Source organism: Bradyrhizobium roseum (genome assembly GCF_030413175.1).
GTDB classification, from domain to species: domain Bacteria; phylum Pseudomonadota; class Alphaproteobacteria; order Rhizobiales; family Xanthobacteraceae; genus Bradyrhizobium; species Bradyrhizobium roseum.
The window spans coordinates 3,901,058-3,956,373 of the sequence record NZ_CP129212.1; the positions used below are offsets into that span (position 1 = coordinate 3,901,058).

The window sequence follows — 55,316 nt, forward strand, 5'->3', positions numbered from 1 at the left end:
ACGGTGCCGTTCCACGGCGCGCTCGGCATCATTGCGGGCGCCTATATCGTGATCGCGCGCGCCGGAACCGCGCTCGGCGCCAACCGCCACAACCGCGACTGGGCGAAGATCTCCAGTTGGTGCCTGGCGCTGTTCGCGCCGATCGCGCTGCACGCGGCCTTCGATTTCCCGCTGCTGACCTTGCAGAAACATCCCGATCTCGGCCCGAACACACGCATGCTGCTCGCGGCGGCGAGCCTGCTGATCGGGTTCAGCTCGATCGGATTTGCCATCCGCCTGGTGCGGCGCGTCGGCCGTCACCACGCGCCGCGCACCGAACTGGCGCGCGAGCGGCTGAGCCTGCTGCGGGGAATGTGGGCCCTGCTGCTGGTCGGCAGCGGCGCCGGCTTCGCCGGAGCCGCCTTCGTGCTGACGTCGCTGCACCACTGGTTCGTCAATCCCGAGCGCAACGCGTCGCTGCTGCTGATTCCCCTTGGCCTGACCTCGATCCTGATCGGCCTCGGCCTGCTGCTGGCGACCTCGGCGGTCTACGTGTTCGGCCGCAACCGTATCAGGACGTCCTCGGACGGATTTTCGTCGGCGTCCGGGGCGGGGTGAGCGCCGACGTGTCGTCGTTGGTGTCGCTCAACTTCGCCAGCGAACAAATCCTGCATGCCGGTGGCGCAGCCGAATATGCGCGGCGCGTCGGGAGGCGATCAGACTTGGCTTCTTCGCGTTCCGATCCTAGGCAATTCTAAGCGGAAACCGGACGTTGGCGGAATGCTTGCTTAGGGGCGTCCAAGTGCCAACACTCGACTCCCGATTATGAGACGTCAATCCGCGATAGGTGCGTAGACAGTGTAGGCGAGCTCTAGCCCGCTCCCAACCATCAGTCCGAGTACTTTCAAGGAAATTGCGCCAGTTAATTGCCGAGCGTCACGCCGGCTGCCGATTTGAAGCCCAATATCCGCTCTTCGGTATTCCAGACGATCCCAAGCACTCCGTGCATCGCAAGGCAGTGCTTGGATAAGTTCGGCAATTGCTTGCAGCGTCGATTCAGCAGATGAGAACTGCTCAGCCAATTCTAGCGACGCATCTCCGCCCTCGTGCCGCATAACGACAACGGACGGTGTTACAGCGCTGATAACCTGTTCGATGTCGGCGGCACTTCCGTGCAAATCCAGGTCAACATTGAGGAAAGTCGATTCGATTTGGCTCATCTTGGATTTGTTCTCTCCAGGCACGCAACAACGACCGCAGTTAAACAAAGCCTTGAGCTTTCGAGTTGCCGGTTCAGCGCCGTTTTTAGGACTTCACGTTTTCACACAGCAAAGGTCAAAGCCGACGTCCCGAATGACATCAACTGAGGTCTGCCATTGGTCCACCGGCAGCCATACGCGGGCTGGACGACGGCGCCGCCGTTCGTCGGTCAGCCCCCGGGGCCGTCCCTCATGATGAAGCCCATCAGGTCGCCCACGTTGAGTTCCAATTCACGGATGATGTCCTTGACGACGTCGCCGATCGAGATCACGCCCACGACCTTGCCCGCGTCCAGCACCGGCAGATGGCGAAAACCACGTGCAGACATCATGGCCATGCAGCCGTCCAACCGATCGTCCGGCTTAACCGTCACCGGGTTGCCCGTCATCACCTGGCTCACCGGCGTCTGCTTCGCATCGAGCCCGGGCAGCAGCACTTTGATGGCGCAGTCGCCTTGGGTCACGATACCGACCAGCACGTCGTCATCGATGACCAGCACCGACCGGACGCGGTTGTCACGCATCTGGCGCAAGGCTTCGATGACCATGTCGCCGGAACGAACATGGACCAGGGCGCCACCCTTCTGGGCCAGAGCGCTTTTTACTGTGCTCATCGATTTCCTCTCCTCGCCCTGTCCAAGCCCCGCCTTGATGGTCCGCCTTGAAAGGATAGTCGAAAGATCTTGCCTCGTCAGCACCGTTCCGCCGGCGTGCCGCGCTTGAATCACGCGATTTAGACGCCGGAGATGCGTACCGTGGGGTGCGAGGGTGTCGGCGATAGGCGGGAAGCCGGCCTCCATGCCGCAAGGCTACGCCGGAGCGATCGCTGGCGTCTCCGCCGTGGAAAGCCACCAGCCGTCACCCGCAAACCAACAGCTTTCATCGGGCGATCGGTCGAGGCGAAGCGAACGCACCCTGTTCCAATTCTTCGAAAACGCCTCCTTCAAACGACGGCCTGCTTCCTCGTCCTGGAGACCCACACAGCCGATGAAGGCGGCGCGACTGACAAACTTCGCTGGCCAGGAGGAGCCTTGGTCGGGCCGTGTGATCAGCAACATGCCGCCGAAGACATCCTGGGGAGCGAGCGGAAACAACAGGCGCCCTCCCGGACGCAATGCGTCGAGCCACGCGCGGCTCGGCTGCGCGGCGCCAGCACAAACGTAGATCACGTCCGCTTGCGGCAGGTTCGACGCGACGCCCGATTGCGTTCGCACCTCCGCCTGATGCACGTCTCTGAGATTCTCGCGAGCGCGTGCCGCCAATCCTTCGTCGATTTCATAGCCGTAGACCCGGCCGTCCGCGCCGACGAGATGCGCGAGGATCGCGGTATAGTAGCCGCTGCCCACTCCAACCTGCACCACGGTCTCGGCCGGCTTGATGTTGCAGGCTCCGAGCCAAAGGGCATGCACGCCGGGCATCCCGATATTGATTCCGCGCTCGCGATCCAGCGCGAGCAAGAGGTCTTGGTAGAGAAATGCGGGGTCGTCGTCAGGCGTCTGCACATAGGGGTGGCCGCCCACACCCACCGACCACGGCCCCGGTCCCGCGAAAGGCTCGCGTTTCACCGTGCGAAACGCCTCCTCGATACGTGGATCTTCGAGCCCGGCTGCGGTGCAAATGAGCTTGGCAAAGAATGAGCGATATTTTTCCGAGTCATCCACCGTGTGACCTCTTCGATCTGCGCTAAAAAACGCGGACTGGCTTTTATACGACGACAGGGCTTGCCACCGAGAACGTCTTGTAAACCCGGCGACCGTGTCCGCTGAGGCCCGTCAAGAACGGACATTTGCACTGGGGTCCGGAGCACTTCTCACCGGCGGATACTACGTGGCCGGTGATCGGTTCGCTTGATCCCAGACGGCATCAAACTCGGCCTTCGAGATTTCTTTCACAGAGACATTTTCCTGCGCGTTGATGTCCGCGAGCAGCGGGATCGAAGCTTCGGGCATCACGTCCCGCCAATTTTCGCTGGCGTAGCTGTATGCTTCGTATCGTCCGTCACGATATTTTCTGACGCATCGAATCGACCACCGGGATGCGTCCAACTCATCATAATATTCGCGCGGTTCATCCTCCGTCGCGTCGATCCAGACGCCATAAAAATAGCTTGCGGGCGGACCAAGCTGTGGTGGTCCAGGCAGCTCAGATTTAGCGGGGCTACGGGTCACGTCCGATATCCTGCGATCAACGTGTCCACCTACTAAGTGCCTTTGATGGTACCGGTTCCTCCAATAGACGATGCAGCGGGAACCCCTGTGGCGGGCCCTCCAACCGGGGCACCATCTTGAGCTGCACCGGATTCTCGTTGTGCGGAGTGGCGTCCGAGAATGTAGCCCGAAAGGCCACCCAAGAGTGCAGCCAGCTCTTTGCCTTCAAGGATCTTCAGTACCCCGAAGAGGATGATGGCAATTACTAGCGAGAATAGCGTAATAAACTGAATACCAGATTCTCCGGTAAAGATTGCCTCCTGTACCTTTGGCGACCTGAACGCGACTCCAAAGAAACCAATGATCACCGCACCTACCAATATCGCGAAGATGTAGGTTGACCTATCCGTATAACCGATGCTCAGAATTTCCGTTTGCAGCAAAGAGTTCGACTGCTCGTCCATCTCAACTAACGATTGGTCCAGATTTCGCAATGTGGTCTGCGCGAGAGCAATAACCGCATCGACTTTCCGAAGAGTGCCGTTTAGGTCATCCATTTCCTTCTGAGTTGTGGTGCCGGCGCTCAATAATTCCGCCTTCTTTTGCTCAAAGAGAGGAAGTTGCGCCTGTCTCTGTTTCAAATCCAATTCTGTCTCGGCGATTTCGGTACTGAGTGCTCGCTTCTCGGACTCGGAAATGCTCTCCGATCGTTTCTTTAATGCTTCAAGATCGGTCCTCTTAATTTCGATTTGTTGCTTCAATCGTTCTTGTTCAACGCCGAGTAGCTCGGCCTGCAATTTGTTTGAGGAGCCCGACTGAATCGAGTTCTGCATTTGTTGGAGTTGAGAAGCTAAAGAGAGCTTGTATTGCCGAAAACTTTCAAGGAGAGCTCTTAACTCCAATGATCTTTTGTTGAGCCGAAGACGCAACAATCGGATGTTTTTGAACTCGCGCGCTCTCTGCTTCTCATCGACGTCCTTGGACATCTCTTGCTGTGCCTGGGCAACCAGTTTAGCTGTGTCAGCTATAATCGTAACGTCCCCGATCTGACTCAATTTTGCGTCGACGGCTGGGCCTTCCGCTTCCTGCGCGTGACTATCAACGCTAGTAAGGACGGTCAGCACGACCAGCATAGCTGTTGCTTTCAACATGGACTGTCTCTCCCCGAGATAAAGTCACAACCAAAAGTATATATTTCAACAGATAATCGCGTCAATCGAGAACGGGGCACGCACTTTAGCCAAGAACCGTCAACGCGAGAGCAGCGCCGGCCGCGATATCATACCGGCTAAGCGAAGCGCTCCGGTTGGGGTAGCGGATGCACATCAGGCCGAAGCTGTCCGCGCCGGGCGAAATCCAATCGTGGTTCGGCCCGGGTGAACGTCCGCGCATTCCGTCGTTGATCTCGCTCAACATGGCCCGCAAACAAAATTTCGCAAGCTGGTGGTACACGCGCTATATTGGTTTAATCAGCACGGCCCTGCATCGGGAGTTCCCAGTGACCCTTCCTCAAGACACCCCTCCGGACATCGCCAAACTGCAATCGCAGATGAACGCCGCCGTGAAAGAGCACTGGAAGGCATTCCTGTTCGAGGGCATCGTGCTCGCGCTGCTCGGGCTGGCTGCGATGATCGTGCCGCCGCTGGCGAGTCTGGCCACTGCCATCTTCCTCGGCTGGATGTTCTTGATCAGCGGCGTCGTCGGGCTGTTCGCCACGTACTGGGCGCGGCAGATGCCGGGCTTCTGGTGGTCGCTGTTTTCGGCCGCGCTGGCCGTGCTGGCCGGCGGCATGCTGCTCGCCAACCCCGTTCAGGGCATCGTCACGCTCACCATCGTGGTCGGCGCCTATTTCCTGGCCGAGGGCGTCGTCACCATCATGTATGCGCTGGAGCACCGCCGCGAATTGTCGGAGCGCTGGGGCTGGCTCGTGATGTCGGGCATCATGGACCTCGTGATCGCCTTCATCATCGTCGCAGGGCTCCCGGAGACGTCGCAATGGGCGATCGGCCTCCTGGTCGGGATCAATCTCGTGCTCGGCGGCGCGTCGCTGGTCGGCATGGCGCTGGCGGCCCGCAAGGCGTCCTGAGCCCGGCGGATTAGAGAGCGCTTTCAAGCGAAAGCCTGCCCCGGACTTGATCCGGGGGTGGGGACCGGCTCGCGTCTAGAAAACGCGTCAAACCAAAACCTGGAGCCCGTTCCGATGCAATCGGAGCGGAAAAGGCTCCAGGGGGTGACAAGCCCCGGCCGCTGCGCTATAGAGCCCGCCATGATCATGATCGCCGCCAACAGCTATTGGTATTTTAGCTACGACAGCTCGCTGGCGGTGGGAGGATCGCGCTCAATCTGACGAATTGAAGCCAAAACATCCGAACAGCCGCCAGATCCTGGCGGCTTTTTTATTGGCCGGCAGGTTCTTACACAAACAGGAGCCATAGCCGTGCTGAGCACCACCGACGACCTTCGAATTAGCGAACTGAAAGAACTGAGCACCCCGCAGGAGGTGATGGGCGAGATCCCGCGCACGCTCACCGCGACGCGGGTGGCGATGGCGGCGCGCAACGCCATCCATGCCATCCTGCACGGGACGGACGACCGGCTGCTGGTCGTGGTCGGTCCCTGCTCGGTCCACGATCCCGTGGCCGCCGTCGAATACGCTGAGCGCCTCGCCGCCTTGCGCGAACAGCTCGCCGACCGCCTCGAGATCGTGATGCGGGTCTATTTCGAGAAGCCGCGCACCACGGTGGGATGGAAGGGGCTGATCAACGATCCCAACCTCGATGGCTCTTTCGACATCAACAAGGGATTGCGGCTGGCGCGCAACGTGCTTTCGGCGGTGAACAATCTCGGCCTGCCGGCCGGCACCGAATTCCTCGACATGACGACGCCGCAGTACATCGCCGACCTGATGGCATGGGCCGCGATCGGCGCGCGCACCACCGAGAGCCAGATCCATCGCGAGCTGGCGTCCGGCCTGTCCTGCCCGGTCGGCTTCAAGAACGGCACCGACGGCAATATCCGCATCGCGGCCGATGCCGTGAAGTCCGCCTCGCATCCGCACCATTTCATGGCGGTGACCAAGGGCGGACGCTCGGCGATCGCGGCGACCACCGGGAACGAGGACTGCCACATCATCCTGCGCGGCGGCAACCAGCCGAACTACGACCGCGACAGCGTCGAGGCCGCGTGCCGCGAACTGATCCGCGCCGGCGTCGCGCCGCGGCTGATGATCGACACCAGCCACGCCAACAGCTCCAAGAAGCCGGAGAACCAGCCGCTGGTGGTGGCCGACATCGCGCGGCAAATTGCGAACGGCGAGCAGCGCATCACCGGCGTCATGATCGAGAGCAACCTGGTCGCCGGCCGCCAGGACGTCATCCCGGGCAAGCCGCTGGTCTACGGCCAGAGCATCACCGACGGCTGCATCGACTGGGACACGACGGTGTCCGCGCTGAACGTGCTGGCCGATGCGGTGGCGGCGCGGCGCAAGGCGAAGTCAAGCAAGGTGCCGGAGGAGCGTTCGGCGTAGTCGACCGGAGATAATGAAGCAGGGACGCGCGACCGGCGCGCCCTGCTCACGTCAGAGCCGCCGCGTGCCAGGACAAAATCGTGCCGGCTGTGGCTTACGTCACACGAAGACGTGTCGCATCGCAATATACGTTCCTGCCAACGGTGAGGCCCGCTCGACCGCAGCGGACACACCCAGAAAGGTTTGCGATGACGCCAAAGATATCGAACAGAAATGCCCCGACCGCTCTACTGCTTTTGATCGCAGCGCTGCTGGTCCCGAATGTTGCCTTTAGCGCCGCGCAGGATCGCGTCCAGTTTTGCTGGGCGATGGGAAAATTCGATCATACGATCTACTTCGCCGAGGTCGAGAACCGCGAGGATCGTCAGGCCAGCTTCGATACACTGCTGGAGATTTCCGGGATCGATCATCATGCCGTGGCATGCAGGACATCAGACGCGGCAACGCACCGTCGGACGCGCGCGGCCTTGTTCAAGGAGTGGCGCGAGTCCGAGTTCGAAATCGTCAACACGACGTTTATGTCGGACCTTGACTATTAGAACCGGAAAGCCACACAAGCCATTGAATCAAAGTATCTTTCTTCACAGCATGCACCCCCCCGTTTCTACTTTGCATGGGGTTGTTTTCGATATTTTGATCCCAGCCGCATGCGCGGCTGCTTGCCGACTGTCATCATGCCCGCGGTCGAGCGCAAGGCGTGGCGGACGCTCGTGGCCTTCATGTCGGCAAGAGCTCGGCTAGCAGCCGCGGCAGATGCTCTTGATCTTGCGGTCGAGCGCCAGGTCTTCCTTGGTCGGCGTGCTTGGGTCGCTCAGGTTCTTCTGGTTCGGCAGGTCGCTCGGACGCGGCTGCCGGTTACCGACCGGCGTCCGGACCGCCGCGCCGCTACCGCCGGAATTCTTCTGAACCGACGAGGAGCCCTGCGCCAACGCATCCGCCCCGCCGATCAGGACGACCAGTGCCATCGAGAGGATCGTCGTTCGCATGTTTGTTCTCCCGTTCTCTTTCTCTGTCATCGCGCCGGCACGTCGATCGTCGCGCAGTTGCGACGTCCCTGGCCGGCGCAGTCCTGCGCCTTTCGTACATCGGCCATCGTGCCAAGCAACCAGATTCCGGCCGCCACCAGCACCACGAAGAAGCCGAGCAATACGGCATTCTCAACGCCGCGATGGCTCTCGTCTTCCGGCGGCTCCCGCTTGCCCTCATCGTTCTCCGCCATCGCAGCTCACGGCTTTGGCGGATAGAGGTGAACGTCGCCGCAATAGTCCGTGACACGATATCCCGTTTCGCCCTGGCCCGGTTCACATCCCTGCGAACCGTCCTGCGACAAATAATGCGGGCCGATCGGCGCCTTTCCATGGCCGCCGGGAATATCCAGCACATATTCCGGCTGGCACAGGCCGGAGACGCGACCGCGCAGGCGGCGCATCAACGCCTGACCTTCCGCGATGCTGGTGCGCAGATGCGCCGTCCCCGGCGCGAGGTCGCCATGGTGCAGGTAATACGGCTTGATCCGGTTCTCGACGAAGGCCCGCATCAAGGCTTCCAGCACGGCCGCATCGTCATTGACGCCGCGCAGCAGCACGGTCTGGCTGACCAGCGGAATGCCGGCATCCGCAAGCTGCGCGCAGGCCGTGCGCGCGGTATCGGACAATTCGCGCGGATGGTTGGCATGAACCGCGATCCAGGTGGTCGCGCCCGCGACGCGCAATGCCGCGACCATCTCCGCATCGATGCGCGCCGGCGCCGCCACCGGCACGCGGGTGTGGATGCGGACGATCTTGACGTGATCGATGGCCGCAAGGTCGGCCATGATCTCGGCCAGCCGCCGCGGCGACAGCATCAGCGGATCGCCGCCGGTCAGGATCACTTCCCAGATTTCGCGATGCCCGCTTATATAGTCCAGCGCGTCGCGATAGGCCGCCTCCGAAAGCGCGCTCTCCTTGCCGGGACCGACCATTTCGCGGCGGAAGCAGAACCGGCAATACACCGCGCAGACATGCACCAGCTTGAACAGCACGCGGTCGGGATAGCGATGCACGATGCCGGGAACGGGCGAATGCGCGTCATCACCGATCGGATCGGCATTTTCGCCCGGCGCGCCCACCAGTTCCAGCGCGCTTGGAATGAATTGCCGCGCGATCGGATCGTCAGGATTTTCGGTGTCGATCAACCCGGCGATCTCGGGCGTCACGGCAACCGCATAGCGCGCCGCGACCCGTTCGAGATCGGCCAGATCGGCTGTTTTCGCCAGGCCGCGCGCGACGAGGTCGGCAGGTTGCCGCAGCGTGGCTGCCAGTTTTGGATCGATCCTGTTCATCGCTCTGTCTAAGTCTCTCCCGCCGGCGGCGTCCATACCACCTGATCGACCCGCAGCGCACCTGCCGCCAGCATCACCAGCCTGTCGAAGCCGAGCGCCACGCCGCTCGACGGCGGCATCGCGGCGACGGCGGCGAGGAACTCCTCGTCGAGAGGATAGCGCTCGCCGTAGCGGCGCTCCTTCTCGTCCATGTCGGCGGTGAAACGGCGGCGCTGCTCGGCCGCGTCCGTCAGTTCGCCGAACCCGTTGGCGAGCTCGACGCCGCAGGCATAGACCTCAAACCGTTCGGCCACCCGTGGATCGGCCGCCTTGGTGCGCGCCAGCGCCGCCTCCGGCGCCGGATATTCGAATAGCACGGTCAAACGCCCCTGCCCCAGGTTCGGTTCGACATGCTCGACCAGCACCTTGCTGAAAATATCCGACCAAGTGTCGTCATCGCTGATCCGTACCCGCTCACGCGCCGCCGCCGCAAGCGCCGCGCGGTCACCCGCGCCGCGGACGATGGTGGCCAGCAGATCGATCCCGGCAAAGCGTTCGAATGCCTGGGCCACCGTCAGCATATGCGGCTCCGCAAACGGATCGGCCAGCTTGCCGCGGAACGAGAACAGGCCGATCCCGGTCGCCTGCGCGGCGTATGCGATCACCGCAAAGGTGTCGGCCATCACCGCATCATAACTCGCTTCCGCGCGGTACCATTCGAGCATCGTGAATTCCGGCAGATGCAGGTCGCCGCGCTCGCGGTCGCGGAACACGCGTGCGAGCTCGAAAATCCTGGCCTCACCGGCGGCGAGCAGTTTTTTGGCGGCAAACTCCGGTGACGTTCGCAAGTACCGCGTCGCGCGCGCGCCGTCGCCGCCGGTCAGTTCCGTGCGCGGCGCATGGAGATGCGTCTCATTGCCCGGTGATACCTGCAAGATGGCCGTCTCGACCTCGGTAAATCCCTGCGCATCGAACCAGGCCCGCACCGCGCGCGTAATCGCACCTCGCGCCAGCAGAAATGGTCTCCGGTCGGCATGCCGCGCGGGCGACCACCAGGGCGACGGCTGGTCCATCCCGGCCATCAGCCCCGATCCTCGCGCAGCCGCGCCGGACGTTTCGCCGAGCCCAACAGAGCGTTCCAGGAACCGGAAAACAGCATTGAAATCGTTCGACTTTGTTTGGGGTATGAAAGCGACATGGCTTAGAACCCGCGTGGGCTCCGTCCTGTCATGGCGAAACCGGCTCCGCTTGTCCATTGCGCAATAGCGGTCCATTTCGACGGCGGATCGGGCAATACCCGAGCAAAACAGGGCCATTGCGGCCCTTAGCCATGCCGCCCGATATGGCGGCAAAACGCTGGCATCGACGGGCAAAATCAGTATGTTGCAGCCCGAAACCGCCCCTTTGGCCGCACGGACGCCGATGTCCGGATTGCCGGGGCCAGAAATTCAGGAAAACCGCTTTGAAAGTCATCGCCAGTTCAATCCGCAAGGGCAACGTCATCGAGCAGGACGGCAAGCTCTACGTCGTCCTCACCGCCGAAAACATCCATCCCGGCAAGGGAACGCCGGTCAGCCAGATCGAAATGCGACGGATCGGCGATGGCGTGAAGATTTCGGAACGCTACAAGACCACCGACCAGGTCGAGAAGGCCACCGTCGAGGATCACAATTTCAATTACCTGTACGAAGATGCCGACGGCTTTCATTTCATGAACAACGAGACCTATGACCAGGTCCAGGTCTCCAAGGAAATCGTCGGTTCGTCCGCGCCCTATCTGCAGGAGAACATGACCGTCAAACTGTCGCTGCACGACATGAATCCGGTCGCGATCCAGCTGCCGCAGCGTACGACGCTGGAAGTTGTGGAGACCGAGCCGGTCACCAAGGGTCAGACCGCGTCTTCCTCCTATAAACCTGCTATTCTGTCGAACGGCGTGCGCACCGCTGTGCCGCCGCATATCGGTACCGGAACGCGGATCGTGGTCATGACCGAGGACGGCTCCTACGTCGAACGCGCCAAGGATTGAGCCGAGGACGAACGGCGCGCCCGACGGTATTTGAAGCAAAGTGCGTAATGGTGCGCGTGAAGAGCGCGCACCATAATCAAGCGATTTTAAGCAGCGGTTCTGTTGGATCAAGACCGGTCTTTTTTGAAATCCGGGTACGCCTGGGGGCAATTGCATTGAACAGGGTGGCTGTCCGCTTGCTCACGCGTTGGCTGGCGGTCGTTTGTTTGCTCTCCGCCGGCCTCGCCGGCGCCGCCGCCGAACCGTTCAGGACACCGTCGATCTCATCCGTCCGCGTCGAATGGCGGGCGGCGCTCGATCAACTCCGCAACGAGATCGCACCCCGTCCGGCGATCGCCTCCCGGTTCAGCTTCGCGACCCAGCGACGCGGGCCGGCGTCCGATCCGCGCGCGATGCCCGCGCTGGTGCAGCTGAACGCGATCAACGCGAAAATCTTTACCGGGATCGGACGCAGCCCGGTGCCGGTGCTGTTGCCGTTCGATACCGCGGGCTATCTCGAAGATGAGGCCGAGGGCGCGCCATTGCCGCTGTCGCGCTATCAGGCCGACTTCCGTCCCGCAGACATGTTGCATGCCGGTCCCGCCGGCTACGATGCGGTGTTCTCGCTGCCGGCGGGCGCGGGTCCGTCACGAATTTTCGACAGGCCGGTCGAGGTGCAGATCACCGGCTCGATCCTCGTCTACGATCTCGCCGATCCGCTCGGCGGCAAGGGCGAGCCGGTAAAGGCGCTGGCGGCGCAGTTTCCCGACATCCGCCGCTTCATTCGCGAAGGCTATGTGCGCTACGCCTTCACGCGCTTCGGCGTGCCCTATGTGGTGTCGATCCAGTGCCTCGACTCCGCGCCACGCCCGCGGCGGCTGGCCTGCCGCGAGGCCTACCCCGTTGCCGAGCGTTTCCTGAAAGCCTTGCGCATCACGGGCGGGCAACCCTCCGCGCCGCGCCGTGACATTCCGTCCGAGATCGCCGAACGCCCGGCGGCGGCTTCGCCCGACTTCAGCTATTACCCCGTTGGCGACATCATCGCGCGCAGCAGCGTGCGCCGACGCGGCGGACGCGCCGATTCCGTCGCCTATTCGCAAATCCGTTTTCCGCTGGAAAAATTCCCCGCCGCCATCCGCTCGCAATCCTTTGGCGGGAAGAATTCGGCGGCAGGCCGCGGCGTCTATCCCTGGCGCGACAGTTTTTGCGAGGCCCGCAGTTTTCAGGTCGGCCAATGCGCCGCCGGTTTTGGGCATCAGGGCCAGGACATCCGCCCCGCGCCCTGCGCGCCGAACAGCGGCAACGACAGCGCCTGTCATCCGCGGAAGCAGGTCGTCGTGGCCGTCCGCGACGGCGTCCTGATCCGCTCGCCCAAACAGCAGGCGGCGACGCTGCAGATCAACACAGGCAAAGAGCACATCCGCTTTCGCTACATGCACATGCACCCGTCGGCCATGGATGCGGACGGCGTTCTCAACGGCCGTCGCGTCGCCGAGGGCGAAAAGATCGGCGTGGTCTCCAACTATCTCGATTTTCCGAACGGCACTTCGTACCACCTGCACTTCGACATTCAGGTGTTCACGCGCGACGGCTGGATCTGGGTCAATCCCTACACGACGCTGATCGCATCCTATGAACGCCTGATCCGCGGCCGCGGCCGCGAGATCGGCACCGACCCGCCGGCCACCGCCGCCGTGGCGCATACTATGCCGCACAATGTGCTGCGCCATAGCGCACGGCAAGGCGAAGGCCGGGAGAACTAGTCGAGGCGCCTGTTGCGCTGTCGCGCGCGTAGTTCGCGGGGGGAATGACCCGTGGCCCTGCGCATCGCCCTGGCCAGTGCAGATCCGGACTCGAAGCCGACACGCCAGGCGATCTCGCCGACCTGCAACGTCGTCTCGATCAGCATCTCTTCGGCCAGGCGGATTCTCTGCCGCTCCTGATACCCTGCGATCGAGACGCCGGACCACTGCCGAAAGCGTCGCGTCAGGTGTCTTCTAGAGAGGCCAAATCTCTGCGCAATCGCATCCAGCGACACATCTTCAGCGATGCGTTCGTCGATGAAGGAACGGACATCGGACATCAGCATTTCGCCGTAATCGCGCGTGCTGGCGTCCGGGAGCGGCTCGGTTCGCTCGATATGAGCGAGAAGGCGGAAAAGCAATGCAGCGGCCAGATGAGGAGCCGTCAGCCCGGCGTTCGAGACTTCGCCGCCCGCCGCCGAGCAAAGGCGTTGCAAGGCGCGAATGTCGGCCGTGACCGGGAAGACAACAGCGCCGCCCGCAGGTTGGTCCAGCCGCGTCAGCGTGCCAAGGGACGCCTGTGCTCCCGCAATCAGGGCATCCGAAACATAGACCGCGAGGTGCCGATGTCCCGTCCCGGCCGTCGTTTCGTGCATCCGGGTCTTGGGCACGACGACGAAGCGGTCCTGGGCGAGCCATGTTCCGGCATGCCGGGATTCGTCTCTGAACTCCACCGAGCCGCTGACCGGCAGCAGGATCATCGCGCAATCGTGCCAGTGCCATTGCGTTCGGTAACGCTGGCCGCCGCCGTCGACCATGAAGCATCGCTCGCCCGCGGCCAACAGGCGCGACGCCGGCACATCCAGGCGGATCTGGTCATACGATCGAAGCACGGTTCGATTTTTATCACGGCTGACCTTGTCCAGCTACGGGCACCGCGGCCTGTGAGCGCCCCACGCGCATGGCCCGATGGGTCGCACTGGAAGGCCCGGCAGGACGCGCCGGCGCTGGGCGCCTCTGTCAATGTCGGGCCATGATACGCGCCGGCCAAAATCCAGATGTCTTCATCGTCAACGTGTTCCGCAACGGTCCGGGCGGAGGCAATCCCGCGCCGGTCGTGCTCGATGCATCCTTAATGACGGCGGCGGCCATGCGCGAACTGGCGGCACATTACGGGCACGAGAGCGCCTTCGTCCTGCCCGGCCGCGACGGCTGCGATCTTTCCCTCCGATTTTTCGTGCCCAACCATGAGATGGAGATGTGCGGTCACGCAACGCTGGGCACGGTCTGGCTTCTAAAACACCTTGGACTTCACCCTGGGCCGGAACTGACGATTGCGACCCTTTCGGGGATCGTTACCGCGCGGATGACCGAAGAGGGACCTGCCATCAGTCAGCCGGCCGGACGCTGCGAACCCGTCGACGAGCCGACCGCCATTCTCGATGTGCTCGGGTTACGCACATCCGACCTCGAGGACTTTCCGGTTATGAATGCGATGACGAGCCGGACCAAGACGCTCGTGCCTGTACGCTCCCGCGCGATCCTGGATTCGATCACGCCTGATTTTTCAGGGATATCCGAGGTCTGCGGCGCGATCGGCTCAACCGGGCTCTATCCTTTTGCGATTGTCGATCGAGCAACGGCTACGCTTGCCGCCAGACAATTTCCAAAATCGTCCGGATATCCGGAAGACGCGGCCACAGGCATTGCGGCGACAGCGCTTGCATCCGGACTGCGCCAGTTAGGCGTGACATCCAGCACAAGGGTGACCGTACATCAAGGCGACACGATGGGCCGGCCTTCGAAGATTTTCGTCACCTTTCGAAACAATCAGTGCTGGCTCTCCGGCCATGTCGAACTGATGGAAGGATAAGGCCTATGGACCGCCGCTCTTTTCTGATGACTGCCCTGTTCATGCCGGCCGGGCTCTCGCCTGCCTTCGCGCAAATCACGTCATGGCCCGCAACCGCGCTGCACCTCGTCGTTCCCTACGCCGCCGGGGGACCCACGGATGTCGCAGTCAGACTGCTGGCGGATGCACTCTCCAGCAAGTTTCCACAACGCGTGATCGTCGAAAACGTCACCGGCGCCGGCACCGTGGTCGGCACGACCAGAGTAGCGACGGCGAAGGACGGTCACACGTTCCTTGTTGCCACCGTTGCTCATGCCGTTAACCCGGTTCTGTTTGCCAACCTTGCGTTCGACCCGTTGAAGGACTTGCGCGGGGTGGCTCTGCTCGGCATCGTTCCGCAGGTCGTTCTCGTCAATAAAGACGTTCAGGCCTCGACATTGCCCGAGCTGCTGGAGCTGGCGCGGAAGCGGCCCGGCGGCCTCACCTATGGATCAGCGGGCATTGGCTCGGCGCAGCACCTGGCCGCCGAGCTGTTGAAGAGCGTCGCCAAGATTGATCTTCAGCATGTCCCTTACCGGGGAAGCGGACCTGCGGTGACCGATTTGATCGGCGGCACGCTCGATATCGTCATCGACAGTGCAGCCACGGCCATACAGCAGGTAAAAAGCGGATCGGTACGCGCCCTTGCCGTGACGACCTTGCAACGCCTCGCTGCGCTTCCGGACGTGCCGACGGTCGCCGAAACCCTGCCAGGCTACGAAGCCTACACATGGAACGCCGTTCTGGCCCCCGCAGGCGCGCCATCGACAAGTATTGCCATCCTGAATTCGGCGATCAATGCCACGCTTGCGGAGCCGGGTTTGGCCACGCGGCTCTCAGAGCTTGGCATGACCGTCTCGCGAAATTCGACACCGGAATCAACGGACAAGTTTGTCGGCGAGGAAATCACCAAATGGCAGACCTTGCTGCGTGCAACGGGGGCAAAGCCGAACTAACGGAACATCCGATACCGCCCTTCGGTCTTTGCGCATCCGCCGCCTGAACCGCGACTTCGGCCTGCTGTCTCACGACGCCGCCGCGCCCACGGCCGGCTTCCGCGCCGGCGGCGTCCAGCGGAACGCCGCGCCGAACCGGTTCCAGGTATTGATCGAGGCGACTGCCGACGTCAGATAGGCAAGTTCCTTGTCCGAAAACTCCGCGCTCGCCTGCGCATAGACCTCGTCGCTGACGCCTTCGCTGATCAGGGTCAGCGCTTCGGTCCAGGCTAGTGCGGCGCGCTCGCGCGGCGAGAACTGCGGCGCCTCGCGCCAGACCACCACCAGGTTGAGCTTGTCGGTGGGCACGCCGAGCTTCTCGCCCTCCAGGATGTGAAACTGCACGCAGAAGGCGCAGCCGTTGATTTGCGAGGCACGCAGCTTGATCAGTTCGAGCAGTTGCTTGTCCATGCCGGCCTTGGCCGCGACCTGCCCGAGCGCCAGCACGGCGGCGTAGGCGTCCGGCGCCAGCGACATGAAGTCTTTGTACTCCTTGCGAGCATGCGTCATTTCTTGAGGCCTTTCGTTGTCGGCATTTTTGTCATTATAGGAAGCCCGCGCACCCCGTCCATGGCCGGGCTGTCCAGCAAAATCGACCCTGATCGGCGGCAAAATTGCGGTTCCCGCGGCGTCTTGGCTTTTGGCGCAGGCCCGTCGCCCCGCTACAATGGCCGGCATGAAACAGCTTGATTCCCTTGACGCTCCGACCCGCCGCGGCCTGCTGCAGGCCGGCCTCGGCGCAGGCGCCCTCCTCGCCACGCCGCTTTCCGCGCTGGCCGCGGCCCCGCCCGGCTTCGACGCGTGGCGCGCCAATTTTCGTGCGCGCGCGCTGGCAAAGGGCATTTCGGATGCGACCTGGACGCGGGTGATGGGCCGCATCGAGCCCGACATGAGCGTGTTCCGGCAGATGCAGAAGCAGCCGGAATTCAACGAACAGATCTGGCAATACGTCAACCGCCGAGCTTCGGACTGGCGCATCATCAACGGCCGCGAGGCGCTGAAGAAGCACGACGCGCTGTTCACGCGCATCGAGCAGGATTTCGGCGTCGAGCGCGGCACGCTGCTGGCGCTGTGGGGCGTTGAATCCGCCTATGGCGATCCGCTGGTGCAGCAGAACCATATGCGGCCGATTTTTCCATCGCTGGCGGCGCTGGCCTGGAACGAGCCGCGCCGCCGCGCCTATTGGGAAACCGAACTGATCAATGCGCTGAAAATCGTCGACCGCGGCTGGGGCACGCCGGAGGAAATGCGGGGATCCTGGGCCGGCGCCATGGGGCATACGCAATGGATGCCGGAAGTCTGGCTCAATGTCGGCATGGATTACGACAGGGACGGTCGCGTCTCGCCGTTCGGCAAGCCGGACGATGCGCTCGGCTCCAGCGCGCGCTACCTGCTCAACCGCGGCAAATATCATCGCGGCGAACATTGGGGCTATGAGGTCCGCGCCTCCGCGGGCGCTTCAGGCGGCAGCCGGACCTACGCGGCGTGGGCCAGCGCCGGCGTCACGCGCGCCGACGGAAAACCGTTCCCGCAGCCGAACGCTTTCGCGCAGATGTGGGTGCCGGTCGCCGGCGGTCCGTCATTCCTGCTGGGCCCGAATTTCTATTCGGTGAAAAGCTACAACCCGTCGATGAACTACGCGCTGGCGATCTGCCATCTCGGCGACCGCATCCTGGGCGCGCCGCCCTTCATCCAGCCCTTCCCCGGCTCCGAACGCGCGCTGACGCTTGCGGAAGTGCAGGAGGTGCAGACGCGATTGACAAAAGCCGGCTTCGACACCGGCGGCACCGACGGCCGCGTTGGCAACGACACCATGAAGGCGGTGAAGGATTATCAGACCAAGATGGGGCTGTTGCCGGCCGACGGTTACGGCGGGCTCAAGGTGCTCGCGCGGTTGAGGCAGGGCGGGTAGCTGCCACACTCGGTCATGGTGCAGGATGGGTTGAGCTCTTTGCGAAACCCATCAAATCTTGCGCGGAGCGATGATGGGTTTCGCGAAGAGCTCAACCCATCATCCGAACTGCGCTCGCAATGACGGATCGCTACCTCCGCGCTATTCCACCCGCATTCATCCCGCCGTCGATGACGAGTTCCGTCCCCGTCACGTAGCGCGAAGCATCGGACGCCAGATACAGCACGCCCTGCGCGATCTCTTCCGCATGCCCGGCCCGCCCCAGCGGCGTCGCCATCTTCGCGCGCTCTTCCGGATCGATCGGCGCGTTCTGTCCGGCGCCCGCCGCCTCGGTCGGGATCTTGCCCCAGATCGGCGTGTCGATGATCCCGGGATGCACCGAGTTGACGCGGATGCCGTCGCCGAACGTGGCGCATTCCATCGCGATCGCCTTGGCGAACAGCCGCACGCCGCCTTTGGTGGCGCAATAGCCGGACAGGCCGGCCGCGCCGCGAAGGCCCGCCAGCGAGGACATCATGATGACCGAGCCGCCACCGGTCTTGCGCATTGGCGGCAGGCAGTGCTTCACCGACAAAAAAACGCCGTCGAGATTGATCGCGGTCTGCCGCCGCCAGTCGGCTAGCGACATCTCGGTGATCGTCGGCACGGCAATGCCGATGCCGGCATTCGAGACCAGCACGTCGAGCCGGCCGTAGCGCTTCATGACGTCGGCGACGACCTCGATCCAGCGTTCCTCGCTGGTGACATCGTGATGCCAGAAGGTCGCTTCGCCGCCGGCCTTCTTGATCCGCGCCGTGACTTCGGGCCCCTTCAAATCGTCGACATCGGTGACCGCCACCGAGGCGCCCTCCCGCGCCAGCAATTCGCAAACCGCTTCGCCAATCCCCGACGCGCCACCCGTCACCAGCGCGACCTTGCCCTCAACCTGCCCTGCCATTTCCACTCCCTTTGTTGTTCTTGGTTGTCGAATTATCTTATCACGGCCGGTCCCGGATCCGGCACCGCGACGTCAGTCACACGCAACTGTACGCGTTCCGAACCCTGAAAGCGATCGACCGCGAGCGAGCCCGCCACGTGCAGCGGCTGGCCACGATTCTGCGTCAGCGCGTCGCCGAGCTTTTGCCCGAGCGCGCGAAACGCGATGCCGTTGACGATGGCGCCGTCGCCGGACTTGAAGCGCAGGCGCAGATGCGCTTGTCCCACTTCGTCGGCATAGACGAGTTGGTGCGCCGGCAACGCGATCACGGGCTCCGGATTGCCGGCGCCGAACGGCCCGGCGCGGTTCAGCATCGTCGCGAACGCCACGGTCACGCTGCGCGCGCTCACCGCGCCGTCGATGAACAGCTCGTGCTCGTGACGGGAATTGGCGACATCAGCGGCCAGCGCGCTTTCCATGAAGGCGCGAAACTCCGCAAGCTTCTCCTTGCGCAGCGTGACGCCCGCGGCCATGGCGTGGCCGCCGCCCTTCATCAGCAGTTTTTCCTTCACCGCCTGCCGCACCGCCTTGCCGAGATCGACGCCCGAGATCGAGCGGCCCGAGCCGGTGCCGATGCCGCCCGGCTCCAGCGCGATCGCAAAGGCCGGCCGCGAAAACTTCTCCTTCAGCCGCGAGGCGACGAGGCCGACGATGCCGGGATGCCAGCCCTCGGCGGCGGTGACGATGACCGCACCCTTGTCCTCGAGCCCGAGCGACGCCAGCGCTTCGGCCTCGGCCTGCGCTTCCGCCGCCTGCTCGATGAGGCGGCGCTCGCTGTTGAGGCGATCGAGTTCGGCGGCGATCCGCGCGGCTTCCGAGACGTCGCCTTCCAGCAGCAGCCGCACGCCCAGATCGGCGCGCCCGATCCGGCCGCCCGCATTGATGCGCGGCCCCAGCATGAAGCCGAGGTGCCAGGCTTCGGGCGGGCCGTTGAGCCGCGCCACGTCCATCAGCGCGGTATGGCCGACATGGTCGCGGCGGCGCATCGCGATCAGCCCCTTGGCGACGAAGGCGCGATTGAGCCCCGTCAGCGGCGCGACGTCGGCGACGGTGCCGAGCGCCACATGGTGCAGCATGCCCAAAAGATCCGGCTCCGGCCGCTCCGGATTCCAGAAGCCGCGGCCGCGCAATTCGCGGTTCACCGCCACCAGCGTGATCAGCACCAGGCCGACGGCAGCGAGATGGCCGAGGCCGGAAAGATCATCCGGCCGGTTCGGGTTCACCAGCGCATCGACCTCGGGCAATTCGTCGCCGGTCTGATGATGGTCGATGACGACGACCGACATGCCGAGCTTGCGCGCTTCCGCCAGCGGCTCGAGGCTGGTGGTGCCGCAATCGACGGTGACGAGCAGCGTCGCACCTTTGGCCGCGAGGCCGCGCACCGCGTCGACATTGGGGCCATAGCCCTCAAAGATGCGGTCGGGAATGTGGATCAGCGGATCGAGCCCGCAATGGCGCAGGTGCCACGCCAGCAGCGCAGCCGATGTGGCGCCATCGACGTCGTAATCGCCGAAGATCGCGACCTTCTCGCCGCGCACGGCCGCTTCGGCCATGCGCTTGGCCGCCGTCTCCATCGCCGTCACGGTGTAGGGGTCGGGCATCAGCTTGCGGATGGTCGGGTCGAGGAAGTCCTCGACTTCGTCAATCCCGACATCGCGGCCCGCCAGCACGCGCGCCAGCATCTCCGGCAACTGGTAGCGCTGCGTGATCGCCAGCGCCCGCGCCGCGCCCCGCGCGTCGAGCCGGTCGCGCCACAATTTGCCGGTCGCCGAACGCGACACGCCAAGAAATGCCGGCGGCTGTTCAACGGGAATTGCGGATGCGGGAAGCGTCATGGTGCCTTCGAGACATAGGGAAAATGCGGCTCCTCGGCAACGCAAAGACGGGCAGTCGCGCAGTGCGGCGGCATACGAATCGCAGCAAGCCTGCCCGACGCCGCTGCCGCCACGCCGAGTCTATGCCGAGAAAAGCGACTTGCACAAAGAAGATGCAGCTTGTCCCCGGAATACTACCTATCGGCTCGGGGAATTAAACCAATCGTTAGCCATGATCCCCGACAAAGGAGTCAGACAGCGTCACTTTGAGTCCCGCCGATCAGAAGAAGATCAGCAACCGCACAAAGACTGAGGAACTTCCGCCAAATGTCCGTCGCGCTTCGCTCTCAAACCGCAATGATCGCAAAACAGTCCGCCAACGCGGCGGGCACCGAGGACGAGGCCGACGTTTCCACGCTGATCGCCCGCTTGACCGCCGAGGTCAACCAGGTCGCCTGCGAGAAGACCAAGTCGATCCAGAAGATCACCAACCAGATGAAGATGCTGGCGCTGAACGCGCTGATCGAAAGCTCGCGCGCCGGCGCGCAGGGCGCCGGTTTCGCCGTGGTGGCGCAGGAAGTCCGCAATGTCGGCCAGCAGGTCGAGACCATCGCCCGCGAACTCGAAAGCCAGCTCACCAACCGCACCGGCAATCTGATGACCTCGATCGCGCAGATGGCCGACCGCTCGCGCGGCGAGCGCATGGTGGATCTGTCACTGAACGCCATCGAGCTGATGGACCGCAACCTCTATGAGCGCACCTGCGACGTGCGCTGGTGGGCGACCGACTCCGCCGTCGTCGATTGCGCGGCCGTACCGGGCGCTGCCGCCGTCGCCCATGCCTCGGAGCGGATGTCCGTAATCCTCGGCGCCTACACCGTCTATCTCGATCTATGGCTGTGCGATCTCGAAGGCAAAGTGATTGCCAATGGCCGCGCCGACCGCTTTGGCGTCGTCGGCCAGAACGTGGCGCACACCAAATGGTTTCGTGCCGCGCGGGTCCTGCGCTCCGGCGACGATTATGCCGTCGGCGACGTCGAATGCCAGCCCCTGCTCGGTAACGCCCAGGTTGTGACGTACTGCGCCAGCGTCCGCGAGGGCGGCAAGGCCAACGGCAAGCCGACCGGCGTGCTGGCGGTGCATTTCGACTGGGAACCGCAGGCCCGCGCCATCGTCCAGGGCGTGCGCGTCGGCGCCGCCGACAAGGCGCGCGTGCTGCTGGTCGACTCGAATTTCCGGGTGATCGCGGCCTCCGACGGTCAGGGCCTGCTCACCGAACGCGTCTCGCTTCCGCTGGAAGGACGTCGCTCCGGCTTCTCGCAGGACCGCTCCGGCGCATTGGTCGCCTTCCATGCGACACCGGGCTACGAGACGTACAAGGGCCTCGGCTGGTACGGCGTGATCCAGGGCGGCGCGGGGTAGGCAAATTCCCTTCCGCCGGGGAATTGCCTATCTTCTTGCAATGACCAAACTGCTGGAACACGCGATCGACAGTGTACGCGGCTTGCCTGCCGACGAGCAGGACGAACTCGCGCGTCTGCTTTTGCAGGTGGCCGGCGAAGAGCAACCCATGCTTCGGTTGACGCCGGAGGAACGCGCCGACCTTGCCGAAGCAGATGCCGAGATTTCGCGAAGCGAGTTTGCCACAGACGAGCAGATGCGCTTGATCCTGATGTGCGCGAGAGAATTCAAACCCTTGTCCGTTTGCTGAAGCAGCACCCCTGCGCAGGGCAAGCGACCGATCTCCCAGGTGTACGGCGGCTCACCCTCAGCCCTTGCCCTTATCTACCGTGTGACCGATTACGAGGTCATCGTTCAGCGGATGCGTTACACGTCGCGGCGACCGAGTTCGACATCAGGCACGCGCTCACGGCCCCGCGTTCGGCGTTTTGGTCCGGTCGATCGGGAGCCACTGCCGGAGAGCGGCGGCAGCGCCATTTCCTTGCCCGTCATTCGCTCTGCGGGCGCTTTACAAGGCTCAGCGCGACGAACTGGTCACGGCGCCGGACCAGGGCATGCACCTCGTTGCCATCACGCGGCGCGGCCTTTCCGACACCGCAATCGAGCGCGCCGGACGCCAGCACGGTGTCGTCGTCCGGCCGATGAGCCGGCTCTATCTCGCGGCGCCGCCGCGCTCGGCGTTGGTGCTCGGCTTCAGCGGTCACGCCCGTCAGACGATCGCTCCCGCGGTCGAACGGCTGGCGCGAACCGTCGAGACACTGTCGATGCCGTCTCTGGTTGAAGGCAAACGAAGGGCGATGCCGAAGCGCCAGACTGGCTCGAGCCGACCCAGATGACGCTGTGGGTCGCCGTATGAAGAGCGCCCGTGTTCTTACCGGAACCGAAATCCGTAAACTATAAATATTCCTATGCAATTTTTACCCGGTCGAATGGCGGACGGAGCGGTTCGACGCCCACGCCGCAATCGAGCTGCCGTCATCGATGCCAGGCATCATCTTCAGCTTCATTGGAGCGACCATGAGATTTTCGCTGCTGACGAAAGTCATTCTGTTCGGCTGCCTGACCGTGCTCTCGCTTCTGTCGATCCTTGGCATCTGCAGCTATTCCAACAGCCAGGTACGGGTCGGCGGGCCCATCTATTCGGACATCAAGCTCAGCGCGGATCTCCTTGCCGATATCCTGCCGCCGCCGATGTATGTCATCGAGGCCTATCTCGAATCGTCGATGGCCATGCGGGATCCGACGACGCTGGCCGCTCACAAGAAGCGGCTCGGCGAGCTTCGGAAGGAATTCGAGGATCGCCAAGGCTTCTGGTCAAAGTCCGAGTTGCGCAATGACATGAAGAATCGGCTCACGGTCGATTCGCAGGCGGAGGTTCAGAAGTTCTGGACCATCCTCGATCGCGACCTGATGCCGGCCCTGGAAAAATCGGACACCACCAGGGCGAACGAAGCCTTTGCCCGTCTCGGATCGGCCTACGCGGCTCACCGGGCGATCATCGACGACCTCGTGATGAAGGCGCAGGCATCCAACAAGGAACTCGAAGACGCGGCTGCGCAGCGAATTTCGATGTTTGCGATTCTGACGTGGGCTATCTGCGGCATCGGCGCGGCGGTGATCGGGCTGAGCATCGTTTCGAACATCTTCGGAACCGTTCGCCCGGTCGTCCGCCTGACCGACGCCGTCACGGCCATCGCGGCCGGAGATCTCGGCACCGCCATCCCCGGTCGCGACCGCGTCGACGAAATCGGAAAGCTCGCCGGCGCCGTCGGACTGGTCCAGCGCAACGCCGAGAAGAAAGCACGCGACGAACTGGAACGGACCTTACAGCACGAGGCGGCGGCGGCGGAGCAACGCAGGGCCGAGATGCATCGGCTGGCCAGCATCTTCGAAACCAGCGTGGGTAACATCGTTCAAGCGGTCTCGTCTGCCTCGACGGAGCTGGAATTCTCGGCCAATACGCTCGCCTCGACCGCGTCTCAATCGGAAAAGCTCGCGACGATGGTTGCGTCCGGGTCCGAAGAGGCGTCCGTGAACGTCCAGGCCGTCGCCTCGGCCACAGAGGAACTCTCGACCTCGGTCAATGAAATCAGCCGGCAGGTGCAGGAATCCGCGCGGATCGCCAGCAACGCGGTCGATCAGGCTCACTCGACGACACAGCGTGTCGGCGAGCTTTCCGTCGCGGCGACGCGGATCGGCGATGTCGTCGAACTGATCAACACGATCGCCAGCCAGACCAACCTGCTGGCGCTGAACGCGACGATCGAGGCGGCGCGCGCGGGCGACGCGGGCCGCGGCTTCGCCGTCGTCGCCTCCGAAGTCAAGGCGCTGGCCGAGCAGACGGCCAAGGCGACCGAGGAAATCAGCCAGCAGATATCAAGCGTGCAGGCGGCGACCCAGGAATCCGTCACCGCCATCAAGGATATCTCAGCGACGATCGCAAAGCTCTCGGACGTATCGTCGGCCATCGCTTCGGCCGTGGAAGAACAAGGTACCGCGACGCTCGAGATCTCGCGCAATATTCAGCAGGCCTCCTATGGCACCCAACAAGTCTCGTCCAACATCCTCGATGTCCAGCGCGGCGCGCAGGCGACGGGATCGGCCTCCTCTGATCTGCTGTCGACAGCCAAGACGCTGGCGGGAGACGGCAGCCGGCTGAAGTCGGAAGTCTCCCGGTTTCTCGACAACGTCCGGTCCGCGTGATCGCGGAGCTTCCCCAACGATCCCCTCGCCGGACGACGCTCTAGCAGCCCAGCCTGTCGGCAATGCCGCCAAAATCCTTGGCGACGATGTCCCAGTCGCCTTTTGCCTCTAAGTCGTATTTCTGGTGCGGGCCGTATTCGGTCGGCCGCGGAACGAAGGCGGTCTTCAGGCCATTTTGCTGCGCGGCCTTGAGATCGTTGTTGTGGGCGGCGACCATCATCACCTGCTCCGGCGGCAGGCAAAGCAGGTTTGCCGCGCCAAGATAGGTTTCCGGATCGGGCTTGTAGTGCTCGAACAGCTCGGCCGACATGATGAGGTCCCACGGCAGGCCGGCGAACTTCGCCATGTTGGTCAGCAGCGCGACGTTGCCGTTGGAGAGCGGCGAGATGATGTACTTCGTTTTAAGCCGCGTCAGGCCAGGCACGCTGTCGGGCCAGGGATAGAGGCGGTGCCAGCCCATCGTCAGGTAATGCAGGTCGGCCTCGCTCAGGCCCTTGATCTCGAACTGCGCGACCAGCTTTTCCAGCGATTGCAGGTGCAGCGTATCGAGGATCTGGTAGCCGCGCTCGGGATGCTTGCGCACTTCGTCCATCGAGGCGGCGTAGACCGCGCGCCAGCCGTCGACCAGCGCGGTCCAGTCGGCCTTGATGCCCGAGGTTTTCGACCATTTGGTGAAATCATTGATCAGGCTGGTGCGCCAGTCGACGACGGTGCCGAAGACGTCGAACACCAGGGCTTTCACTGCGGATATGTCGGACATGCGCGCCTCCATTTTTTCTTGTTGTCATTCCGGGGCGATGCGCAGCATCGAACCCGGAATCCAATTTTCTTCTTGCTCGGCGGATAGTTGGATTCTCTGATGTGCAATTGCACATCAAAGTTCGCACTGCGTGCGCCCCGGAATGACGGAGCATCAATCCAGGTGAAATTTATCGAGCTGCCTATGCTCGGCCTTGATGTAGCGCACCGTGCCGGTGACCGAGCGCATCACCACCGTCTCGGTCTCGATTACGCCGTCCTTGCGGAACTTGACACCCGACAGCAGCGAGCCCGTGGTGACGCCGGTGGCCGCGAACAGGCAGTCGCCCTTCGCCATGTCCTCGATGCCATAGATCATCTTCGGGTCCATCACGCCCATCTTGTGCGCGCGCTCGCGCTTCTCCTCGTTGTCGAGGATCAGCCGGCACTGCATCTGGCCGCCGATGCAACGCAGCGCCGCCGCCGCCAGCACGCCCTCGGGCGCGCCGCCGGTGCCGATATACATGTCGACGCCGGTGTTGTCAGGGTCGGCGCAATGGATCACGCCGGCGACGTCGCCGTCGGTGATCAGCCGCACCGCAGCACCCGTCGAGCGGATGTTGGCGATGATGTCGGCATGGCGCGGGCGGTCGAGCACCAAGACCGTGATCGCCGCGGGCTCGACGCCCTTGGCCTTGGCGAGCCGCTTCACATTGTCGGCCGGCGTCGCGTCGAGTTCGACCACACCCTTCTTGTAGCCCGGGCCGACCGCGAGTTTCTGCATGTAGACGTCGGGCGCGTGCAGCAGCGTGCCGCCATCGGCCATCGCCATGGTCGCAATCGCGCCCGGCATGTTCTTGGCGCACAGCGTGGTGCCTTCCAGCGGGTCGACCGCGATATCGACCTGCGGGCCGGCGTTGAGCCCGACCTTCTCGCCGATGAACAGCATCGGCGCCTCGTCGCGCTCGCCCTCGCCGATCACGATGGTGCCTTCGATCGGCAGCTTGTTGAGTTCGCGGCGCATCGCGTCGACCGCGGCCTGGTCGGCCGGCTTCTCCTGGCCGTGGCCGCGCAGTCGCGCCGCTGAAACCGCGGCGCGCTCCGTCACGCGCACGATTTCGAGCGTCAAGATGCGCTCGAGCAACAATTGCGGCGGAACGGAAATATGGGTCGACATCGGCTTACTCCCTTAACCCTGCATGGCGGCCCCACGGCCGCAATCAATCCTGTGGCGCGATCCGAACGGAACGCGCGCTAGTTCTTTTCGATCCGTATCACCTGCGGCCGGCCGCTGATCACCTTATCGCGCTGCACCGCCTCCAGCGCACGATAGACCGCGTCCTCGGACGTTGCGTAGGTAATCAGAATGACCGGAACAGGTGCGGCCTTTCTCGCGGAGCCGTTCGCATCGACGCCCTCGGGGTGCCGTTGCACGATCGATTCCAGCGAAATCTTCTGCTTGGCGAGATGGGTGGCGATGGTGGCGGCGGTGCCGGCCAGGTCACGCGCCATCAGGCGGATGTAGTAACCGCCCTCGTGGCGCTCCATCGGCGCTTTTGTGGTGTCGCGCAGCCGCTCCACCGGACGTCCGAACGGCTTGGCGCGAATGCCGCGCGCCACGTCGGCGATGTCGGCGACCACGGCGGACGCCGTCGCTGCCCCGCCGGCGCCCGGTCCCACCAGCGTGATCGGGGGAATGCCCTCGCCGTCGATGGTGACGGCGTTGGTGACCCCCATCACCTGCGCGATCGAGGACGTTTTCGGCACCATGGTCGGATGCACGCGCTGCTCGATGCCCTTGGCGGTCCGCACGGCGACCCCCAGCAGTTTGACGCGGTAGCCGAGTTCTTCGGCGGCGCGCAGATCTTCCGGCGCGATCGAGGAGATGCCTTCGACATAAACCGCGCTCTGCGCCACCTTGGTGCCGAAGGCGAGACTGGCAAGAATCGCCAACTTCTGCGCGGTATCGTGGCCGTCGACGTCGAACGACGGATTGGCTTCGGCATAGCCGAGCCGCTGCGCGTCCTTCAGGCATTCGGCGAACGACAGGCCTTCCTGCTCCATCCGGGTCAGGATGTAGTTGCAGGTGCCGTTTAGGATACCGTAGACGCGGTTGATGCCGGTCCCGGCGAGTCCCTCGCGCAGGGTCTTGATGATGGGAATGGCGGCGCCGACCGCCGCCTCGTAATTCAGTGCGCCGCCGTGCTTCTCGGCCGCCTTCGCCAGCCGCACGCCGTGCTTGGCGATCAGCGCCTTGTTGGCGGTCACCACCGACTTGCCGGCCTTCAGCGCGGCCTCGATCGCCGACAGGGCCGGCTCGCCGGATCCGCCCATCAGCTCGACGAAGCAGTCGACATTAGGATCGGTCGCCAGCGCCAGCGGGCTCTTGGCCCAGTCGACGCCGCGCAGGTCCAGCGAACGCTTCTTGGCTTTCGAACGCGCGGTCACGGCCACGACCTTCACGCCGCGTCCTGAGCGTTCGGACAGCGTCCGCGACTGCGCTTCGATAAGGCGTACGACCTCGGCGCCAACGGTGCCGAGCCCCGCGATACCCACTTTCAGGGGTGCGACCATGAATAAGAGAACCTGTCTAAGGAATTAGCGCCGGTTGGCGAGAGGAACCACGTTGTGCAACGTTTCAATGCCGCTTTCAAGGAAACGCCGCACCCCGCGCGCCGCCTGCCGGATCCGCTGCTCGTTTTCCACCATCGCGATGCGGACATAGCCCTCGCCGTGCTCGCCGAAGGCGACGCCGGGCGAAACCACCACGCCTGACTTCTCCACCATCAGGGTCGCGAACTGCATGCTGCCAACGCCCTGGAAAGCCTTCGGCAGCGGCGCCCAGGCGAACATCGAGGCCTGCGGCGGCGGAATTTCCCAACCCGCCCGGCCGAACGATTCGACCAGCGCGTCGCGGCGTTTGCGGTAGGTATCGCGCATTTCCCTGATGCAGTCGTCCGGCCCGTTCAGCGCGGCGGTGGCGGCGACTTGAATGGGCGTGAACGCGCCGTAGTCGAGGTAGGATTTCACCCGCGCCAGCGCTGCGATGATCCGCTCATTGCCGACGGCAAAGCCCATGCGCCAGCCCGCCATCGAAAACGTCTTCGACATCGAGGTGAACTCGACGGTGACATCCATCGCGCCCGGAACCTGCAGCACCGAGGGCGGCGGATTGTTGTCGTCGAAATAGACCTCGGCATAGGCCAGATCCGACAGGATGAAGATCTCGTGCTTCTTCGCAAACGCCACCAGATCCTTATAAAAATCGAGCTCGGCGACATAGGCGGTCGGATTCGAGGGATAGCAGACCACGAGCGCCAGCGGCTTCGGGATCGAATGGATGATCGCGCGCTCCACCGCCTCGAAAAACTGCGGCGTCGGTTCCGAGGGTACCGAGCGGATCACGCCGCCTGCCATCAGGAAGCCGAAAGCGTGAATCGGATAGCTGGGGTTGGGGCACAGCACGACGTCGCCCGGCGCGGTGATCGCCTGCGCCACATTGGCAAAGCCTTCCTTCGAGCCCAGCGTGGCCACGATCTGGGTGTCCGGATTGAGTTTGACGCCGAACCGCCGCCCGTAATAGGCGGCTTGCGCCTTGCGCAGGCCATTGATGCCGCGCGAGGCCGAGTAGCGGTCGGTCCGCGGCTTGCCGAGGGTCTCCTTAAGCTTTTCCAGCACATGGGGCGGCGTCGGCAGGTCCGGATTGCCCATGCCCATGTCGATGATGTCGGCCCCGGCATTGCGCGCGGCCGCCTTGGCTTGGTTGACCTTCTCGAACACGTAAGGCGGCAGACGGCGGATGCGATAAAAATCTTCCATGGACCCTTGCTCCGACAACCCTGCGGGACAGAATCGAAAGGAACCTTCGCGTGAACCGAAACCGGATCGGGCTTCGGTCAGAAATCGCTCTCAATCAATGATTTAGAGCAATTTCAGGCGCGAGATCCCTCGGGCTCTGGACCCGCAATGCGGTTGAATTGGGTTCTTTTACCACGGGAGCCGGGCCACGCCAGTTTTTATGGCGTTTTCAGGCGGCTAGCCTACTTTTTTGCCGGCTTTGCCGGAGAAGAAGCCGCCGCCTGTCGGTCGCGGGCGGCCGTCAGGTCCGACTGGATCTTGGCCAGTTCGGCCGGCTTGATCGCCTCCTCATGGCGTTCCGGCGGCAGGTCATGCACCGGTAGATAGCCTCCGGCCTCCTTGGGACGCTCGGGCGCGTCCGCCGGCAGGCCAATGGCCGGCATATCCGCGATCTGCGACGAGCAGCCGCCAAGCGCCAATGCCGGCGCCATCAGCGCCGCCATCGCCCATAGCCTTATCGTTCGATCTGCCGGCATCCGTCCGGAAATCCCCAAACTACCCTGGTGCCCGTTTCGCCATCGCACCGTGCGCTGGCACGAGCCTTGATGGTACGAGCCTTGCAACGCCAAATCGTCCCACGGCGTCGATTTCGCTAGAACCGTTCAAACCATTGTCGCTCGAAACGATTAAAGCCCGAAGAGCAAATGTGACCGGTGCGGCTGCAATATGTGCATCGTGTGTGCACACGCAAACTTTATCGCAGTGCAACAGGGTTAACGCCAGTTCGCTTGCGGTCAATCCGCGCGGTGACGAACGGGAAATGAAGCTGTAGTGTCGCTGACATGAGTGACGTCAACTCCGAAACCCAGGGTTCGAAGGCGTTCAACGCCGAAGCCTTCGCCATGAACATTGCGAAGGCGATGGAGACGAGTGGCCAGGCGCTCGCGGCCTATCTCAAGCCGCGCGAGGGCGGCGAACCCAAGGACAAGCCGCCCAGCGAAATCGGCGAGGTCATCAAGACTTTCACCAAGGTTGCCGAATACTGGATGACGGACAAGGGGCGCGCCGAAGACATCCAGACCCGGATGGGCAAGGCCTATCTCGATCTCTGGGGCCAGGCCGCACGCCGCATGGCCGGCGAAGCCGACGCCAAGCCTGCGATCGAGCCGTCGCCGCGCGACAAGCGCTTCAAGGATCCGGAGTGGAAATCGAACCAGTTCTTCGATTTCGTGCTGCAGCTCTATCTGCTCACCACGCAATGGGCGCAGGAACTGGTGAAGAACGCCGAAGGCGTCGATCCGCACACCCGCAAGAAGGCCGAGTTCTACGTCCAGCAGATCACCAACGCGATCGCGCCCTCGAATTTCGTGCTGACCAATCCGGAAGTGCTGCGCGAGACGCTGGCCTCGAACGGCGACAATCTGGTGCGCGGCATGAAGATGCTCAGCGAGGACATCGAAGCCGGTCGCGGCACGCTGCGCATCCGCCAGTCCGATCCGGCCAACCTCGTCGTCGGCGTCAACATGGCGACGACGCCGGGCAAGGTGATCTACCAGAACGAATTGATGCAGCTGATCCAGTACACGCCGACCACGGAGACCGTGCTGCGCACGCCGCTCCTGATCGTGCCGCCCTGGATCAACAAGTTCTACATTCTCGATCTCAAGCCGGAAAAATCCTACATCAAATGGTGCGTCGACCAGGGCATCACCGTGTTCGTGATCTCCTGGGTCAATCCGGACAAGGAGCTCGGCAAGAAGACTTTCGACGACTACATGAAGGAAGGCCCGCTTGCCGCGATGGATATCATCGAGAAGGTGACGGGCGAGATGAAGGTGCACACCGCCGGCTACTGCGTCGGCGGCACCCTGCTCGCCTCGACGCTGGCCTGGCTCGCCGAAAAGCGGCGCCAGCGCGTGACCTCGGCGACGTTCTTTGCGGCGCAGGTCGACTTCACCCATGCCGGCGATCTTCTCGTGTTCGTCGATGAAGACCAGATCTCGACGCTGGAAAAGGAGATGGAAACCACCGGCGTTCTGGAAGGCAGCAAGATGGCGATGGCCTTCAACATGCTGCGCTCCAACGATCTGATCTGGTCCTACGTCGTCAACAATTACCTGAAGGGACAGCCGCCGCCTCCCTTCGATCTCCTGCATTGGAACTCCGACGCCACGCGGATGCCGGCTGCCAACCATTCTTTCTATCTGCGCAACTGCTATCTGGAGAACCGGCTCACCTCCGGCAGCATGGTGCTCGACAACACGCTGCTCGATCTGTCGAAGGTCAAGGTGCCCGTCTACAATCTGGCGACCAAGGAAGACCACATCGCGCCCGCGGAATCGGTGCTCTACGGCTCGCAGTTCTTCGGCGGGCCGGTGAAATTCGTGTTGTCGGGCTCCGGCCACATCGCCGGCGTGGTCAACCCCCCGGCCGGCGGCAAATACCAGTACTGGACCAACGACAAGATCAGAGACGTCACCCTCGCCGACTGGATGAAGAACGCGACCGAGCACAAGGGCTCATGGTGGCCCGACTGGCGGCAATGGCTGGAAAGCCTCAACGCCGAGCGCGTGCCGGCGCGCGCCGTCGGCTCCGAGGAACTGCCGCCGCTCGAAGATGCGCCCGGCAGCTACGTCAGGGTCCGCGCGTAGCGCCATCAGACGCGGTTCGCTATAAACAATCATCCCGTGCCGGGAATCGAAGTCCTTTGAGGGGGAACCAATGACGCGTGAATTGTTCTGGCTGACGCTGACCGTGATTTTGACCGGGCTGCTATGGATTCCCTACATCGTCAATCGCTGCCAGGTGCGCGGCCTTTCCGGCGCCATGGCCAACCCCTCGCGCGCCGACAAGCCGCAGGCCGACTGGGCCAACCGGCTGATGTTCGCGCATGACAACGCGGTCGAGAACCTGGTCATCTTTGCGCCGCTGGTGCTGATCCTCAACGCCATCGACTATTCCGACAAATGGACCGTGATGGCGTGCGCCGTCTACTTCTGGTCCCGCGTCGCGCATCTGATCGTCTACACGCTCGGCCTGCCGGTATTCCGCACGCTGGCGTTCACGGTCGGCTTCCTGGCACAGGCCGTGCTCGCGCTGGCGATCTTCAAGCTGGTGTGAGGTTTCAATACCCACGAATGAAAACCCCGGGCCTCGGCCCGGGGTTTTTCGTCGATCCGTCTCGGGAATGACAATCAGTACTTCGCAGCGACCGGCGAATTGAAGTGGTAGTTGATGCCGGTGCGGAAGACGTGTTCGGTCACGGACCGGGTTGCCGTGGCCGGAACACCGCCGAAGTTGAAACTGTCCGAGGTCGAACCGAGATCGACGTAGAGATATTCGGCCTTGGTGGTCCAGTTCGGACCCAGCAATCCCATGAACTTGAACGGCGTTTCGATGCCGGCACCCGCGGTCCAGCCGGCATTGGTGTGCGAGAACGATTGCGTCACTTGGCCGGCAACGGAGGTCGTGGCGATCTTCGTCTTGATGCTGCCGTAAGCCAGACCGCCGGTCGCGTAGAACAGGGTGGAGCCAACCGAATAGCCGAGCCGCCCGCGCACGGTTGCAAGCCAGGGCAACGTGGCATCGTAGGCCGCCGTCGGCGCGCCGGGCGTGCAGGAAAGCACGCAGGTCTTGTTGTCCTTCTGGGTGCTGCCCTGAATATCGGCCTCCAGACCGTATACCCAGTTGGCCGCCTGCCAGTTGTAGCCCGCCTGAACGCCGCCAAGCTTGCCCTCCGGCGCCAGGTTGAAGGTCTGGAAAGACCCGATCGCCGGCTGGTTCAGCGTACTGCGGTCCCGTCCGATGCCGGAGCCGAAATTGCCGCCGAGATAGAACCCGGCCCAATTCGCGGCCGCGACCGGCGCATAGGCGGTGCCGCCGATCCGGTAGTTCAGGCCGACACGGAAAATATGCTCGCGCAGTTCGGTGTTGATCGGGGTCGCGGCGGCCAGGGCTGCGATGTCGCTGCGGTTGCCGAGATCAAGACGGAGATACTCGATTTTGCCGGTCCAGTTGCCGCCCAACGCGGCTTCGACGCCGCTGCCGATGACCAATCCGCCCGCCATGCGCTCGTTCGCGAACGCGTTGGTCACGCCGCCGAACGACGCGCTCGCCCCGGTCTTGACGTTTGCGAAAGCGTAGCCGGCGGTGAAATAGCCCAGCACAGGTCCCTTGGCGATGCCGATGCGACCGCGGGCGGTCCCGAACCAGTCGAGCTTATGGCTATAGCTTCTTAAGACACCGGCCTCGTTGAAGGTGGAGCGATCATCGCTCAGGCCGGCGCCCTGAATGTCCGCCTCAAGACCGAAAACGATCGGGCCGAGCACCGAACCCATCTGCCAATTATAGCCGGCCTGGCCGCCGCCGAAGCCGCCCTGCGGCGAGGCGTAAAACGAATGACCGGATCCCGCGCCGAGGAAGTCGTGCTGGAAGCGGTCGCGGCCGATGCCGACGCCGGCGTTGACGCCGATGTAGAAGCCGGTCCAGTCGTAGACGGCGGCGAGTGCGGGGGCTTTGGTGTAGGGTCGGGCGGCGATATCAGCGGCGAGTGTCGGAGCGGAGCCCAGGCCAACGAGAGCGGTGGCCAACAGGTACTTCTTCATTTACGGCATTCTCCGTCCGGCATTCCCAAGTTTCCAACAAACATGGTGTTGGTTAAAGGTACCCTTACTGGATTCTTATCCCAATTCTATGGCCCAACAGCCACATCTTCAGGCAATCGCCACGCGGATTGCGCCGGGCGGCTCACAATGGCTTGAAGCTGGCCGTCAGCCGCCGTTTTCGCAGCATCGAAGCCGGTTTGCGCCATCAACCTCGCCGGTTTTCACGACAGCCGACCCCTCGGCTCAGTTCGCGACAACCGACCGAATGGTCGGACGGTGACGGCTGAGCCAGTACAGCATCAGCAGCGCCGCGCTCGCGCACAGCGCGCCGAAGCCAAGCAGGGCGTTGCTGCCGAAATTCGACAGCAGGCCGACGAGGATGGGCGGCGACGCCGCGGCGATGAGGTTGAGCGGCATGGCGATTCGCGACGTCATTTTGGCGAATTCGACGTTGTCGTAGAACACCAGCGGGATGGTTGCGCGCGCCACCGCAAGCGCGCCGCTGCCGAGCCCATACAGCAGGATGAAGGCCGCGATCATCCAGTGCGAGCCGTCGCCGATCATCAGAAGAAGGATCGCCACGACCAGCGTTGCGGTGGCGATCAGGGCGGTCGTTATTCCGTCCCATCGGCCGCCGCCGAGGAAATCGAGACCCCGGGCGCTGACCTGAATCACGCCCAACATCGAGCCGAAGGTGACGGCCTGCGCCGGCGTGAGACCCTCGGCTCTCAGCAGTTCGATCATGGTGGCGCCGAATCCGAAGGTGACGAAAGCGCACAACACGGTCGCCGAGGCGATCAGATAGAACGTGCTTTTCCGGACGATTTTGGGTTCGCCGGGCAGTTGCGGCGAACCGGTTTCTTCCTTGCGTTGTACGTAACGCGGCAGTCCGAACACGTAGAGCGGCAGGCAGACCAGCACCATCAGCCCGGCATAGACCAGACAGGTGTTGCGCCAGCCCATCACGCCGGAGAGAAACGAGGTGGTCGGCCAGAACACGCTGCTGGCCAGCCCCGTCACCAGCATCAGCGCGCCGATCGCACGCCTGGCGGCACGTCCCACGATCTCATTGAGCAGGATGTAGGTGGCGGTGGCCAATTTCGCGCTGCCGGCGATCCCGAGGATGATCCATGCCGCGAAGAACGTCGCGGGACCGGTCGAATTTGACAGCAGGACGAAGCCCGGCGCGGCAATGATGCTGCCTGATATCATCACTCGCCTCGCCCCGAAGCGGATGAATGCCCGGGCGAGAACCGGCGCCGACAAGCCTGTCGCCACATAGAAGATCGAATTGCCGGCGAACACGGCCGTGATGTCCATGTCGAGGTCGGCGGCGACTTCCCGGCCGACGACGGCCAGAAGGCCGACGGTACCCCATCCGATCACCTGCCCGATCGCAACGACAACAAGGATGCCGATGATCTTCCTGCCGGACTCCAACGCCCTCATTGCTCTCCGCCAGCCGCCCTCCCCGGCCGGGCGTCGCCGGTCTTGATTCCCGGCGAACTCCCGTTTCCCAGAATTTGTATAATGGGTTCGCAGCCGGTCCGGCGGCGGATAATTGTCATACCTGACAAGCGTGTCGCGCCGCCCGGCGGCGCCCGCAGTTTGAACGCCAAAGCATGGCGTTGAACGCCGGGCTTCAGATCGGTTTGCGCGCGACGACGAACAGCATCGCCGCTATCTGGTCGTCAAAACCCTTGACCTCGCCGCGCTCCATCGACAGCGAATCCCAGTGGCCGGCCTCTGCGTAGGTCCCGCGCAGCCAATCCGGCGAAGGATAATTGTAGTAGCGATCGAGCGCGTCGCGCCCGTCCGCCTCGCCTTCCTTGTAACTGGCGAAGAAGGCGCCGCCCGGCTTCAGCGCACGCCAGATCAGCGATAGGACATGCGGAAGCTGATCGCGCGGCACGTGCAGCAGGCAGGCGTTGGCCCAGACGCCGTCGTAGGCCTCGACCTCGGCGAGTTCGTGAAACAGCAGCGTCTCGACATGACGGCCAAGCCGCTTCGACGCAACCGCGGCCATTTCCGGCGATCCGTCGGTGGCGCGCACATCAAACCCCTGCGCCAGGATCTCCGCCGTGTCGCCGCCGGCGCCGCATCCCAGTTCGAGGATATGTCCGCCCGGCGGCAGCAGCGCCAGAAACGCCGCCAGCCGCGCCTTGCGCGAAGTGATCTCGCGCCCGGCATAGGCCGTGGCGTTACCGCGATAGAATTGCAACGTCGCTTCGTCCACGAAAATCTCCGTCTCAGGGAAACAGCGCGATCTGCTCCAGCCCCGCCGTTTCGGGCAGCCCGAACATCAGGTTCATGTTCTGGATCGCCTGCCCGGCCGACCCCTTTACCAGATTGTCGAGCGTGGAAATCACGATCGCCCGGTTCTTGATGCGGTCGGCGACGACGCCGATCTGCACATAGTTGGAGCCGCGCACGTTCTGGGTCTGCGGCAGCACGCCCTTCTTGGCGACATGCACGAAGGGCTCGTTGGCATACGCCTTTTCCAGCGCGGCGCGCAGATCATCCGGCGTCGCGCCGTTGAGCTTGACGTAGGACGTGCAGAGTTCACCGCGCGCCATCGGGATCAGATGCGGCGTGAAGTTGATCGTCACCGATGAGCCGGCGGCAACGCCGATCTCCTGCTCGATCTCGGGCGCGTGGCGGTGGGTGCCGACCGAATAGGGCGACAGCCCCTCGCCGGCTTCGCTGAACAGCGTGTTCTGCTTCAGCCCGCGGCCGGCGCCGGTGACGCCCGACTTTGCGTCGATGACGATATCGTCGACGTCGATCAGCCCGGCTTTGGCCAGCGGCACCAGCGCCAGCAGCGCCGCGGTCGGATAGCAGCCGGGACAGGCGACGAGCCGCGCAGCCGCGATCTTCTCCCGGTAAAATTCGGTCAGGCCGTAGACCGCCTCGCCCTGCAACTCCAGCGCCCGGTGCTCATGGCCGTACCATTGCGCGTAAACATCCTTGTCGCGCAGCCGGAAATCGGCCGACATGTCGAGTATCTTGATCCCGGGATTCGCCTTGAGGACCGCCGCGATAATCTCCTGCGTGGTGCCGTGCGGCAGCCCGCAGAACACGGCATCGAGCCTGCTCCAGTCGACCTTTTCCCATTCGACGAGTTTCGGCAGGTCGAGCATGAAGAAATGCGGAAACACATCGCTCATCGCCTTGCCGGCATGGGTGTTGGCGGTGAGCGCGGTGATCTCAGCATTCGGATGCCGCGCCAGCAGGCGCACCGCATCTGCCCCGGTGTAACCGGAGGCGCCGAGAATGCCGATCTTTTTCAGGTTCATTACGCGTTCCTTAACTGTCGGCGAGCCCCAGCATCAGCCGCATGTTCTGCACCGCGGCGCCCGACGCGCCCTTGCCGAGATTGTCGAGCCGCGCGACCAGCACCGCCTGGCGATGCTTTTCGCTGGCGAAGACGTAGAGCTCGAGCATGTTGGTCTCGTTGAGCGCCTCGGGCTCGATCCGCCCGCCCTTGGTCGCCGCGTTTTCGAGCGGCATCACCCTGACGTATTTGCTTCCCGCATAGCGCTTGGCGAGCGCCGCATGCAGATCGGCGCCGGTGGGCTTGCCCGTCAGCGTGTCGAGATGCAGCGGCACCGAGACCAGCATGCCCTGCCGGTAATTGCCGACCGACGGCACGAAGATCGGCCGCCGCGTGAGGTTCGAGTAAAGCTGCGTCTCCGGCAGATGCTTGTGCTCGAAGCCGAGGCCGTACAATTCGAACGACGGCGCGCTGCCATCCTCGAAACTCGCGATCATCGACTTGCCGCCACCGGAATAACCGCTCACCGCGTTGATGGTGACGGGATAGTCCGCAGGCAGCAGGCCGGCATCGACCAGCGGCCGCAGCAGCGCAATGCCGCCGGTCGGATAGCAGCCGGGATTGGAGACTTTTCGGGCGGTCCGGATCTTGTCGGCCTGGTCCGGCGCAAGTTCCGGAAAGCCGTAGGCCCAATCGGGCGCGACGCGGAACGCGGTCGATGCGTCCAGCACTTTCGGCGCGCTCGCACCCATGCTGTCGATCAGCGCAACGGTTTCCTTGGCCGCATCGTCCGGCAGGCAGAGGATGACGAGGTCGACTTCGCCGAGCAGCGCCCGCTTAGCGGCAGGGTCCTTGCGCTTGTCCTCGGCGATGTTCTTCACCACGACGTCGTTCTGCAGCCGCAGGCGCTCGGCAATGCCAAGACCTGTCGTGCCGGAGCCGCCGTCAACGAACACGGCCGGCTTGGTCGAAGCACCGGCGGTTTTGGGCTGATAGCTGTCGGTGAGGGTCATGGCGTGCTCCTTTCGAGCTGGTTCGTGTCGCTGGCAAAGGCTTGCGGCCGTGCCTCTCTCATCAAATGCGCAATATGCTGCGCGCCGGCGTCAGCTTGCGCGGCAAGCGATCCCGCGATCGCGGCAAAGTCGGTCTCGGATCTGTGCTGGCTCAGCTTGAGGCTGCCCTCCACCTCTTCAACCGTCATCTCGAGACCCACGATCGCTTTCTTCAACGCTTCCAACCGCCCGGCCGTCATCTTCGACGACAGCCACGGCTTCTTCGGCAGCAGCCGCTCCTCGAACTTGGCGCTGAGCGTCTCGATCTGCTCGGCGAGTTCGTCCCCGGACATCGCCCGCACCGGGCCGGTCAGGTGAACGACCTGGTACAGCCAGGTCGGCACCTGATCGGGCGAGACGTACCAGTCCGGCGAAATATAAGCGTCCGCGCCGTTGACGGCCAGCAGCCAGGACGTGGTCCCGTTCGCGAGCTTTATCAGCGGATTGTGACGCGCGACATGAAAGGCGGCGCGCAACGTGCCGTCATTGGATGAGGTCAGATAGAACGGCAGCGGCGAAGCGACCGGCTTGTTGCCGTCCCACGCGCAGGCCAGCCCAAAGCCGCGCGCTTCCGCGAACGCGAGGCTCGTGGCGCGGTCGGACTTGAACGGTGGAGGCGTATACATTTCCAGCTCCTGCTTGACGTAGGAGCCGCCGATTCAGACCGCGATTTCTTGGAAAGGAAGAAGCCGCGGGACCAGATCCGGCGGCAGGGGCGACAACCTTAAACGCAGACGTCCGCCCGAACCGCGATGATGCGGCGGCGGCGAGCGATGGTCATGGTCGCGGCGATATTCATGGGCGCGGCTATAAGGCCGCGCCCGCATGCCGTCAAGGTTCGAAATGCAGCCCTCGCTTGCAAAGTTTCCTTCCCGGATGTATTTCGTGCCCATTGGTCGGCAGTTCACCGAGGCGTCGCTGTCCCGCAAGGGAAAGCTAAACCTGCCAGCATCCCGGCAACCGACACTTGTGCCGCGTCGTAAGTCAGCGACCATCGACATTCGATTGATCGGCACTGTCGAGGATGAGGTCATGCCCCGAACCATCTTTCCATTCACCGCACAGGACGTCTCGGCGCTGGCGCGTTCGCTCGACCGCGAGCTCGAAGCCGTCGACCGCAAACTCGGCCACGTGCGGATTCTCAATGTCCTGGCGCGCTCCGCCGGCTGCCAGAACTTCCAGCATTTTCGCGCGCAGTTCGCGACCAGGGACCGGCTTGACGGCCCACCCGCTCCGCCCGATCCGGTCGATTATCTGCGGGTCGAGCGCGTTGCCCGGCATTTCGACGAGCTTGGATGCCTCATTCGCTGGCCGGCGAAGGCAAACCACCGATCGCTGTGCCTGTGGAGCCTTTGGGCGCGGCTTCCGTCCGGGCAAACGCAGAGCGAGCCACAGATCAACCAGATCCTCAACGCCAACCATCTGTTCGGCGATCACGCCCTGCTGCGCCGGGCACTTTGCGACCATGGACTGCTGTCACGCACCGCGGACGGTCGGGAGTATAGGCGGATCGAACGCCGTCCACCGCCGGAAGCCATTACGCTGATCCGGCATCTCGGTCTGCGCGGGCCGGATCAACTGGTCGCCGACCTCGGCTTCTGAGCGCAACATGCCCTTCAGACCGACGAACGGCACAGCCGTGCCTTCCGGCGCGCCTGCCCCCTCGATCTTGCAAACTTCGGGCGGCCCGGTGGAAACGCTGCAATTTGGCGACGGCCCCGCCCTGCTCGCCCTGCATGGCGGCATGGGCGGATACGACCAGAGCCTGCTGCTGGTGCGTGCCGCGCTTGGCGACGAGCCCGCTGCGCGCGTGATCGCGGTATCGCGCCCCGGCTACCTCGGTACGCCCCTCGGCAGCCGCGCGACGCCCGAGCGGCAGGCCGATCTCTACGCAGGGCTGCTCGATCGGCTGGGCGTATCGGCAAGCCTTGCCGTCGCGGTATCGGCCGGCGGGCCGTCAGCGCTGCAATTTGTGCTGCGACATCCGTCGCGCTGCGCCGGGCTGATCCTGGTATCGTGCTGCACCGGGCAGCTCGACGTGCCGCCGGAGGTGGCGTCGCGGATACCCATGATGAAGCTGATCGCGCGGCTGCCATGGCTGATCGGGATCATGCGGTGGCGAGCCGAACGAAATCCGCTCAAGGCCGCCCGCCGGTCGATCCGCGACCCTGCACTCGCGGCCCGCACCCTCGCAGATCCAATCGCCGGCCCGCTGCTGCGCGAATTGCAATCCGGCACGTTGCGCCGGCTCTCCGAGCGGCTTCCGGGAACGCTGAACGACATCGACCAGTTCAGTTCGATTTCGCCGATTTCAGCCGCGCGGATCGAGGTTCCGATGCTGGTCGTTCACGGCAACGCCGATCGCGTGGTGCCGTTCGCCCACGGTCAACGCGTTGCCGCTTCCGCACCCAACGCCGAGTTGCTGGCGATCGACGGCGGCGAGCATGTGAGTCTGTTCACCCATCTCGACTCGATCCGGGCCAAGGTACGCGCGTTCATCGCGCAAGTGCCCACGCCGTACGGCGCGTAGCGGCGGCCCGATGCACGATGGCCCATGGTCCGCTTGGGGCCAGGTCGACTGGCGTCGGCCTGGCCCTGAACGGAATGGCTCAGATCACCGGATTCCACGGCGCCGGGATCAGCCGGTAGCCATTGCCATCCTTCTCGACAAAACCGTTGGCCGGGAACGGGTAGTGGAAGCCCTGTACCCGCATCTTGTCGGCAACCAGCATGTCGTAGACCCGGCGACGGGTCTTTTCCGCCAGTGCGGGATCCTGGTCGAACATCAGATGCCAGCCCGGGTTAGTCACGAACAGCGCCGGGTGGTTGGTAACGTCGGACTGGATGAACACCTTGTCGGCGCCCGACGACAGAACATAGGAGGTGTGGCCCGGCGTATGGCCGGTGGTTTCCATCGCCATCAGCCCCGGTGCGACTTCCTTGCCCCACTCGTAGGGCGTCGCCTTCTTGTTCAGTCCCGCCTCAAAGACACGGCGGGCGTTCTTGAACACCGTCTGCATCCGCCCTTCCGGCGCACGGCTCATCTCGCCGTCATCCATGAAGTACTTCCACTCCGCTGCCGGCACGAGCACCTCTGCGTTGGGAAAAGCCGGCGTGTTGTCTGCGTTCAGCAGGCCATTGATGTGGTCGCCGTGAAAATGCGAGATCACCACCATGTCGACCGTCTTGGGGTCGAAGCCCGCAGCGACCATGTTGGCGGCGAACTGCCCGACATTGCCCTTGCTCGAAGCGAAGGCCGCCGCGCCATTGCCGGTGTCGACCACCACGAGCTTGCCGCCCGTATTGATCACCAACGGCGCAAACTGGATCGACATCTTGTCCTTTGGCAGGAAGGCCTTCTCCAGCGCCGCGTTGACCTCTTCCTTTTTCGCATTCAGCACGAACGTATCGGGCAGCGCGAAATTGTTGACGCCATCCGAGATGGCCGTGACCTGGGCATCGCCCACCTTGTAGCGATAGAAGCTCGGCGCCTGCTTGTCGGCCACCGGCGCGGCCGCACTGGCGGGTGCTTGCTTCAGCAGCGGCGTAGTGGCGAGCGCAGCGGCGCCGGCGAGTGCGTGACGACGTGTCAGTTCCATGGTGATATCCTCCCAGTGAGATAACAAGGCCCGTTTGCCGCACATCTTATCAGCGCTTTTGCGATGCTGAGACGACGGCAAGGCTACGGGGTTAAGAACGAGGCAACGGGTTTAAGAAGATGCTATCCTCGGGGCTAACACCCCTGTCATCTGCTTATTCCCGCTCGCCCTACACCGCCCGCCACAGCCATTCGGCGAGCTTGCCCATCACGTCGCCGACCAGCAGCAGCACCGCCGACCAGACCAGCGCGGAGACGAAATTGGCGATCTGGAATGGCCAATACGACATCTCGAAAATGCCGGCGGCGAGCGGCACCGAGGCGCGCAACGGGCCGAAGAAGCGGCCGATGAAGATCGAGGGCACCCCCCACTTTCGCACGAACGCCTCGCCGCGCGGCAGGATTCCGGGATAGCGCGAGAGTGGCCACATCTCGGCGACATGCTCCTTGTATTTGAAGCCGATCCAGTAGGAGACCCAGTCGCCGAGCGCCGCGCCGATTCCGCCGGCCAGCCAGATTGGCCAGAAACTGATGCCGCTGACGCCGATCAACGCGCCGATCGCGACCAGTGCACCCCAGGCCGGCACCAGCAGCGAGACGAACGCCAGCGATTCGCCGAACGCCAGCAACATCACGATGGGGGCTGCCCAAACCTGATTGTCGCGCACGAAATCAGCCAATGCGCGCGCAAAATCCTGCATCTCCTGAGTGCCTTCCCCGCCCCGTTTGCGCCGTTGAATCGGTTCACCGATTCAATAGGTCACGACAGCTAAGCCAGCCGATTGCGTGACTTCAAGTCACAAAGGTTGGCATGGATCGTGATTTCAGGCGATTATTCAAGGCCGGAACGGTAAAGTACGGGTTGAGCGCGCCGTAAATGCCCGGCGCAGCCCCCGGCACCCTCGGTCAGCTCTGCGGCGTCGGCGCCCGTCTTGGCGGCTTCGGCCGGCGGGCCGGCGGCGCGACCGGCTGCAGGGTCACGATAACCGGATTCGGCTTGTGATCCTGGGCCGCGCCGGTGGCGGCATCGACACCCATTCCGACCAGGCCACCGACCAGGAGATTGCCCGCGAAACCGGCCGCACCAGCCCCCGGGATTTCCTTGGTCAAAGGAATCACCTGCGGCTCATAGCCTTCCTTGGTGACGGTCACTGTGATATCGGCGCTGCGCTTGGCCACGACCACACAGGGGGTGACGCAGGTCGTCGGATTATCCAGCCCCGACAGCTCGGCCGTCGCCCCGGCAGGCGTACTCGAGATCGAAATATTCTCGGTTGTTCCCCGCGTTACGGACGCACATCCCACACACGGCGCCGCGATTGCTACGGCCAGCACAAATCTGATGATCATTTACACTCCCCACCCACCGGAACCTTTGGGCAACTCTAAAGTGAATGCAAGGGGAGACCCGCGCGGGCATTGCGATAATGTTAGCCGCGTGGCTTGGAGGTGACGCTCCGGCTCCGAGGCTTTGCAGTCCTGCCGTCACTTTTTGAGCCCATCCATGGCATAGTCAGCGTGACCGATTCGGCGCGCCATACTGCGCGCAACACACGAAGAGCCATGTCCAAGCCATTGAAAACTGCTGCAAAAACCAAACCCAACGATCTCTTTGGGGCGGAATCGAAGGGCCGCACGGCGGCCAAGGCCGCATCCCGATCAGCCAGCGCCGAGGCCGGCTATACCGCCGCCGACATCGAGGTGCTGGAGGGACTGGAGCCGGTGCGCCGTCGTCCCGGCATGTATATCGGCGGCACCGACGAAAAGGCGCTGCATCACCTGTTCGCCGAAGTCATCGACAATTCGATGGACGAGGCGCTGGCGGGACACGCCTCCTTCATCGAGGTGGAACTCGGCGCCGACGGCTTCCTCACCATCACCGACAACGGCCGCGGCATCCCGGTCGATCCGCATCCGAAATTTCCAAAGAAATCCGCGCTCGAAGTCATCATGTGCACGCTGCATTCCGGCGGCAAGTTCGACTCCAAGGTCTACGAGACCTCCGGCGGTCTGCACGGCGTCGGCGTCTCGGTGGTGAACGCCCTCTCCTCGCTGCTCGAGGTCGAGGTCGCGCGCGAACAAAAACTCTACAAGATGTCGTTCGAGCGCGGCCATCCCAAAGGCAAGCTCCAGGATCTCGGCAAGATCAACAACCGCCGCGGCACAAGGATTCGCTTCAAGCCCGATACCGATATCTTCGGCGCCAAAGCCGCGTTCAAGCCGCAACGGCTGTTCAAGATGGCGCGTTCGAAGGCCTATCTGTTTGGCGGCGTGAAGATTCGCTGGCGCTGCGATCCCGCGCTGCTGAAGGGCATCGAAGAGGTGCCCGCCGAGGACGAATTCCACTTCGTCGGCGGCCTGAAGGACTATCTCGCCGCCGCCGTCCACGCCGACACGCTGGTGCATCCGGATATCTTCTCCGGCAAATCCGGCCGCAACGGCGCCCACGGCGCCTGCGAATGGGCGGTCGCCTGGACCGCGGACGCCGACGGCTTCCTCTCTTCCTACTGCAACACGGTGCCGACGCCCGACGGCGGCACCCATGAATCCGGCATGCGCAGCGCGATGCTGCGCGGCCTGAAAGACCACGCCGAGCGCATCGGCCAGGGCAAGCGCGCCGCCCCGATCACCTCGGAAGACGTCATGGTGGGTGCTGCCGTGATGCTGTCGGTCTTCGTGCGCGAGCCGGAATTCCAGGGCCAGACCAAGGACCGCCTGGCGACGGCAGAAGCCCAGAAGATCGTCGAACAGGCGATCAAGGACCCGTTCGACCACTGGCTGTCGGGCAATCCGCTGCAGGCCAACAAGCTGCTGGATTTCGTCGTCGAGCGCGCCGACGAGCGGCTGCGCCGCCGCGCCGAAAAGGAGACCTCACGCAAGACCGCGGTGAAGAAGCTGCGGCTTCCCGGCAAGCTCGCTGACTGCACCAACACGGCGACCGAAGGCTCCGAACTCTTCATCGTCGAGGGCGACTCGGCCGGCGGCAGCGCCAAGCAGGCGCGCGACCGCAAGACCCAGGCGATCCTGCCCCTGCGCGGAAAAATCCTCAACGTCGCTTCCGCCGGCAAGGACAAGCTGACCGCCAACGCCCAGCTCTCAGACCTGATGCAGGCGATCGGCTGCGGCACGCTGGCACATTACCGCGAGGAAGATCTGCGTTATTCCCGCATCATCATCATGACCGACGCCGACGTCGACGGCGCGCATATCGCATCATTGCTGATCACGTTCTTCTACCGCCAGACGCCGCGGCTGATCGACGAGGGACATCTCTATCTGGCGGTACCGCCGCTCTATCGCCTCACCCATGGCGCCAAGACGGTCTACGCCCGCGACGAAGCCCACAAGGAAGCGCTGCTGAAGAGCGAATTCAACGCCAACGCCAAGGTCGAGGTCGGCCGCTTCAAAGGCTTGGGCGAAATGATGCCGGCGCAGCTCAAGGAGACCACCATGGACCCGGCCAAGCGCACCCTGCTCCGTGTGGTGCTGCTGGCCGACGACCGCGAGGGCACCGCCGATTCGGTCGAGCGGCTGATGGGCACCAAGGCCGAGGCGCGGTTCGCCTTCATCTCCGACAAGGCCGAATTCGCCAGCGACGACCTGCTGGACGTGTGAGTCCGGAGGAATTGCCGTCCCATCTGGTGCCCAGCCGACGGCGCGCGACGGGGCGGCCGATTCTATTGAACGGCTGCCAACGCTTAGAAGCGCTTGGAGTCGAGATGTGGTCGCCCGGCTCCAGGAATGCGGAACTCAACCGCAACCTCCTGCCGAGCGCCCCCTACCGCCCCCAGAACCGACTTTCGGGCGATTTTCGGCGGTTTTGGGCTCCTTTTGGCCCGAATCCGCCCGTCTTCTGAGCAAATCCCCGACATTCGTTTTCCGGTCGCTGTGCCTCTCCCGCAACAGCTTTTTGGGCGGGACTGCGTATAGTCCTGACACTGGGTTTTGGGAATCGGGTGCTCGCGCATTGTCAGAGCGGTCGGATTTGACCCTTCTAGACTGAGGATACGGAAATGAAGAAGTTAGTGATCGCTCTGACCGCTCTGGCGGCATTCACTGGATCGGCCGTCGCGGCGGATCTCGGAGCACGCCCCTATGCCAAGGCCCCGGCGCCCATGGCCGCCTATAACTGGACTGGCTTCTATATTTTTGGTGGTGGTGGCGGCGGCCTGTGGTCAGCCGATACGACCGTTCAGTCGACTGCGACAGGCGCCTGCATCCTCTGCACCAATCAGCGCCAGGGTGGCGATGGCTGGTTCGGCACTGTCGGTGCCGGTTACGACTGGCAGGTCGGCCCGACCTGGCTTATCGGCGTGTTCGGCGACGGCCAGTTTGGCAGCATCAAGGGAACGATCCAGGATCAAGTTCCGTTCGTGGCTGGCTCCATCAAGATGGAAACGGCTTGGGCTGCGGGTGCCCGGGTTGGCATGCTCATCGCGCCGAACGTGCTTTCCTACGTGAACGGTGGCTACACCGGTTCCGACTGGTCTGGCACTTCGCTCGTCTCGACCATTAACGGCGCGCCGGCTGGCACTCACACCAACGGCTTCAGCCGCAACGGTTGGTTTGTCGGCGGCGGTGTGGAAAACAACCTGAACTTCTTTGGTATCAACGCGCCGGGCTGGTTTATGAAGACCGAATACCGCACGGCTTTCTACGATCGCAAGGCGATCAACGAACTCGTAGATGGAACCAATGCGCTCGTCGGCCGCGACATCACCTTCAAGCCATGGGTTCAGACGATCAGCACCTCGCTGGTCTACCGCTTCAACTGGGGTGGCGCGCCGGTCCAGGCCAGGTACTGATATCTGCTGGATCCTAGATTAAAAGCCCCGGCTTCGCCCGGGGCTTTTTTTTACGTCTGTCAGGACCGAAGCCAAGCCTACGTCTCACCGTAGGCTTTCACGACGCCACCGACGCCTTCAGCGAAGAGTACGCGCGCCGCAGCCGGCACTCGACCTCAGCCCAATCCGCATCCGTCATCGCCTCTCCGATTTCGTCACGATAGGCCATCGCTTCGGCGCGGCCGATGCCTGCCGTCAGCAGCGACGGGTCGGTTACCGGCTTGTCGTAGATGATCGCGGAGACGCGGGCGACCGTCACGCCGTATTGGTCCGGGCTCACGGCCTCGCGCCGCGCCTGCCACCAGTCGAGTTCGAGGCGCGCATCTCGGCGACATCGAATCCGCCGGGAACGGCGGAGCCCAGCAGGCGGTAGTAGGTCTTGAGCGGTGGCAGGGCGGCGTTCGCCGCCTCGCGCGAACGCGTCGGCTGAAACGCCCTCGCCGCCCGTGCCGCGGCCAACGCGATTCGAAAACTGTCCAGCGGCGAGAAAGCGAATTGCGTCCGCTACATCTGATAGAGGTGACCGAACAGCGCGAGATAGCGCTTCTCGTAATGGTCGCGCCACATCGCCGTCTCCAGCTCGGCGATTTCAGCCGGCTCGAAGCCGCGCAAATCCCCGTACCGCGGCCATGCCGCATACCCGCCGCTGGCGACGACGGCCAGCACAAGCGCGAAGATGACCGTTCTACGGTTCATGGTGTCCCTTGAAATGGCGATGCGACGGGTTCGAGGCCTTGCGGAGCGGGCCGGCTTTGTATTCGATCGGAAGCTACGGCCGCGCCGGGCGATAGTTTCCCGCTTCTGCCGTACAACCCGCGGCTGAAGCGGCGGGAAACGGAGGGAAATCCATGGCCAGATCGCTTTCGATCATCGGCTTTCTGGCGCTCGCCATCGGCCTGCTCTGGATCGGGCAAGGCACCGGCGCCATCCGCTGGCCGCCATCGAGCTTCATGGTCAATCAACTGCAATGGGCCGGATACGGCGCCCTGCTCGGCGCCGTCGGCCTGATCCTGATCTGGCAGGGCAACCGCTAGAATCGTAAGCTGCCCAACCCTCATGGTGAGGAGGCGCGTGAGTGCCGTCTCGAGCCACGAGGCCACCCTGGCGCCACCCATCCTTCGAGACGCCGCTACGCGGCTCCTCAGGATGAGGTCTGACACTTCAAGGAGGCAAGAAGCCCATGACCACAAAACCCTTCGATCTCACCGGCAAGGTAGCCATCGTCACCGGCGGCAATGGCGGCATCGGGCTCGGCATGGCCAGGGGCCTCGCCCAGGCCGGCGCGGCGGTCGCGGTGGTGGGCCGCAATGAAGCCAAGTCGGCAGAGGCCGTCGCCGATCTCAAGAAAGGCGGCGCCACGGCGATCGCGGTCACCGCCGACGTCACCGACAAGGAAGCGGTCGCCGCCATGGTCGGCCGCGTCAGGAGCGAACTCGGCCGCCTGGATGTCCTCGTCAACAATGCCGGGATCAGCATCCGCAAGCCGCCGCATGTGCTCGATATCGCTGAATGGAACAAGGTGATCGAGACCAACCTGACCAGTGCGTTCCTGTGCTCGCAGGCGGTCCACCCCGACATGAAGGCGGCCGGCGGCGGCAAGATCATCAACATCGGCTCGATGATGTCGATCTTCGGCGCCAGCTTCGCGTCGGCCTATGCGGCCAGTAAGGGCGGCATCGTGCAGTTCACGCGCGCCTGCGCGTGCGCCTGGGCCGCCGACAACATCCAGGCCAACGCCATCCTGCCGGGCTGGATCGATACCGATCTGACCAAGCGCGCCCGCCAGGAGATCGACGGCCTGCACGATCGCGTGCTGGCGCGGACGCCGGCCGCGCGCTGGGGCGCGATCGACGATTTTGCCGGGATCGCGGTCTTCCTCGCCTCGCCGGCGTCCGACTTCGTCACGGGGACGGCTATCCCGGTGGACGGCGGCTACTCGATCATGGGCTGAACCAGGCGCTTGCTGCCGCACACAACGAAAAACCCCGGCGGAAAGCCGGGGTTTCGCAACAGTGCAGCAGCAAGGGTGTATCAGTATCTCGGGACGACCGGGCCGCCGAACTTGTAGCTGAGGCGCACCACCGCCGACTGGATGTCCTTGGGCTTGGCATCGAAGGCGTAGGTGGCCGGAGCGGCTGCGCCAGCAAGCTGATAGCTCTTGGTCTCGAATTGCGCGTAATTGTACTCGAGTCCGACGATCCAGTTCGCGGTGATGCCGTATTCCCAGCCGGCGCCGATGGTCCAGCCGTTGTGCCACTGCGTCGAGGATCCGGAGCCCACGGCCGGCACGATGTCGTTGACCGCCAGGCGGTTGTTAACGCCGGCATAGCCGCCCTTGACGTAGAGCAGGTTGTTGTTGAAGGCCAGACCGGCGCGGCCGGTGATGGTCGCCATCCAGTCGGCGCGCCAGCTGAACCGGTCATCGAGGCCGGCGCCGAAAACGGTGTTGAGCACGGTGCCGCGGTTATCGAGGCCGGAAATAGTGCCTTCCAGACCGAAGACGAAGTTGCTGGCCTGCCAGTTGTAACCCACGTGACCGCCGCCGAAGACACCCGTGGAACGTTGACGGAAGCCCTCGCCAGGCGAGAGATCACCAAACGCGGTGGTATTGGCAGTATTGACCCACTCCTGGTTGGTCCACGCGCCACCGACATGACCGCCGATATAGAAACCGCCCCAATTGTAGATGGCAACGACCGGGGCCGGTGCCTTGGTGTAGGGGCGCGCCGCCAGATCGGCGGCCGACGCGGACATGGAGCCCATGAGAAGGGCCGAAACGGCGATTGCGATGTCTTTCACTGAAAATCCCCCAAGCGAGAAAAACCGAAACACCACCGTGAACTACAGAGAATTGCGGGAAAAGGATGTAATCCAGCCGCAACAGGGGCCGCGATTCGTCCAAATTAAGGCCATTCCGCTCCACTTGGTGAATGTTGTCTTACGGGATTGGGATGTAGAGAAATGGAACCCGACTGCACGCGTCGATTGTACTTAGCTGTGGCAGTTAGGTGACGGACGAGTGGCCGGCTTCCGGCTAGGATACGACTCGAATTTGGTTACGAGCTGGGACTCGTTTCTTTAAGGGAGTGTAACTGATGAAAAAGATTGCTTTGGCGACCGTGGCCATGTCCGCACTGCTCACCGGCACGGCATTCGCCGCTGATATGGCTGCACGGCCTTACACGAAGGCGGCGCCGATGGCGGCTGTGTACAACTGGACCGGCTTCTATATCGGTGCGCAGGTCGGCGGCATCTTCGGTGATGTCGATGCGGTGTCGGGCCCGTTCCCGGGCGTGAACAATCAGGCCTATTCCTATGACTTGTCCGGCGTGGTCGGCGGCGGTCATATCGGGTATAATTGGCAAGTTTCGCCGAACTGGGTGTTCGGCTTCGAGGGCGACGGCGAAGCCACCTCGGTGCGCGATTCGGGCGTCGGTACGCTCGGCTTCTTCCACGAGACGCGTTTGAACTGGCTCGCATCGGCCCGCGCCCGCCTCGGTTATGCCGCAGGCAACACTCTGCTCTACGTGACCGGCGGTGCGGCGTTCGGCGAGGTCGAAGTGACCAAGGCGCTCGTGCCCGGTGCTGTGCCGTTCGTACGCTACACCGATACCCTCACCGGATGGACCGCGGGCGCCGGCGTGGAGCACATGTTCGCTCCGAACTGGACCGGCCGTCTCGAATATCGCTACACCGATCTCGGCGACACCGGTTTCCAGAGCGTGCTCGCCAACTCGCAGGATTATGCCACCGTGAAATTCCACGCGGTCCGCGCCGGCATCTCCTACAAGTTCTGATCTCCGGCGACTCCAGAACTACAAAAGCCCCGGCATCGTCCGGGGCTTTTTCGTTGGGCGCTATTTGCAGGCACAGTCCCCCACGAGAACTGGCTCGGCTTAAACACTCCGCGCAGACCGCACATGCTCGGGCCGCACGCCCAACCCCACAAAGCGCGCCGTGATGCCCTGCAGCCAGGGGATGGCGGTGACGAGCCGCAGCGCGAAGGGGACTTTCAGCGGCCGGTTGCCCGGCTTAAGCGCGGCATTCACGATGTTGTTCTGCACGACGACCTGCATCCGCTGCGTCATTTTCACAGGAAACTCCCGGCGCCGGCGTACGGCATCGAGTTCGTCCTCTGACGGCAGGCCTTCCATCTTCAGCCGTGACGCCAGCAGATTCGCGGTGGCCACCGCGTCCTGCACCGCGAGGTTGACGCCCACGCCGCCGATCGGCGACATCGCATGCGCAGCGTCGCCGATGCAGAGCAGCCCCGGCCGCGTCCAGCGCGTCAGCCGATTGACCGCAACCGTCAGCAGCTTGATGTCGTCCCAGCCCTTTACCTCGGCGAGCCCCGATTTGAGGACCGGCGCCATCCGCGCGATCTCGTCGAGCAGCGCGGGCAGTCCCCTCGCCTTCACCGCATCATACTCGCCCTTGGGAATCACGAAGGCGCACTGCCAGTAATCGCCGCGGTCGAACGTCACCATCATCCTGCCGGGATCGACGCGGGCAAACAGGTTTTCGGTTTCGCCTTCCCGCTTGCCGGCGCGAAACCACAGCACGTCCATCGGCGCGCCGATTTCCTCGACCTCCAGGCCGGCGCGTTCCCGCACCAGCGAATGACGGCCGTCGCAGGCAATCGTCAGGTCGGCTTCGATCTCGACCGTGCCATCCGGTGTCCTCGCCCTGACGCCCCTGATTCGCGCGCCGTCACGGATGAGGTCGACCGCCTCCGTCGACATCATCACCTTGAGCGAGGCGAACCGCTTGCCGCTCTCGCGCAGGAAATTGAGGAAATCCCACTGCGGCATGAAGGCAATGAACGGATATTTGACGTCGAGCCGGCCGAGATCCGCAATCCGCACCGTCTCGCCGCCGAACATGCCCTCCATTCGCTGCAGGCGCTGATGCGGCAGTCTCAGAAAACCGTCGATCAGGCCGAGTTCGTCCATCACCTGCAGCGTCGAGGGATGCACGGTGTCGCCGCGAAAATCGCGGAAGAAGTCGGCGTGCTTTTCCAACACCACGACGGCGATGCCGGCGCGACCGAGCAGATAGCCCAGCATCATGCCGGCCGGCCCACCACCGACGATGCAGCAACGCGTTTTCATCGCACGCTCTCCCATTTTGAATGACCTGGCGGCTACTCCGCCATATTGTGCTGCTGCCAGCGTCGCAGATGGGCCTGCAGTGTCCCCCGGTCTTGCCTTCCAACCCATCCTTCAAACGCGTGCGGTGCGGTACGGTCGACTTCCCCAATGAGTCGCTCATTGTATTCCGACCGTCTCCAGCTACCATGGTTGCATGGTCCTGACCCTGATCCTGCTGGCGGCTATCGGTGTCATTCTGCTGGCCGAGCGCAGCGTCGAGCACCTGGCATTCGCAATCGCGACGCTGTTCCTGAGCGCGGCGATAATCTCGTTCTTCGTCGGCGATTTCGAACGGGCGATCGGGCTGGCTGCGCTGCTGGCAGCCGCCATCACCGCCGCCTCGACCATCAAGCATGATTACAGCGCACTGAAGCTGACGGTCACCGACATGCCGCTGCTGTTCGCAGGCACCGTTCCGTTCTTCATTTCGCAGTACCCTCGCGCCGTTTTGATCGTTATTGCCGGCGCTGCAGCGTTCATCACGGCTGTCATCGCGACCCTAATCTACGGCGCCGGGCCGCCGGTTACTCTAGGCGCCAGCGTCTTTCTGTTCGCCGTTACGCTGATCTGCGTCGTCATGGCTTTCCGGCTGAGCGGCGGTGGCATTGCCTTTCAGCGCATCAAGGCCCAGCGAAGGTGCTTCTATTCGACCTTCATGGCCTCGCTGATCGATCCGCATGCCTGGCGGCAGGCCGGCGGCCTGACGCTGAGCGATATCGCGAACGATCCGCTGCCGCTGATGCCGGCGGTCCCGGCGCGCAGCACCGACACCCCCGACATCATCGTGATCCAGCATGAATCGATCTTCGATCCCCGCATTTTCGGGCTTCCGGTCGAGCCTGCCGTCGAAGCGTTTCTTTCCCCCGCGCATGGCCTCCATGGCACCCTCAACGTCGACATTTTCGGCGGCGGTTCGTGGCAGTCGGAATTCAGCCTGCTGACAGGTCTTTCCAGCGCCAGCTTCGGCTCAAATGCCTACACCCTTTTCAAGCAGGGCGCGGGCCGCTTTCACAGCAGCCTTCCCCATGCGTTGACGGCGCTTGGATACAAAACGATGCTCGCCTCGAGCTGCCGGCGCAGCTTTCTCAATTACGATGAATTCTATCGTTCGATCGGCATTGCCGAACGCATCTTTTCGGACGACTTCCCTCCTCCGTTCGACATCCGCCGGTTCGAGACGACCAACTCCGACGCCATTTTTCTGGAAGCCGCGGTCGCGGCCTTCACGAAAGGAATCGCTGGCGACCCGGCGCCCCGATTTCTCTATGCCCTGACCAACTTCAATCACGGTCCTCACGATCGAAGTCTCGCCGCGCCCGGGCAGTTCGAGACGCAACGCGCCTTTGCCGCCTCGAGCCTGCCGGATGCGCAATATGCCGAGTATTACGCGCGGCTCGCCGAGACCGCCTCGACATGGAAAAGGCTCAGGCTTGCGCTGGCAGAGAACTTCCCAAATCGTCCCGTTCTCATCGTGCATTACGGCGACCACCAGCCCGTGCTGGCGAAGCGGATCGATCGTCAACTCGGCCTGCCGGACGATGCGCGCCGCGCCTTCCGGACATTCTATGCGATCGAGGCGCTCAACATCGGTCCTGATCGGCTCGCTGCCGGACGAGGTGCGGATCTCGACATTGCTTTTCTCGGGACCGTCGCGCTGCAGCAGGCGGGGCTGCCGCTCGATCCGATATTTGCCACCCGCGCCAGCCTGCTCGAACAGTGCCGCGAAACCTACTTCGCGTCGTCTTCGCTGCGGAAGCGCCGATTCCATCGCACGCTCGTCGATCTCGGCATGATCGATATCGCTCCCGGCGTTCAACGCGGCCGCTACCTGCCCACACCGACCAAGTAACCGAATGAGCTCGTCCTGCCCCACGGGCTGATCGGCCTGCGCTTCCGAGGGCGCGCAAGGCTTGTGTGACGTTCATCAAAGAGCGTGTCGGGCGGAGCCAGTATCTGCAACGGGATTGATCCATGAACCTGGTGAATTTCCGTGAAAAACTATTTCTCATTGCTGGACCCGTTGCGCTTCGGAGCCGCTCTCTTCGTCGCGGTCTTTCACCTGATGTTCTATTCCTGGGCCGGCGCTTCCATCGGCGCGCCCCAGAGCTTTGAACATCTCTTCGCCGCCGACGTCCAATTTCCGAACGCCGCGCCTTACACCTGGTTCGGCTGGGTGGGCGTTGAAATATTCTTTGTCATTTCCGGCTTCGTCATCGCGAACTCCGCCAGCAAGTGTTCCCCGAAGGAGTTTCTGTTCGGGCGTGCACTGCGGCTTTATCCGGCGGTCTGGATCGCCTCCACCTTGAGCTTCGTCATTCTGCTCATCTTCCTGCGCGACAAGGCATCCGAGCTCATCCTTCCCTACTTCCAGGCCATGCTGCTCATTCCCAAGGGGATCAACGGCAGGTGGCTCGATGCCGTCTATTGGACGCTGGCGGCGGAAATGGCCTTTTACGGGCTGGTGTTTTGCACGCTGCTGACGAAGAGAGTCACGCTGCGGCATCTCGCCTGGGGTTTGACGATCTATAGTGCCGCGTTCAACGCCTTCTCCATGGTGGTGCTGTCGGGTGCGTTCGAATCCAACATGCTCTATTGGATGGTCATGATGTTCCGCGTGCCGGGCGCGACATGGATGTTGAACCATGGCTGCTTCTTTGCGCTCGGGATCTGGCTGTTCATGTCGGCGAACAGAAATTTGACGCCTCTCGAATGGGTTGCCGTGGCGGTGACGAGCCTCTCCGGGTGTGCCGAGATCTACTATTTCTCCGATTTCCTTTTGAAGGCCATCCCCGCCATTTCGGATGAACCGGTCTTCCTGCCGATCCTCGTTTGGGCTGCCGCGGTGCTGCTCATTGGCTTCGCCGCGAACAGGAACCGGCAGGCTTCCGACGCCGCCTCTGCTGAAGCACCGGCTTATTTCCGGACGCTCGGGCTCATCACCTATCCGCTCTATCTGACCCACAACGTCACCGGCACGGCGATCATCCGTATTCTGACCGACGCCGGCGTGGATGCCTCGCTGGCCGTGTGGGCCAGCCTGGCGATGCTCATACCGGTCTGCTGGTTCATCTGTGCGAAGCTCGAGCCCGCCATGCGAAACGCGCTGAAGAAGTTCGTCGCGAACGTCAAGTTGCGGCCGAAGACAGTGTCGGCGCCGAAGCTTCCAGCTGCGCTTCCCGGGTTGCGCCTTGAGCTACCCACCCGGGCAGACTTGCTTCCGTCAACGTCGCTTCGCGCGCCGGCCCAACCCCTGGCTTAAGGGATATCGCTGCGGCCAGAGAAGAAACACCGACAACCACGCGACCGCCCCAAGGGGCTGCGCCTTGACCTGCGTCAATCCCCTCCAGGTCCGAGCCCGCTAGTAAGATTTATCCGAAACCGTCGGCGAGGGCATGACATGATCGCCAGCTGCCTGAAGTGGTTGATGACGGCCGGCCTTGCCGCCGGAGTTGCGGGTGCGGCTCACGCTCAGGACATCGACGTCGGCAAGTCGGAATTTCAGTCGTCCTGCGCGAGCTGTCACGGTGCGGATGGCAAGGGCAACGG

58 protein-coding genes (2 of these 58 running past the window's edge) are annotated in these 55,316 nt (G+C 63.5%); 25 read left to right on the forward strand and 33 right to left on the reverse strand.

Features of this window, described 5'->3' with window-relative positions; genetic code table 11:
- Positions 1–597, forward strand: partial view of a PrsW family glutamic-type intramembrane protease gene (locus QUH67_RS18780; RefSeq protein WP_300940267.1) — the 3' portion only. 441 nt of this gene lie to the left of the window's left edge; only the last 597 of its 1,038 coding nucleotides appear in the window; its start codon lies beyond the left edge, outside the window; the stop codon is at positions 595–597.
- A gap of 215 nt (positions 598–812) precedes the next feature.
- Here QUH67_RS18780 and QUH67_RS18785 read toward each other — a convergent pair whose 3' ends face one another.
- The 5 genes from QUH67_RS18785 to QUH67_RS18805 all read right to left on the reverse strand — a co-directional run bounded on the left by QUH67_RS18785 (position 813) and on the right by QUH67_RS18805 (position 4,536).
- On the reverse strand, positions 813–1,199 hold the full coding sequence (locus QUH67_RS18785; protein WP_300940268.1) for a hypothetical protein: 387 nt from the start codon (positions 1,197–1,199) through the stop codon (positions 813–815).
- Positions 1,200–1,408: 209 nt separating this feature from the next.
- Positions 1,409–1,852 carry a CBS domain-containing protein gene (locus QUH67_RS18790; RefSeq protein ID WP_300940269.1) on the reverse strand — a complete coding sequence of 148 codons (444 nt, stop codon included), beginning with the start codon at positions 1,850–1,852 and terminating at the stop codon, positions 1,409–1,411.
- A gap of 195 nt (positions 1,853–2,047) precedes the next feature.
- A complete protein-coding gene (locus QUH67_RS18795; protein ID WP_300940270.1) occupies positions 2,048–2,899 on the reverse strand; it encodes a protein-L-isoaspartate O-methyltransferase family protein in 852 nt (283 codons plus the stop codon).
- Between the two features lie 162 nt (positions 2,900–3,061).
- The gene (locus QUH67_RS18800; protein ID WP_300940271.1) at positions 3,062–3,406 is read right to left on the reverse strand and encodes a DUF6881 domain-containing protein; all 345 of its coding nucleotides are present in this window, start codon (positions 3,404–3,406) and stop codon (positions 3,062–3,064) included.
- Positions 3,407–3,438: 32 nt separating this feature from the next.
- Complete coding sequence (locus QUH67_RS18805) at positions 3,439–4,536, reverse strand: hypothetical protein (protein WP_300940272.1); 1,098 nt, start codon at positions 4,534–4,536, stop codon at positions 3,439–3,441.
- Between the two features lie 347 nt (positions 4,537–4,883).
- On the opposite strand from QUH67_RS18805, the gene QUH67_RS18810 reads away from it, so the two are divergent.
- The 3 genes from QUH67_RS18810 to QUH67_RS18820 all read left to right on the forward strand — a co-directional run bounded on the left by QUH67_RS18810 (position 4,884) and on the right by QUH67_RS18820 (position 7,450).
- Entirely contained in the window at positions 4,884–5,471 is a 588-nt protein-coding gene (locus tag QUH67_RS18810) for an HdeD family acid-resistance protein (RefSeq protein ID WP_300940273.1), read from the forward strand.
- 351 nt (positions 5,472–5,822) lie between these two features.
- Complete coding sequence (locus QUH67_RS18815; RefSeq protein WP_300940274.1) at positions 5,823–6,911, forward strand: 3-deoxy-7-phosphoheptulonate synthase; 1,089 nt, start codon at positions 5,823–5,825, stop codon at positions 6,909–6,911.
- A gap of 236 nt (positions 6,912–7,147) precedes the next feature.
- Entirely contained in the window at positions 7,148–7,450 is a 303-nt protein-coding gene (locus tag QUH67_RS18820) for a hypothetical protein (RefSeq protein ID WP_300940275.1), read from the forward strand.
- 198 nt (positions 7,451–7,648) lie between these two features.
- Here QUH67_RS18820 and QUH67_RS18825 read toward each other — a convergent pair whose 3' ends face one another.
- Genes QUH67_RS18825 through epmA form a run of 4 tightly spaced genes read right to left on the reverse strand, consistent with a single transcriptional unit; the run spans position 7,649 to position 10,292 of the window.
- Positions 7,649–7,897: a hypothetical protein gene (locus tag QUH67_RS18825; protein WP_300940276.1), complete on the reverse strand. Its 249-nt coding sequence runs from the start codon at positions 7,895–7,897 to the stop codon at positions 7,649–7,651.
- Between the two features lie 26 nt (positions 7,898–7,923).
- Entirely contained in the window at positions 7,924–8,130 is a 207-nt protein-coding gene (locus tag QUH67_RS18830; RefSeq protein WP_300940277.1) for a hypothetical protein, read from the reverse strand.
- Between the two features lie 6 nt (positions 8,131–8,136).
- On the reverse strand, positions 8,137–9,231 hold the full coding sequence (locus QUH67_RS18835) for a lysine-2,3-aminomutase-like protein (protein ID WP_300940278.1): 1,095 nt from the start codon (positions 9,229–9,231) through the stop codon (positions 8,137–8,139).
- 8 nt (positions 9,232–9,239) lie between these two features.
- Positions 9,240–10,292: an EF-P lysine aminoacylase EpmA gene (epmA, locus tag QUH67_RS18840; protein WP_300940280.1), complete on the reverse strand. Its 1,053-nt coding sequence runs from the start codon at positions 10,290–10,292 to the stop codon at positions 9,240–9,242.
- 380 nt (positions 10,293–10,672) lie between these two features.
- Here epmA and efp point away from each other — a divergent pair, with 380 nt between their 5' ends.
- Positions 10,673–11,239, forward strand: coding sequence for an elongation factor P (gene efp / locus QUH67_RS18845; RefSeq protein WP_300940281.1), 567 nt, complete (start codon positions 10,673–10,675; stop codon positions 11,237–11,239).
- Positions 11,240–11,415: 176 nt separating this feature from the next.
- Positions 11,416–12,981, forward strand: coding sequence for a M23 family metallopeptidase (locus QUH67_RS18850; RefSeq protein WP_300940282.1), 1,566 nt, complete (start codon positions 11,416–11,418; stop codon positions 12,979–12,981).
- On the opposite strand, the gene QUH67_RS18855 is transcribed toward QUH67_RS18850, so the two are convergent.
- The gene (locus QUH67_RS18855; RefSeq protein WP_300940284.1) at positions 12,978–13,778 is read right to left on the reverse strand and encodes an AraC family transcriptional regulator; all 801 of its coding nucleotides are present in this window, start codon (positions 13,776–13,778) and stop codon (positions 12,978–12,980) included. The genes QUH67_RS18850 and QUH67_RS18855 overlap by 4 nt on opposite strands.
- Before the next feature lie 215 nt (positions 13,779–13,993).
- On the opposite strand from QUH67_RS18855, the gene QUH67_RS18860 reads away from it, so the two are divergent.
- Complete coding sequence (locus QUH67_RS18860; RefSeq protein WP_300940286.1) at positions 13,994–14,833, forward strand: PhzF family phenazine biosynthesis protein; 840 nt, start codon at positions 13,994–13,996, stop codon at positions 14,831–14,833.
- Positions 14,834–14,838: 5 nt separating this feature from the next.
- Entirely contained in the window at positions 14,839–15,807 is a 969-nt protein-coding gene (locus QUH67_RS18865) for a Bug family tripartite tricarboxylate transporter substrate binding protein (RefSeq protein ID WP_300940287.1), read from the forward strand.
- A gap of 69 nt (positions 15,808–15,876) precedes the next feature.
- Here QUH67_RS18865 and QUH67_RS18870 read toward each other — a convergent pair whose 3' ends face one another.
- Positions 15,877–16,356 carry a carboxymuconolactone decarboxylase family protein gene (locus tag QUH67_RS18870; protein ID WP_300940288.1) on the reverse strand — a complete coding sequence of 160 codons (480 nt, stop codon included), beginning with the start codon at positions 16,354–16,356 and terminating at the stop codon, positions 15,877–15,879.
- Positions 16,357–16,522: 166 nt separating this feature from the next.
- Between QUH67_RS18870 and QUH67_RS18875 the strand changes: the two genes are divergently transcribed.
- Positions 16,523–17,758: a lytic murein transglycosylase gene (locus QUH67_RS18875; protein ID WP_300940290.1), complete on the forward strand. Its 1,236-nt coding sequence runs from the start codon at positions 16,523–16,525 to the stop codon at positions 17,756–17,758.
- 130 nt (positions 17,759–17,888) lie between these two features.
- On the opposite strand, the gene QUH67_RS18880 is transcribed toward QUH67_RS18875, so the two are convergent.
- The gene (locus QUH67_RS18880) at positions 17,889–18,695 is read right to left on the reverse strand and encodes a glucose 1-dehydrogenase (RefSeq protein ID WP_300940292.1); all 807 of its coding nucleotides are present in this window, start codon (positions 18,693–18,695) and stop codon (positions 17,889–17,891) included.
- 32 nt (positions 18,696–18,727) lie between these two features.
- Positions 18,728–20,569, reverse strand: a complete 1,842-nt coding sequence (gene recJ / locus QUH67_RS18885) for a single-stranded-DNA-specific exonuclease RecJ (protein WP_300940293.1) — start codon at positions 20,567–20,569, stop codon at positions 18,728–18,730.
- 306 nt (positions 20,570–20,875) lie between these two features.
- Here recJ and QUH67_RS18890 point away from each other — a divergent pair, with 306 nt between their 5' ends.
- The 4 genes from QUH67_RS18890 to QUH67_RS18905 all read left to right on the forward strand — a co-directional run bounded on the left by QUH67_RS18890 (position 20,876) and on the right by QUH67_RS18905 (position 24,712).
- Positions 20,876–21,970, forward strand: coding sequence for a methyl-accepting chemotaxis protein (locus tag QUH67_RS18890; protein WP_407080335.1), 1,095 nt, complete (start codon positions 20,876–20,878; stop codon positions 21,968–21,970).
- A 40-nt stretch (positions 21,971–22,010) separates the two neighbouring features.
- Positions 22,011–22,259 (forward strand): hypothetical protein, encoded by a 249-nt coding sequence (locus tag QUH67_RS18895; RefSeq protein WP_300940295.1) that lies wholly within the window; start codon positions 22,011–22,013, stop codon positions 22,257–22,259.
- Between the two features lie 304 nt (positions 22,260–22,563).
- On the forward strand, positions 22,564–22,845 hold the full coding sequence (locus QUH67_RS18900) for a hypothetical protein (protein WP_300940296.1): 282 nt from the start codon (positions 22,564–22,566) through the stop codon (positions 22,843–22,845).
- A 181-nt stretch (positions 22,846–23,026) separates the two neighbouring features.
- The gene (locus tag QUH67_RS18905; RefSeq protein WP_300940297.1) at positions 23,027–24,712 is read left to right on the forward strand and encodes a methyl-accepting chemotaxis protein; all 1,686 of its coding nucleotides are present in this window, start codon (positions 23,027–23,029) and stop codon (positions 24,710–24,712) included.
- A 40-nt stretch (positions 24,713–24,752) separates the two neighbouring features.
- On the opposite strand, the gene QUH67_RS18910 is transcribed toward QUH67_RS18905, so the two are convergent.
- The 5 genes from QUH67_RS18910 to QUH67_RS18930 all read right to left on the reverse strand — a co-directional run bounded on the left by QUH67_RS18910 (position 24,753) and on the right by QUH67_RS18930 (position 29,784).
- Positions 24,753–25,472, reverse strand: coding sequence for a haloacid dehalogenase type II (locus QUH67_RS18910; RefSeq protein WP_300940299.1), 720 nt, complete (start codon positions 25,470–25,472; stop codon positions 24,753–24,755).
- 153 nt (positions 25,473–25,625) lie between these two features.
- Complete coding sequence (glpX, locus tag QUH67_RS18915) at positions 25,626–26,627, reverse strand: class II fructose-bisphosphatase (protein ID WP_300940300.1); 1,002 nt, start codon at positions 26,625–26,627, stop codon at positions 25,626–25,628.
- A gap of 77 nt (positions 26,628–26,704) precedes the next feature.
- Entirely contained in the window at positions 26,705–28,024 is a 1,320-nt protein-coding gene (locus QUH67_RS18920; RefSeq protein ID WP_300940302.1) for a homoserine dehydrogenase, read from the reverse strand.
- Between the two features lie 24 nt (positions 28,025–28,048).
- Entirely contained in the window at positions 28,049–29,269 is a 1,221-nt protein-coding gene (locus tag QUH67_RS18925; protein WP_300940303.1) for an LL-diaminopimelate aminotransferase, read from the reverse strand.
- A gap of 221 nt (positions 29,270–29,490) precedes the next feature.
- Entirely contained in the window at positions 29,491–29,784 is a 294-nt protein-coding gene (locus tag QUH67_RS18930; RefSeq protein WP_300940304.1) for a hypothetical protein, read from the reverse strand.
- A gap of 306 nt (positions 29,785–30,090) precedes the next feature.
- On the opposite strand from QUH67_RS18930, the gene QUH67_RS18935 reads away from it, so the two are divergent.
- Both QUH67_RS18935 and QUH67_RS18940 read left to right on the forward strand, forming a co-directional pair.
- A complete protein-coding gene (locus QUH67_RS18935) occupies positions 30,091–31,899 on the forward strand; it encodes a PHA/PHB synthase family protein (RefSeq protein ID WP_300940305.1) in 1,809 nt (602 codons plus the stop codon).
- Between the two features lie 70 nt (positions 31,900–31,969).
- Positions 31,970–32,368: an MAPEG family protein gene (locus QUH67_RS18940; protein ID WP_300940307.1), complete on the forward strand. Its 399-nt coding sequence runs from the start codon at positions 31,970–31,972 to the stop codon at positions 32,366–32,368.
- Positions 32,369–32,442: 74 nt separating this feature from the next.
- On the opposite strand, the gene QUH67_RS18945 is transcribed toward QUH67_RS18940, so the two are convergent.
- The 7 genes from QUH67_RS18945 to QUH67_RS18975 form a co-directional block, all read right to left on the reverse strand.
- Positions 32,443–33,852, reverse strand: coding sequence for an outer membrane protein (locus QUH67_RS18945; RefSeq protein WP_300940308.1), 1,410 nt, complete (start codon positions 33,850–33,852; stop codon positions 32,443–32,445).
- Positions 33,853–34,095: 243 nt separating this feature from the next.
- Positions 34,096–35,301 (reverse strand): MFS transporter, encoded by a 1,206-nt coding sequence (locus QUH67_RS18950; RefSeq protein WP_300940309.1) that lies wholly within the window; start codon positions 35,299–35,301, stop codon positions 34,096–34,098.
- A 193-nt stretch (positions 35,302–35,494) separates the two neighbouring features.
- Positions 35,495–36,088, reverse strand: a complete 594-nt coding sequence (locus QUH67_RS18955) for a class I SAM-dependent methyltransferase (RefSeq protein ID WP_300940310.1) — start codon at positions 36,086–36,088, stop codon at positions 35,495–35,497.
- A gap of 13 nt (positions 36,089–36,101) precedes the next feature.
- Positions 36,102–37,148 (reverse strand): N-acetyl-gamma-glutamyl-phosphate reductase, encoded by a 1,047-nt coding sequence (gene argC / locus QUH67_RS18960; RefSeq protein ID WP_300940312.1) that lies wholly within the window; start codon positions 37,146–37,148, stop codon positions 36,102–36,104.
- Between the two features lie 10 nt (positions 37,149–37,158).
- The gene (gene argC, locus QUH67_RS18965; protein WP_300940313.1) at positions 37,159–38,139 is read right to left on the reverse strand and encodes an N-acetyl-gamma-glutamyl-phosphate reductase; all 981 of its coding nucleotides are present in this window, start codon (positions 38,137–38,139) and stop codon (positions 37,159–37,161) included.
- Positions 38,136–38,804 carry an FMN-binding negative transcriptional regulator gene (locus QUH67_RS18970; protein ID WP_300940315.1) on the reverse strand — a complete coding sequence of 223 codons (669 nt, stop codon included), beginning with the start codon at positions 38,802–38,804 and terminating at the stop codon, positions 38,136–38,138. Before QUH67_RS18970 ends, argC (QUH67_RS18965) begins: the two co-directional genes overlap by 4 nt.
- Positions 38,805–38,837: 33 nt before the next feature.
- On the reverse strand, positions 38,838–39,071 hold the full coding sequence (locus QUH67_RS18975) for a hypothetical protein (protein ID WP_300940317.1): 234 nt from the start codon (positions 39,069–39,071) through the stop codon (positions 38,838–38,840).
- Positions 39,072–39,210: 139 nt separating this feature from the next.
- On the opposite strand from QUH67_RS18975, the gene QUH67_RS18980 reads away from it, so the two are divergent.
- Together QUH67_RS18980 and QUH67_RS18985 are read left to right on the forward strand one after the other, a co-directional pair.
- A complete protein-coding gene (locus QUH67_RS18980) occupies positions 39,211–39,780 on the forward strand; it encodes a DUF2087 domain-containing protein (RefSeq protein ID WP_300940318.1) in 570 nt (189 codons plus the stop codon).
- A 7-nt stretch (positions 39,781–39,787) separates the two neighbouring features.
- The gene (locus QUH67_RS18985) at positions 39,788–40,708 is read left to right on the forward strand and encodes an alpha/beta fold hydrolase (protein WP_300940320.1); all 921 of its coding nucleotides are present in this window, start codon (positions 39,788–39,790) and stop codon (positions 40,706–40,708) included.
- A 79-nt stretch (positions 40,709–40,787) separates the two neighbouring features.
- Here the strand turns inward: QUH67_RS18985 and QUH67_RS18990 are convergent, their stop codons facing one another.
- From QUH67_RS18990 to QUH67_RS19000, 3 genes are all read right to left on the reverse strand, one after another.
- Positions 40,788–41,777, reverse strand: a complete 990-nt coding sequence (locus QUH67_RS18990; protein WP_300940322.1) for an MBL fold metallo-hydrolase — start codon at positions 41,775–41,777, stop codon at positions 40,788–40,790.
- A gap of 169 nt (positions 41,778–41,946) precedes the next feature.
- A complete protein-coding gene (locus QUH67_RS18995) occupies positions 41,947–42,477 on the reverse strand; it encodes a DedA family protein (protein WP_300940323.1) in 531 nt (176 codons plus the stop codon).
- 205 nt (positions 42,478–42,682) lie between these two features.
- Positions 42,683–43,120, reverse strand: coding sequence for a PEGA domain-containing protein (locus QUH67_RS19000; RefSeq protein ID WP_407080465.1), 438 nt, complete (start codon positions 43,118–43,120; stop codon positions 42,683–42,685).
- Between the two features lie 219 nt (positions 43,121–43,339).
- Between QUH67_RS19000 and parE the strand changes: the two genes are divergently transcribed.
- Both parE and QUH67_RS19010 read left to right on the forward strand, forming a co-directional pair.
- Positions 43,340–45,391 (forward strand): DNA topoisomerase IV subunit B, encoded by a 2,052-nt coding sequence (gene parE / locus QUH67_RS19005; RefSeq protein WP_300940326.1) that lies wholly within the window; start codon positions 43,340–43,342, stop codon positions 45,389–45,391.
- Between the two features lie 398 nt (positions 45,392–45,789).
- Positions 45,790–46,581, forward strand: a complete 792-nt coding sequence (locus QUH67_RS19010) for an outer membrane protein (protein WP_300940328.1) — start codon at positions 45,790–45,792, stop codon at positions 46,579–46,581.
- A 97-nt stretch (positions 46,582–46,678) separates the two neighbouring features.
- On the opposite strand, the gene QUH67_RS19015 is transcribed toward QUH67_RS19010, so the two are convergent.
- Genes QUH67_RS19015 through QUH67_RS19025 form a run of 3 tightly spaced genes read right to left on the reverse strand, consistent with a single transcriptional unit; the run spans position 46,679 to position 47,316 of the window.
- Positions 46,679–46,900: a hypothetical protein gene (locus tag QUH67_RS19015; protein WP_300940329.1), complete on the reverse strand. Its 222-nt coding sequence runs from the start codon at positions 46,898–46,900 to the stop codon at positions 46,679–46,681.
- The gene (locus QUH67_RS19020; RefSeq protein WP_300940331.1) at positions 46,897–47,079 is read right to left on the reverse strand and encodes a hypothetical protein; all 183 of its coding nucleotides are present in this window, start codon (positions 47,077–47,079) and stop codon (positions 46,897–46,899) included. Before QUH67_RS19020 ends, QUH67_RS19015 begins: the two co-directional genes overlap by 4 nt.
- 45 nt (positions 47,080–47,124) lie before the next feature.
- Complete coding sequence (locus tag QUH67_RS19025; protein ID WP_300940333.1) at positions 47,125–47,316, reverse strand: hypothetical protein; 192 nt, start codon at positions 47,314–47,316, stop codon at positions 47,125–47,127.
- Positions 47,317–47,468: 152 nt separating this feature from the next.
- Here QUH67_RS19025 and QUH67_RS19030 point away from each other — a divergent pair, with 152 nt between their 5' ends.
- Positions 47,469–47,654: a hypothetical protein gene (locus tag QUH67_RS19030; RefSeq protein ID WP_300940335.1), complete on the forward strand. Its 186-nt coding sequence runs from the start codon at positions 47,469–47,471 to the stop codon at positions 47,652–47,654.
- Between the two features lie 146 nt (positions 47,655–47,800).
- On the forward strand, positions 47,801–48,571 hold the full coding sequence (locus QUH67_RS19035; protein ID WP_300940337.1) for an SDR family NAD(P)-dependent oxidoreductase: 771 nt from the start codon (positions 47,801–47,803) through the stop codon (positions 48,569–48,571).
- An 80-nt stretch (positions 48,572–48,651) separates the two neighbouring features.
- Here QUH67_RS19035 and QUH67_RS19040 read toward each other — a convergent pair whose 3' ends face one another.
- Positions 48,652–49,383 carry an outer membrane protein gene (locus tag QUH67_RS19040; RefSeq protein WP_300948096.1) on the reverse strand — a complete coding sequence of 244 codons (732 nt, stop codon included), beginning with the start codon at positions 49,381–49,383 and terminating at the stop codon, positions 48,652–48,654.
- 332 nt (positions 49,384–49,715) lie between these two features.
- Here QUH67_RS19040 and QUH67_RS19045 point away from each other — a divergent pair, with 332 nt between their 5' ends.
- Positions 49,716–50,417 (forward strand): outer membrane protein, encoded by a 702-nt coding sequence (locus tag QUH67_RS19045; RefSeq protein ID WP_300940339.1) that lies wholly within the window; start codon positions 49,716–49,718, stop codon positions 50,415–50,417.
- Between the two features lie 99 nt (positions 50,418–50,516).
- Here the strand turns inward: QUH67_RS19045 and QUH67_RS19050 are convergent, their stop codons facing one another.
- Positions 50,517–51,731, reverse strand: a complete 1,215-nt coding sequence (locus QUH67_RS19050) for an FAD-dependent oxidoreductase (RefSeq protein ID WP_300940340.1) — start codon at positions 51,729–51,731, stop codon at positions 50,517–50,519.
- A gap of 193 nt (positions 51,732–51,924) precedes the next feature.
- Between QUH67_RS19050 and QUH67_RS19055 the strand changes: the two genes are divergently transcribed.
- From QUH67_RS19055 to QUH67_RS19065, 3 genes are all read left to right on the forward strand, one after another.
- Complete coding sequence (locus QUH67_RS19055) at positions 51,925–53,619, forward strand: sulfatase-like hydrolase/transferase (RefSeq protein ID WP_300940341.1); 1,695 nt, start codon at positions 51,925–51,927, stop codon at positions 53,617–53,619.
- 141 nt (positions 53,620–53,760) lie between these two features.
- Entirely contained in the window at positions 53,761–55,029 is a 1,269-nt protein-coding gene (locus QUH67_RS19060; protein WP_300940342.1) for an acyltransferase family protein, read from the forward strand.
- 138 nt (positions 55,030–55,167) lie between these two features.
- Positions 55,168–55,316: the start of a c-type cytochrome gene (locus tag QUH67_RS19065; RefSeq protein WP_300940343.1), read on the forward strand. It continues 301 nt past the right edge of the window; only the first 149 of its 450 coding nucleotides appear in the window; the start codon lies at positions 55,168–55,170; its stop codon lies off the right edge, out of view.

What these genes read in the sequence shown, in the direction of transcription:
- QUH67_RS18830 (WP_300940277.1), bottom strand. Translation starts at nt 8,130, where the DNA reads ATGGCGGAGAACGATGAGGGCAAGCGGGAGCCGCCGGAAGACGAGAGC.
- QUH67_RS18890 (WP_407080335.1), top strand. Translation starts at nt 20,876, where the DNA reads ATGTCCGTCGCGCTTCGCTCTCAAACCGCAATGATCGCAAAACAGTCC.
- QUH67_RS19055 (WP_300940341.1), top strand. Translation starts at nt 51,925, where the DNA reads ATGGTCCTGACCCTGATCCTGCTGGCGGCTATCGGTGTCATTCTGCTG.
- QUH67_RS18995 (WP_300940323.1), bottom strand. Translation starts at nt 42,477, where the DNA reads ATGCAGGATTTTGCGCGCGCATTGGCTGATTTCGTGCGCGACAATCAG.
- QUH67_RS18860 (WP_300940286.1), top strand. Translation starts at nt 13,994, where the DNA reads ATGATACGCGCCGGCCAAAATCCAGATGTCTTCATCGTCAACGTGTTC.
- QUH67_RS18865 (WP_300940287.1), top strand. Translation starts at nt 14,839, where the DNA reads ATGGACCGCCGCTCTTTTCTGATGACTGCCCTGTTCATGCCGGCCGGG.
- QUH67_RS18875 (WP_300940290.1), top strand. Translation starts at nt 16,523, where the DNA reads ATGAAACAGCTTGATTCCCTTGACGCTCCGACCCGCCGCGGCCTGCTG.
- QUH67_RS18880 (WP_300940292.1), bottom strand. Translation starts at nt 18,695, where the DNA reads ATGGCAGGGCAGGTTGAGGGCAAGGTCGCGCTGGTGACGGGTGGCGCG.
- epmA (WP_300940280.1), bottom strand. Translation starts at nt 10,292, where the DNA reads ATGGCCGGGATGGACCAGCCGTCGCCCTGGTGGTCGCCCGCGCGGCAT.
- QUH67_RS18990 (WP_300940322.1), bottom strand. Translation starts at nt 41,777, where the DNA reads ATGGAACTGACACGTCGTCACGCACTCGCCGGCGCCGCTGCGCTCGCC.
- QUH67_RS19010 (WP_300940328.1), top strand. Translation starts at nt 45,790, where the DNA reads ATGAAGAAGTTAGTGATCGCTCTGACCGCTCTGGCGGCATTCACTGGA.
- recJ (WP_300940293.1), bottom strand. Translation starts at nt 20,569, where the DNA reads ATGACGCTTCCCGCATCCGCAATTCCCGTTGAACAGCCGCCGGCATTT.
- QUH67_RS19035 (WP_300940337.1), top strand. Translation starts at nt 47,801, where the DNA reads ATGACCACAAAACCCTTCGATCTCACCGGCAAGGTAGCCATCGTCACC.
- QUH67_RS18805 (WP_300940272.1), bottom strand. Translation starts at nt 4,536, where the DNA reads ATGTTGAAAGCAACAGCTATGCTGGTCGTGCTGACCGTCCTTACTAGC.
- QUH67_RS18785 (WP_300940268.1), bottom strand. Translation starts at nt 1,199, where the DNA reads ATGAGCCAAATCGAATCGACTTTCCTCAATGTTGACCTGGATTTGCAC.
- QUH67_RS18920 (WP_300940302.1), bottom strand. Translation starts at nt 28,024, where the DNA reads ATGGTCGCACCCCTGAAAGTGGGTATCGCGGGGCTCGGCACCGTTGGC.
- QUH67_RS18900 (WP_300940296.1), top strand. Translation starts at nt 22,564, where the DNA reads ATGCACCTCGTTGCCATCACGCGGCGCGGCCTTTCCGACACCGCAATC.
- QUH67_RS19030 (WP_300940335.1), top strand. Translation starts at nt 47,469, where the DNA reads ATGGCCAGATCGCTTTCGATCATCGGCTTTCTGGCGCTCGCCATCGGC.
- glpX (WP_300940300.1), bottom strand. Translation starts at nt 26,627, where the DNA reads ATGTCGACCCATATTTCCGTTCCGCCGCAATTGTTGCTCGAGCGCATC.
- QUH67_RS18980 (WP_300940318.1), top strand. Translation starts at nt 39,211, where the DNA reads ATGCCCCGAACCATCTTTCCATTCACCGCACAGGACGTCTCGGCGCTG.
- QUH67_RS18950 (WP_300940309.1), bottom strand. Translation starts at nt 35,301, where the DNA reads ATGAGGGCGTTGGAGTCCGGCAGGAAGATCATCGGCATCCTTGTTGTC.
- argC (WP_300940313.1), bottom strand. Translation starts at nt 38,139, where the DNA reads ATGACCCTCACCGACAGCTATCAGCCCAAAACCGCCGGTGCTTCGACC.
- QUH67_RS18905 (WP_300940297.1), top strand. Translation starts at nt 23,027, where the DNA reads ATGAGATTTTCGCTGCTGACGAAAGTCATTCTGTTCGGCTGCCTGACC.
- QUH67_RS18975 (WP_300940317.1), bottom strand. Translation starts at nt 39,071, where the DNA reads ATGGGCACGAAATACATCCGGGAAGGAAACTTTGCAAGCGAGGGCTGC.
- QUH67_RS18870 (WP_300940288.1), bottom strand. Translation starts at nt 16,356, where the DNA reads ATGACGCATGCTCGCAAGGAGTACAAAGACTTCATGTCGCTGGCGCCG.
- QUH67_RS18910 (WP_300940299.1), bottom strand. Translation starts at nt 25,472, where the DNA reads ATGTCCGACATATCCGCAGTGAAAGCCCTGGTGTTCGACGTCTTCGGC.
- parE (WP_300940326.1), top strand. Translation starts at nt 43,340, where the DNA reads ATGTCCAAGCCATTGAAAACTGCTGCAAAAACCAAACCCAACGATCTC.
- QUH67_RS18945 (WP_300940308.1), bottom strand. Translation starts at nt 33,852, where the DNA reads ATGAAGAAGTACCTGTTGGCCACCGCTCTCGTTGGCCTGGGCTCCGCT.
- QUH67_RS19045 (WP_300940339.1), top strand. Translation starts at nt 49,716, where the DNA reads ATGAAAAAGATTGCTTTGGCGACCGTGGCCATGTCCGCACTGCTCACC.
- QUH67_RS18985 (WP_300940320.1), top strand. Translation starts at nt 39,788, where the DNA reads ATGCCCTTCAGACCGACGAACGGCACAGCCGTGCCTTCCGGCGCGCCT.
- QUH67_RS18925 (WP_300940303.1), bottom strand. Translation starts at nt 29,269, where the DNA reads ATGGAAGATTTTTATCGCATCCGCCGTCTGCCGCCTTACGTGTTCGAG.
- QUH67_RS18855 (WP_300940284.1), bottom strand. Translation starts at nt 13,778, where the DNA reads ATGGTCGACGGCGGCGGCCAGCGTTACCGAACGCAATGGCACTGGCAC.
- QUH67_RS18790 (WP_300940269.1), bottom strand. Translation starts at nt 1,852, where the DNA reads ATGAGCACAGTAAAAAGCGCTCTGGCCCAGAAGGGTGGCGCCCTGGTC.
- QUH67_RS18940 (WP_300940307.1), top strand. Translation starts at nt 31,970, where the DNA reads ATGACGCGTGAATTGTTCTGGCTGACGCTGACCGTGATTTTGACCGGG.
- QUH67_RS19025 (WP_300940333.1), bottom strand. Translation starts at nt 47,316, where the DNA reads ATGAACCGTAGAACGGTCATCTTCGCGCTTGTGCTGGCCGTCGTCGCC.
- QUH67_RS18970 (WP_300940315.1), bottom strand. Translation starts at nt 38,804, where the DNA reads ATGTATACGCCTCCACCGTTCAAGTCCGACCGCGCCACGAGCCTCGCG.
- QUH67_RS18935 (WP_300940305.1), top strand. Translation starts at nt 30,091, where the DNA reads ATGAGTGACGTCAACTCCGAAACCCAGGGTTCGAAGGCGTTCAACGCC.
- QUH67_RS18930 (WP_300940304.1), bottom strand. Translation starts at nt 29,784, where the DNA reads ATGCCGGCAGATCGAACGATAAGGCTATGGGCGATGGCGGCGCTGATG.
- argC (WP_300940312.1), bottom strand. Translation starts at nt 37,148, where the DNA reads ATGAACCTGAAAAAGATCGGCATTCTCGGCGCCTCCGGTTACACCGGG.
- QUH67_RS19050 (WP_300940340.1), bottom strand. Translation starts at nt 51,731, where the DNA reads ATGAAAACGCGTTGCTGCATCGTCGGTGGTGGGCCGGCCGGCATGATG.
- QUH67_RS19040 (WP_300948096.1), bottom strand. Translation starts at nt 49,383, where the DNA reads ATGGGCTCCATGTCCGCGTCGGCCGCCGATCTGGCGGCGCGCCCCTAC.
- QUH67_RS18825 (WP_300940276.1), bottom strand. Translation starts at nt 7,897, where the DNA reads ATGCGAACGACGATCCTCTCGATGGCACTGGTCGTCCTGATCGGCGGG.
- QUH67_RS18835 (WP_300940278.1), bottom strand. Translation starts at nt 9,231, where the DNA reads ATGAACAGGATCGATCCAAAACTGGCAGCCACGCTGCGGCAACCTGCC.
- QUH67_RS18895 (WP_300940295.1), top strand. Translation starts at nt 22,011, where the DNA reads ATGACCAAACTGCTGGAACACGCGATCGACAGTGTACGCGGCTTGCCT.